Genomic DNA, 57,147 nt, shown 5'->3' on the forward strand with positions numbered 1-57,147 from the left:
ACGATGGTCTTGCCGCGCAGTGCGTCCCCGTACTCCTGCACCACCGCTACCGCGCCGGCGTAGGGCACGGCGAGGATCACGATGTCCCCGGCCGGGACCTCGCCGACCGTGCCCACGGTGGCGCCGCCGAGCGCGGCGGCCACCTCCTGCGCCTTGGCCTGGTCGCGGCCGAGGATCTCAACGGTGTTCCCGCCGGCGAGCGCCCGCCCGGCCAGAGCCTGGGCCATATTGCCCAGTCCGACGATGCTGATCCTGCTCATCAGTATTCCTGCTTTCCGGTTTCCGGTCCTGCCCGGGGAATTTGCGCATCGAGTTCACTTCCGACGCCGTGAGGCGCGTATTCGATGCTGTCACCGGCCCCAGGAAACGTCCAAGACCTCTTGAGATCCTGGTGATACCCTGAAGGTCTCACCACGTCGGAGGCCGTATGGATCTCGATCTGCGAAAACTGCGGTACTTCGTCGCCGTCGCCGACCGGCTGCACTTCGGCCGCGCCGCCGACGAACTCCACATCGCGCAGCCGGTGCTCAGCCGACAGATCCGCGCACTCGAAAAGGATCTCGGCGCGGCACTGTTCACCCGGGATCGCCACGGCGTCGAACTGACCGACGCGGGCCGGCAGCTCCTGGCCGACGCCGGCCCCTTGCTCGCCTCCGCCCACGTGCTGCGCCGCCGTTTGTCCGAGGCCGCCGGCGGCCGGCGGCGGCTCATGGTCGGCTTCCGCGCCGGCATTCCCATTACCCCGGCGGCCCGCGCGTTCGAGGGCAAGCACCCGGACGTGATCGTCGATGTGCAGCGGATCGAGGGCGACGACCAGGCCGCGATGCTGCTCGACGGGCGCATCGACGTAGCCTGCGTGCGCCTGCCCATCGACGAAACCGGCCTGCGCCTGACGCCCTTGTACACCGAGCCGCGGGTGGCGGTGCTGCCGGCCGGGCATCGCTTGGCCGGTAAGGCGGAGGTCACCGAGACCGACCTGGCCGGTGAGCTGCTGCTGTGGGACGGTGACGCGAACTCGCAGCCCACCAAGCGCCCGTTCGCCAACGCCGGATACCCGGTGCGCGGGGTCGACGAAACCCTCGAACATGTGGCGGCCGGACGCGGCATCTCCTTCCTCGCCCGGTCGGCATCCGTCTTCTACTCGCATCCCGACATCGCCTACGTGCCCATCCCGGACCTGGCACCCGACCAGGTGCACCTCGCGGTAGCGGCAACGCGCATCTCGCCGGTCGTCGACGACTTCATCGCCGCGGCTCGCTCGGCGGCCGAGATCACGGCAGAATGCGGCAACTACGAAATGTGGCAGCTCGGGGGCGATGCCCTGACACGGCACACGTAAGCGATGCCCTGACACGGCACACGTAAGCAGCCACTGGAGACCGCCGCCGCATGCGAGATCTTCGACCACCGCACCGCACCCCACCCAGTCGCCCTCGTCCGGGCTGGCGCCCGCTTCGAGAACGGTCGCCCCCCCTCGAACGCCCGGAGGTGCCCGCCGCAGCGAGACACCTCAACCGGCCTGCAACTCAGGCCAATTGCTCGTGGAAGCAGCGCCAGTGGCGCTACGCTGCTGTGTCGTGCAGGAGACGCGTCTCGACACGGCTCGGATCCGGGCGGCCCGCCGGGTGATCGACCCGGTCTTTCTCGACACTCCGCTGTACCGCTGCGAGGCGCTGGAGCCCGGCCTCGGGTGCACGATGAGCATCAAACTCGAAACGGCGAACCCGGTCCGCAGCTTCAAGGCCCGCGGCACGGAGGTGGAGTCGTCGATCATCTCCGGTATGCGGATGCTTCTCGACCACGCCGGTCTCGTCGTCGAACCTTCGGCCGCGCTCGGCGTCGCGGCGATCCTCGAAGATCGCGATCGCTTCGCCGGCCGACACGTTGTCACCATCGTGTGCGGCAGCAACGTCGACGTAGACACCTACCACCGCTGGGTCGGCACAGTTCCCCTCCGCAGGTCTTGACCGTGATGTCCCGTCGCTGACCTCTCGAAGTCGGACGGCGGCAGGCGCGACGCCTGTCGTGCGCGCCTGCCGCTCTGCGGTCTCTCAGTCCTGCGGTGCGACGCGGATACGGTTCCCGTCAGGATCGGCTGCGAGGAAGGTCAGCCCGAACCCCGCGTCATGGGGCTCGCGCAGGATGGTGACCCCCTTGGACCGCCACTGCTGGAAGGTCGCGTCGAGCTCTTCGGGCCCACCGTCGATGGCCAGGCAAACCTCACTGGTGCGCGGGACGTCCGGTGACAGATCCTCGAACTGGCCGGACCACAGGGCGAGGTCGGCGCCCGGCCCGAGGTCGAAGGCGATGTATCCCGGCGTCTCGAACGAGGGGCTCATGCCGAGGAGGTCGCCGTAGAAACGAGCTGCGGCGGCAGAGTCGTTCACGTAGACGATGGACACGACGGATGCGGTCATGATCATTCCTTTTGACGGTTCGTTGGTACGCATCCACCAGCCTGAGCGGTATATGCGCCGCATCCTGTCGCCATTCCTGAAAAAATCGGTGCGTGACCCCAGACCGTTTCTTCGCCCTGATGCTGCTCCTCGAATCGAGGGGTGCCGTGACCACACAGGAGCTTGCCTCGGCGCTCGGAGTGTCCCTTCGCACCATCAACCGGGACGTGAACTGGCTCCGTGACGCCGGTCTGCCGGTATCCGCACACCGGGGCCGACTCGGAGGCGTGACCATGCTGCCCGGGTCCGGGCTCGACCTCACGCGACTGACACCGGGCGAACGTGATCACCTGTCGCTCACCGGGCTGGATGAGAAGCAACGTGCGGAGCTCGACGTGTCGGTGGAAAGCAGCCGCGCGCTTTCCAAGATCTCCGCCGCACAGCCACGCCGAGCGCGGGAGCACCTGCCGCTCACCGACGTAGTACACGTGGACAGCCGTCCCTGGCGTCAGATACGAGCTTCCGGCACGACTCCGGCTTCGCTGATCGGCGCGGTGCGACGAGGCCGTCGGCTACGGATCGAGTACGGCAGCCCACGCGAGCCATGCCCACGCGACCTTGTCGTGGATCCCTACGGACTGTTCGTCAAGGCCGGCAACTGGTACCTCGTCGCCGACTGCGACCGAGTGGCACGGATGTACCGGCTCGAACGCATCACGACGTGGTCGGAAGTCGACCAGCCGCGACGGATCCGCGAGAACCAGACCTTGGCCACCGTCGCCGCGACGCTCGTCGAGCAGTGGGAACACCGCCACGCGATAGAGGTCAGCGCCACCATCGACGAGACCCAGATCGAGAGAGCGCAACGGATCTTCGGCCTGCGACTCATCCCGGGCGACCATGAAGAATCCGCCACCGGCCGCACGGTCACGATCCGCTTCCTGCGTCTGGAGGACGTGCGAGCCCTCCTCCCGTTCGGCAGCTCCATCACGGTCCACGGCCCCGCCGAAGTCAGGGCGCACCTCCGCGACCTCGCCATCAGCCTCGCCCACCACTATGCGCCTTCACCGCCGTCCTGACCCGGGCGACGGTGCCCACTGGTAGCTTCCTGCGATGAGCGAGCAACTGCCCGGCGGCGGCACCGAACTGTCACCCGACGAGATCGAGGGCCTCGACGCCAGGTGGTCGTCCAGTTGGACTCCGGGTGAGGTCGCGCAGCGGCTCGCCGGGATCAGCACGCCCTGGTGTGTGGCCGCGGGCTGGGCGTTGGACCTGTTCCGGGGCGGGCTGACGCGCGTTCACGGAGACATCGAGATCGCCATTCCGGAGGCGGGCTTTCCCGGGGTCCGCAGCCGCTTCCCCGGATACGTCTTCGATGCGGCGGGCAGCGGCCGGATCTGGGAGGACGCCCCGCCGGAGGCATTGGCCGCCGTTCACCAGACATGGCTCCGCGATCCGGCCACCGGCAACTACCTGCTCGACGTGTTCCGGGAACCGCACGACGGCGCCACCTGGATCTGCCGCCGGGACGAGGGGATTCGGCTCCCGTACCGCGAGATCGTCCACCACACCCAGGACGGCATCCCGTATCTGGCACCCGAACTCGTGCTCCTGTTCAAGGCCAAGCACGCCCGCCCGAAAGATCAGAGGGACTTCGAGGTGACCGTCCCGCACCTGACCCGGGCGCAGCGCACGACCCTGGCGGAGCTGCTCGTCCGCGTACACCCGGGGCATACCTGGCTCACGGATCTGTAGCAGGGGACGACTGACGCAACGGCGCACGGTGGTAGTCCGGTTGCGAGCTGGGTGGTGAGAGGGGGCGCACTTTTCGCGGACGTCGTAGCAGTCCGAGAGCGTGCGGTACCGTGACGACGACATCACGCTCTGTGCGCGTACGTAGGCGGGCACAGAGCGGCCCCCGGAGGTGCGCGAACACCCACCCGAGGGCCTAACACCCCCAGTGGAAAGAGCGAGCCACTAGAAATGCTGCGTCATGTTATCGCGCCCTCATCGGGCTGGACCAAAGCCCCGCACACGGTCGTACGCGACCGGCGGATGAACAGCGATGCGAAGGTCCTCCTCCTGTACGTCCAGGGCCTCCCCGACTCCGCCACGGACCGCCCGCTCGGCGAGCTGGCACGGAAACTGGAGATCAAGGGCCGCACGTACCAACTGGCCAAGAAGCAACTGGTGGAGCACGGTTACGTCCACGAGTGGCGGGCCCAGGCCGATGGCGGTCGCTGGGCGACGGAGCAGCTGTTCACGAACACGCCGCTGACGAGCGACGAGGCCAGGATCGTACGGGCGACGCTGGAGCCGGGCGGCGGGCGCGCGCCGGGAGGGGCGGCTGCCGCTCCGCCGCCGCCGGGTAAGCGGTATCCGACGGTCGGCGGACCGGCTTCCCGGACGGCCGGTAGCTATGAACCGGAGGAAGACCACAGTGATAAGACCACTCCCCACCCACCCTCCGAAGCGGAACGACCGGAGCAGCGCCGAGCGCAACCGCAACCGCAACCGGAACCGGAACCGGAACCGGGACTGAGGCCGGAGCCGACCCCGGAACCGACACCGGAACCGGAACCGGAGCCGGAACCGGAGCCGGAACCGGAGCCGACACCGGAACCGGAGCCGGAACCGGAGCCGGAACCGGAGCCGACACCGGAACCGGAGCCGGAACCGGAGCCGACACCGGAACCGGAGCCGGAACCGGAGCCGACACCGACACCGGAACTCCAACCCTCTGCGGCCGATTCCACCCCGGCACCCCACGCGGCCCCGGCTCCCCACCCTGCCCCGGCGCCCGACCCCACCCCGGCACCTCACCCCGCTTCCCAACTGGCCAAGGCGGAACGGCTGCTGCTGTCGCTTCGCCACACGCGCCGCGACCTGTTGCTGGGGGTGCGGGAGGCGCGCGGGCTGGCGGTGGAGGCGGTGAAGTGGCTGGAGGGCGGCTTGTCGGAAGAGGACGTGCGGCACGCGCTCCTGGCCGCCAGGCCCGAGGGAGGGGTGCACTCGGCGGTGGGCTTCCTGCGCCACCGCCTGATCGAGAAATGCCCGGTGACCCCGCTGCCGGCTCCACCGCCCCCACCGCCCGTCAGGGAGCTGGTCGCCTGCGCGGGCGAGGGGGAGGAGCACGTCTTCCGCCCGCTGGGCGACGAGACGTTGTGCGTGGACTGCCGCAGGGTGGCGGCGTACGCGAGCTGGATGGTCGACACGGACACGTACGACTTCCCCGAGGACATGACCTGGAGGCAACGAGTCGAGACGGTACGGAGGGCCGACGAGCTCAGAGCCGCGCCTTCAGTCCAGGACGACGCGGGCGGCGACGGGCAGATGGTCGCTGCCGGTGGCGGGCAGGGTGCGGATGTGGCCGACGGTGGCTGAGCGGGCCAGGACCTGATCGATCCGGGCGAGGGGGAGGGAGGCGGGGAAGCTGAAGGCGAAGCCGCGCTCGGCCACGTTCAGGCGTGAGGTGAGAGGCTCCAGCCCCCGGTCATCCACGGTCCCGTTGAGATCCCCGAGCAGAATCATCGTGTCGACGCTTTCGGCGGCGATGGCACGCCCGAGCAACTCGGCACTCTCGTCTCTCCGTTCGGACGCGAGCCCACCCGCGCCGACCCGGACGGAGGGCAGATGGGCGACGTACGCCGCGACATCCCCGTACGGCGAATCGACGACGGCACGGACGCCGCGGCTCCACCCTTCCGCGATGCTCGGCGGCTTGATGTCGACGACCCGCTCCCCGCTGAGCGGGTACTTGGACCAGAGCCCGACGGTGCCCCGGACGACGTGATGCGGATAGTCGGCGGCGAGAACCCTCTCGTACACGGACAGCTGCGGAACCACCAGCTCCTCCAGCGCGACGAGATCGCCCCCGGCCTCGATCAGCGCCCGTGCGGTCGCCGCAGGGTCATGGTTCTCGTCGCTGACGTTGTGCTGCACGACGACGAGCTCCTGCCCGCCGGCTTCCGCGCCGGGCAGGAGCAGCCCACCGAAGAGATGCACCCAGACCCCCACGGGCAGCAGCACCGCCACCAGCGCGAGGGCGGACCGCCGCACCAGGGCGAGCACCAGCAGCAGAACGACGATCACGCCGAGCCACGGCAGAAAGGACTCCAGCAGACTCCCGACCCGCCCGACGCCGTTGGGTACACCCCGGTGAAACGCCATCACCCCGGCCAGCACCACGGCAAGCACGGCGAGGACCCGTCCCCGCCGGCCGTCTCCCGCCGCTCCCGTCACTTCCTGCCCCGCCACCGACGCCACACCGGGGGCTGCCTGCTCCACCATGTCTTCCCATCCGCTTGGTCCCGCTTACAGGACGAGTGACCAGGCGAACGGGGTTCCTGCCTCCCCTCACGATCTGGAACAGGGATCAGAGGAACAGGAGGTCAGGGCCGCATTTGATTTGGCCCACGGCAGCCGGAGATCATGTCGGCTCAACCCGAGGCACCCGGGGACGGGGCCACGGGAAACGGGGATATCGGGGACGACGGGGAGAACTTCTACGGTGGCGTGGGACGAATGGGAGCAGATCAAAGCTGATGTCGCGGTGACTGGGTCGGCGCAGATGCAGCTGAACCAGGCCCCGGCGGAGGGCGGAACCACGGGCGGCGCGACTTCGGGTGATCTGAAGTCGAACAGGAAGACGTGGGTGAAGGCCGGTGAAGGAGTCACCGGCCTCAAGGACGGCGTCGGCAAGGCGCTGGCCAAACTGTCCGACGGGCAGACGGGGCTGGGGGACACCCCCGGGTCGCAGAGCGCGGCGGCACAGAAGGAGCTCTACGACTCCTGGAAGAAGTACGTGAGCGATGTGAGCGGCCGCTGTGAAGCGTTGGGCGGACTTCTTCGGGGAGCGGGCCACGATCTGTCGAAGTCCGACGAGGAGGCCCAGGCGGAGCTGGAGAAGCTCAAGGTGAAATACGAGGACACCGAGCCCGTTGGCGGCCAGGCGAAGGAGAAGTGAGCCCGGTCATGGACCTTGCGACACTCAAGGCCTTCAAGCCGTCGGAGTACGAAGAGGCCGCGGCCGGCTATCGGACAACCGGTGACATGGCCTCCGAGGCCAAGGACGCGATCGACAACCGGATCAGTGTGGAACTCCGCAACCAGCTGGAGGGCGACGCGGCGAAGGCAGCAGTCGAGGAACTCAAGAGCCTCTCGAAGAACTTCCATTACACGCAGACCGAGTGCGGCCTGGTGAGCACCGCGCTGAACGGCTTCGCCTTCGACATCGCGGTGGCCAAGCGCAAGCTGGAAGCCGCCATGGAGGACGCCCGAGCCGACGGCTGCACGGTCAACGCGAACGGCTCCGTCTCGTATCCGGCGGGCAGGAAGCCCGGTGACGAGAAGACGGCGGACGGCGGCACGGTGACCGGGAGCGCGGGGGCAGCCCGACGTCCGACGCGCTGGAGCGCCAGGCGGTGAACATCCACCCGAACCCGTACTACGGCAGGGCGATGGCCTACGCGAACCGCATCGCCGACGCCCTGGAAGAGGCCACGGAAGCGGACACGAAGTGGGCGCCGAAACTGCGAGCGCTGAAAGCCGACGACGACCTCACGGTCTCCCACCGGGACTGGGCGGACGCGCAGTCGGACACGGGCGGCGTCCGCGAGGCTGGCAAGGCCTACCTCGACGCCCTGCCGGAGCCCCCGAAGGACGGCACCCCGAAGGACAACGCGGCCTGGTGGAAGGGGCTCAGCGCGGAGGAGCAGTCGGCCCACCTCTCCCTGAACGCCGCCGCGGTCGGGGCGCTGGACGGGCTGCCCGCCGAGACCCGTGACGAGGCCAACCGCACGGTGCTGGCACAGTCCAGGGCACATGTGGAGCTGGAGCTCGCCAAGATTCCCGCCGAGCCCACGAGGTACTCACCGAATAACCGTAGCTCGTACCCGGCGGTCATTCAGAATGCCAGTTGGACCCAGTGGAACGAGAAGTACGGCGAGCGGTTCGCGCAGCTCACCAAGTCTCAGGACGGCATGAAGAGCATTCAGGAACGGTTCGACTCGACTGGCACCAAGGGCCTTCCGGAGGCTTACCTACTCGGATTCAGCAGTGATGGAAACGGGAGAGCAATCGTCGCGAACGGAAACCCGGATACTGCTGATCACCAGGCGGTCTATGTGCCCGGAACGACCTCGAATCTGGGCAGTGTCGGCGGGGACATCAACCGGATGGTGGAACTGTGGCGCGTAGCAGACGGTGCGTCTGGCAATGACTCGGTTTCCACCATCACCTGGCTCGGCTACGACGCGCCGCAGAGCATCGTGAAGGACGCAGCGTTCAGCCACTACGCCGACGACGGTGCACCTGCCTACAACCGCTTCCTCGACGGCCTCGACGCCTCGCGTACCGCCGATTCGGACCCGCATCGCACGGCGGTCGGCCACTCGTACGGCACCACCCTGATTGGAGCTGCAGCTCGGCAGGGCGACCTGAACGCGGACGACGTGATCCTTGCCGGGAGCCCCGGGGTCCAGGTGAGCAAGGCTGAGCAGCTGGACGTTTCCGAGGGGCACGTTTGGAACCAGGAGGCCGACGGGGACGTGGTGCCGGACATCGGCCGCTTCGGTCACGGTGGAACCGACTGGGACGGTGCTTGGATCATCCCTAGCGACCCGCTCTTCGGCGCCAATCAGATGGCTACGGATACCGAAGGCCACAGCGACTACTGGAAGCAGGGTACGGAAAGCTTGCGGAATCAAGGGCTCGTTGTGGCAGGGCGCGGCGATGAAGCCGAGTTGAAGCCGGTGCCCCCGGCCTACGCGAGGGGACGATAGCGATTCCCGACTTTCATGAGGCAGTGGCCGACCGACTGTCCCACCTCTGCCCAACCGACTCGACCGGCCTACAGTCCGGTCCGACCAGCGAGGCCTCTCAACGTGAAGACCAGGCTGGGCGCACAGGCGCTCTTCGTATCCCTCGCCCTCACTTCTCTCACGGGATGCAGCATGACTGACACCAAAGACTCTGATGGCCCCCCCTCTGCGGGCACCAGCATGTCGCTTTCCGCCGCCGGCCAGGCGGAAAAGGTCTCAAGCGAGATCTACGATTTGATCGGCATCAAAGGCAAGGCCTCGAACACCGGTCCGGGTGTTTCGGAATGCAGCAACAAGGACCCGGACAAGTATTTTCAGATCTTTCACCCCTGGAGCTTCACTCCGGAATCTCCCGAAAAGCTAAAGGGTGTGATGGAGCGGCTCAAGGAAGAACTTCCCAAGCACGGCTGGAAAATCGTCGAGTACGGACCCAATACAAGCAAGAACAAGAGCATCCAGCTCACGGCCGACAACGATAAGAAGAAGCACAGCGTCAAGATCACCCACTTCGCGAAGGGTAAGACGCCAAGCCTGAACCTGATGGTGGTGTCCGGCTGCTATCAGGTCCCGGACGGCGAGAAGGTCGACCGGTTCTGAGTACGCCGCAGTGACACCGGAGCGGCGTGAGGCAGCTCGTGCTGTCGGTCACGCCGCCCGGTTCGGTCGGCTCCTCGCTCAGCGGATCACGTGGTGTATTCCTTCTCCGATGCGGCGGCTCGGACCAGGAACCGAGCGAAGTCGTCCACATCGAGACCGGCCAGGTGCTCGACCAGCGCCTGACGGACGTCCCGCACACGTTGGGGCAGCTGCTGCCCCGTGATCTCGCCGGGAAGGATGACGCGCCGGAAGGCGTCCTTCTCGATCACACCGCCTACGAGCTTCTCCGCGATCCAGACCGGCGTGCGTTCCCGGATCGCGAACGTCAGGTGGATGCTGCGGGCCTTCGTGTCGAGCGTATGAGGGATGTGCACCCACCCTCTCGGCAGGACCAGGGACTGGCCCGGCCGGAGATCGACCTCCAGATCGGGGCCCGCGGCCTCCCACTGCGGGATGAAGCCCGGGTCCCAGACGCGGAAGGATTCCTGGTACTCCCGCATCGGGGAGGGAAACATCGGGCGCCAGAGCTGCCACCGCTTGGTGCCCGCGATCTGCACGATGACGGCCATCTGCTGGTCCCAGTGGTGGAGCAGGCCCTGACGGCCGGGTGGGGTCACGAAGGCGTGCAGGTAGTTGCTGTAGCCGGTCTCCTGCTGAATGCCGCGGGAGATGTCCGCCAGGAAGGGGACGACCCGCTGGAGGTTGCCGAGCCGGATCGTGTGGCCGTCCTCGTAGAGGCTCCGCAGCTTCGCCGGGTCGGTCCGGCCCGCCGTGCGGTGGCGGTCGGGGTGCAGCGCCGTACCGTCCCTCACGACGGCGATCTCGTCGGCGGGCACGCACCCGGTGTCCAGGTAGCGGTCGATGGTCTCCGCGTTGATCACACGGTCGAGCTCGCCGGCTTCGCGTTCGTACACGCACGGCTCGTCCGGCCAGGAGGTCAGGAGCGCTGTCACGCCCGGTTCGGGCAGTAAGAGGTTGAGTGACACGGATGGCTTCCTCGTTTCACGTCACCGAAGGGGCACGGAGGTCAGGCGGGCGGGAGGGGGCACGGGAGACCGGGGTGGTGGTGGTTGAGGCAGCACACCACCGAGAAGGAGATCAGGCTCTGGGACTTGGTGTAGTGCACCCAGCAGACGTCGACCCCTCGGGGGAGGGAGTCCATCGCGTGCGCGATCTTGTGTTCGAGGGTGACGTAGGCGCGGCCGCCGTCGTCCCTCTCGGCAGGGGGATTCGCCTCGTACGTGCTCTTCAGCCACGTGACGGCGGCCACCACACGGGTCCAGGTGCGGTCCGTAGCCGTCTGGTTCTGCCGCATGAGCCAATGGCCGGTCATGAGGGGCGGCAGCGTCGCGGCGACGAAAGCGCGGGTGTGTTCGGAGTTCAGTTCTGCACCCGGACGGCGTAGGGCCTCCTGGCCGTACGCGTCCCTGCTGCCGGTCCACGGACCGTATCCGTGCCAGTGCCCTGACCAGGTCATCTGCGCCCTTCGCTAGGGGAGACGGGCCGACCCGGAACCTGTCCGGGCCGGCCCACTACGTGGTGCTTCGCGCTCAGGAAGGGAGCCAGGTTAGAGCGTCAGGCCCCTCGTCCTGACCCACCCGGTGGCGAAGTCGTCGAGCTCGGCCTCGGTGAAGCGCAGCTCCTTGCCCGCGCCCTCGGGCTTGCTGTCGCGGATGACGAAAGAGGCCTCCGCACCGGGGATGGCGGCGAGGCTCACGCAGGTCTCGTTGGAGCCGCCGGCGTTGCCGCCGCAGTAGGCGGCGAAGGCGTCGGCCGGCGGGATCGGCAGTGCGTAGAGGTTTCCGTTCATGGGAGAGTCCCCTTTCGGTGCTGATGTCGCGGAGATTCGGTCTCCGCACCGTCGTGCTCCCGCACCTGGCAGTGCTCCGCTTCAGTGGCCCTGAGGGTGCCGCCTCAGCAGCACATTGCAGTCGGACACCGTGGTCATGTCGCCGCCTGCTCTGGCACGGTCTCTGACCGCCGAGAGTTCGGTGCATCCCGCACAGCCGTCCACGGGCGCTGGGTCGGCCTCCGTGTGCGGTGAGAGCTGTACGGGAGTGGTGCTGTACCTGGTGGGCTCGGTCATGCCGCCTATGGTCGGCCGACCGGTTCGACGGTCACAGCCGATATTCGCGAATATTCTCGTGAATGAAGCAGTCATCCCTCGACATTCACATGGGGCGGCGGACAGCCTTGGACCAGCGGAAGGAACACTCCACGAAGCGAAAGGCGGTGCATGATGGCACGGCGTTTACGGTTCAACGGCACAGGTAGCGGTGGTACGGGATGCCCATCTGTTCATGAGGACGTGGAGAGCGGCGAAGTCATCGTTCACGGACCACCGTTGACTGACAGCGGCGACATCGCACAGTTGCAGCACTTGTCCGAGGGCGAGGTGGCGGTGGTCGTGCCGCGCGAACTGTTGGTCGACTGGACGCCGAGGGACACGACCCGGCGGGCTCGGGTCATCGACCTGGGCGAGTTCGAAAGTCTGTTCCGTACGTTCAGTCACTCGGCCTGGCGGTTGGAGACCCGTCGACGCTTCGCCAGTGACGAAGCCACGAACACCTACCGCCAGTTCGTCGAGACCGGCGATGTCGACTGGTCCGTGGAGGATCCGTACTGCGAGCTGATCCGTTCCCAGACCGAGCAGGGCAAGCGTGTCGAACGGGTCCGGATTGTTGATCAGCCGCCGACCACGGGTCAGCTCTACCTCCTGAACAACGCGAAGCGGAACAGTCGTCTGGGGGAAGACATCCGGAACGTATGGCGAGTGGATGCCGATCGTCTCCAACTTCCGGCCGAGGACGTCTGGTTGTTCGACAGTCGGCTTGCCGCGAAACTACGCTTCGACGACGATGACCACCTCGTGGACGTCGAGTTGATCACTGAGCCGGCTGAGGTCGTCCGATACTCCGTCATCCGTGATGCGGCATGGCACCACGCGGTTCCCTACGAAGAGTTCGCGGCGAAGCTGAGCGACAGCGAGTAAGAGCAGAAGGAACAGACGCGTACCGGTGAGCACCGACTTTCAAAAGGCTCGTGAGGATTTGGGCCGACGGCTCCGGACTCTCCGTACGGAGTGCCCTCACGGCCCTCTCACCGGTACCGCGCTGAGTGCCTCCCTCGGCTGGGCACAGAGCAAGGTGAGCAAGCTGGAGAACGGACGCCAAACGCCTACTGCGCAAGACCTCCGGGCATGGGCCGACGCCACTGGACATTCGAAGGCGTACGACGAGCTGCTTGGACGGCTGAAGGGCTTCGAGTCGCACATCCGGTCCTGGCGGCGACAGCTGTCGTCGGGACACCGCCCGGTACAGGAGACGTGGAACGAGGTGACGGCGGCTGCCCGCGTACTGCACGTGTGGGATTCCTTCGCCGTCAACGGTCTGCTACAGACCCCGGACTACGCGCGACATGTGTTCGAACTCTACGCGACGCTCCAGAACTCACCCCGCGACACCGAGGACGCGGTTCGGGCTCGCATGGACCGCCAGCGATGGCTGTACCAGCCCGGACGGCGTCTGAACCTCCTGATGTGGGAAGGCGCGCTACGGGCTCAGGTGTGCCCGCCGGAGGTCTTGAAGGGGCAGATGGACCGCCTGCTGGGCCTTATCGGTATGGATACCGTCCGGCTGGGGATCGTGCCGTTGGACGCCGCTCTGCGCCTTCCTCCCGCCAACGCGTTCTGGATCGTCGGTGAGCAACTGGTGATCACAGAGGACTGGCACGCGGAACTCTGGCTGGACGGCGCCGATACGGTCGCCCTGTACCGGCGGGTCTGGGAATCCCTGCGTGAGTCCGCCCTGTACGGTGCCGACGCGCAACGCGTCATCACCCGCGCCCGACAGTCGATTCCTTAAAAGTGTCGGGACAGGAACGGCTTCCCGCCGGACTAACGACTTTGCTCCCCCACGCCGCCCACGAACCCGGCCCAGGCGGCGCGGCCGACGGATATGTGTGGGCCCTCCGGCCTCGTGGAGTCGCGCACTCCCACGGTCGCGGACAGGTCGGCGACCTCCACGCATTCCGTTCCGCTGCCCCCGCTGTACGACGACTTGAACCAATGGCCGACGTCATGGACCATCACAGCTCCTCGCTCGCTCGATTCAGGAGCGCGGCAGACCGTTCGATGCCCAGGGCCTGCGCACGCAGGTACTCGAACGCCAACTTATAACGTGCCAGTTCTGCGGGCTTCTCCATGAAGAGTCCGCCACCGATGATGTCCACGTAAACGACATCGAGTTCGGGCGCCGGTCCGCCGAGTACGACGAAGCTGCCCACGGCCGCCGCGTGTGCACCCGCCTCGAAGGGCAGGATCTGCACGGTGACGTGGGGGCGTCGGGCCTGTTCGAGAAGGTGGCACAGCTGTGCGCGCATGGTGTCGCGACCACCCACGGCGCGGCGGATCACCGCTTCGTCGACCACCGCCCAGATGTGGGGTGGCTCGGATCGTTCGAGCAACTCCTGTCGCTTCATGCGGATGTCCACCATGTGCTGGATTTCCTTGTCCGTGCACCGTATTTCGGATGCCCGGTGCACGGCCTCGGCGTAGGCGCGTGTCTGGAGCAGCCCGGGGACGTACATGCAGGCGTAGTGGTCCTCGCTGACCACCTCGTCCTCCAGGGTCAGCATGAGGTTCATGGACTCGGGGACGGGGTCCGCGAGCGAACGCCACCAGCCCTGGATCCGGGCCCCCTTGGCCAGCTCGACGAGTGAGGAGCGCTCCTCGTCCGTGGTGCCGTACTCGCGGCACAGCGCGTCCACGGCCGGCCACTTGACCGTGCCCTCCTTCCTCTCGTAGCGGCTCAAGGTCGCTTTGGAGATGCCGACCAGGGACCCCGCCTCCTCCAGGGTGAGGCCCTTGCGCTCACGCAGGCGGCGGAGGTCCGCGCCGAGTTGGCGCCTTCGCGTGGTGGGTCCGACTGTCATGGCTGTGGTTCCTCACGTCGACGCTCAGAGCGTGCACGGCTGATTGTTGTACGGGCAAGCCGGCGCGCGCCGGGGGCGTGCGGCACGAGCGAGTGCTCCCGGGAACGTCTAATGAGAGTTCCAAAATGAGAGTTTCACTGACACTCTTCTCTTACGAAAGGTCACTGAAGGTGACCCCGGTTGCTCGAGAGCGGTGATGGACGTGGATGGTTGTCGCTTCGGTGTGGTGCGCAAGGCCTACGAGATGCCCTTCCTGGCGGATCCCGCGGAGTTGGCAGGACTGAGAAACGCGGTCAGGTCTCGGCTGGACCACTGGGGCCTGGCCGGCATCGTCCCGGAAGCCCAGCTCTGCGCTTCGGAGTTGGCGGCGAATGTGATCAAACACGTGGGGTGCGGCACGCGCGCCCGCCTCACCGTGTCGATGAGCGGCAGTCGGCTGCGTATCGAGGTGAGCGACCCGGATCCGAGGAGCGTCCCCGTACTCGTCACGAGTGCGGACGGGGACGAACACGGGCGTGGACTGGTCCTCGTGGACGCTATCGCCGATCGCTGGGGTGTTGTTCTCCGGGCCGATTCGAAGGTCACCTGGTGCGAGCTGACCACCGGCCTGCGGTCGTCGGTCGACCATGTGGACGGGCCTCAGGTGGCAAGGGCCGAGGCGCTGCTCGGGCTCCTCGGGCTGTCCGTGCGTGACAAGGTCGCTCGTCAGGGGCCGCTGACTGTGGCGCACGCGGAGGAGGCCGCCATCGACGTGATCGCCGACCTCCTCCACTGGCTCCGGGCCCACGGCTGTGATCCGGACGGGGCCCTGGATCGCGCACAGGCGCACTTCGAGGCGGAGCTGCCCGAAGCCGTGTGACCGTGTGCTCAGGAACGCAGCAGGTCGCTGAAGAATCCGATCGACGGATCCTCCGGCGTGCCGACGAGGAGAGCACGGTCGAGCAGACCGTTGTTGTGCTCGCAACTCGTCTCCGGCAGCAGCACGCAGGCATGGCAGGCCGCCATGTTGATACCACCGACACCGCTTCCCTCCGACTCGACGCAGAGAGGGTCTGCGGAGCACCAACGCGCTCTGTCCAGGGCGGAGTCCAAGGAACCGCGGAGACGCCCGGGTTCGCCCTGCGCGACCAAGCCTCCCAGGCTGCCCGCGGAGTCGCTCGTCGCGGTGCAGATGAGAATTCCGGCCATGGCGTCACTCGTGTACAGCCGTTCCCGCAGAGAGGCCGCCGGGTAGCCGCCGTCCAGGCTCCACTCGTTGATCAGAGCGTGCGCCAGAGTGTGGAGGAGAATCATGCGGGGGGAGGCCGGCGAGTCGGGCACGGAGTCCGGATCCTGCGCGCGTTCGCGCGTCATGCGAGTGTGGTTGTTCCGGATGCGATCGGCACGCGCCGCCACGGCGACGCTCCGGGCCCAGTCGTCCAGTCGTTCTTCGTCGAGCCGGAGGAAGACGCCCTCGCCCTGGACCTCCATCGCGGGCAGCCAGTCGAGTTCCTTCAGGGACAGGGCCGCCTCGTGGACGTCCGCGCGGGTGTCCGGGGTGTCGACCCGCGAGAACGCCTTCAGCGCACGCACTTCCCGCAGCCGCTTCACCAGCATCGGACCCGTGACCCCGTACGGGGCCAGTACGGTCGGAGAGGAACGAGGCGGCTCGCAGACGAACCGGTCCTCGTGACCGGTTCCCTTCTCCGGCTGACCCGCGATCAGGCGCTCGTATTCCTGCTTCCGCAACGCGATGAAGGCACTGTCCACGGAGGCGTCGCCGTCGGGGGCCCCGTCCTCCTGATTCTCGGCTTCGAGCAGGGCGATGACCCTTTCGGCGGAGAACTCGTACGGCTTCTTCAGCGTGAGGGCCTTGAGGAAGCCGCGGATGCCGTGCTCGTCGCCCGCCTCGTACATCTCGCGCAGATCATCCATGTGGTCTTCGAGCCGGGTGAAGTGCTCGTCGCTCCACGGCGGGATCGACAACGCCGTCCGCACGATCGGCTGCCAGGCGACGGACGAACCGCGCTGCAGTGTGCGCGGCCTCTCCGAGCAGTGATCGGTCGGAGCCTCCTTCAACCAGGGCCGCTTGCCGCTGCAGAACACCTTCAGGTCCGACAGGGCCGTTCCGCTGAACGCGCCCTCCATCGACACCTCGGGCACTCCGCAGGTGCAGGAGATCAGGACCGACCGGAGGGAGGCGGTCTTTCCGCTCGTGCGCAGTCGCATCGCTCCGCCGCAGAGACCCGTCTCGCCCTCCTGCCGGTTCTTGCGGTGCACCCACTTCCAGTACGGGAAGTCGTCGATGTGGCCCTTCGCACAGGCCATGACGAAGCGTGAGGGTACGAGATCCTCCTCGCAGTCACCGCATTCGTTCTTCCCCGGAGGGGAGTTGAACTGTCGTACGTGCTGGAGGGCGTGGCACTCCGGGCAGGAATGCCACAGAGGGAACCGGCGGACGTGCACGCCGTCCTTGCTCGTGTCGTCCGATGCCGGCGGGAGGCGGAACGACTTCACCCCGAGGACCCGGGCCAAGCGGTGCTCGTGGATGGTGGGTGCGTCGCTGATGTTCCAGGAGTCGGTTCCGGCCACTATGAACGATTCGTTGTCCACAGCGACCATCGAGCCGACACCGTAGGTCGTGATCATCTGGGCGCGCCGGACGGAACCGCGGCGGGGATAACTGCGCTCGGGGGCTCCGGTCCGGCGGCGTCGGGCGGGGGGCGGGGTCATCGGGTTGCCTCCATGAACAGACCGGACTCGGCATCGACATCGCGCAGACTCCAGAGTGTCTGCCAGGCGTTCTCGTCGGGGTCCTCGTCGTCGAACGCGCACAGCAGCGAGGCTGTCCGCTTGCCTCGCTTCGGCTCGTAGAGCAGACCGCCCCGGGATGCCGCCAGATCGGCCCACCATTCGACGAACTCGTCGTAGGCGTCTGCCGTAGCCTCGTACTCCTCCTTGTCGACCTTCTCGACCCGAGCCAGCAGTGTGGTCCGCACGATCCGGTCCAGCTCGTCGCGGAACTCGTCGATCCTTCCCGCACCGTCGTTCGGACGGGCCGCGGGGATCAGGATCCGGGCCAGGGCGACGACGACGGCGTGAAGGCCCCGTTCGCGGGAGCGGGAGGAGAACGGCGTCACGCTGGTCGACTCCACCTCGCGGTACAGCGCCGAGTGGAAGTGCTGGAAGCTCTCGTAGTGCGAACGGTCCCTGGAGCGATTGGAGTTGAGCATCACGGCCACCAGGCCGGGGTGGCGGCGGCCCACCCGACTGGTCGCCTGGATGTACTCGGCCGTGGTCTGCGGCTGCCCCATGACGGCCATCAGGCCGAGTCGGTCCACATCGACGCCGACCGAGATCATGTTCGTGGCGAGAAGAACGTCCACGACATCGGGGTGCCCCAGCCGCTGCTCCACCTGCTTCAGGCGCTTCGGCACCTCGCTGGAGTTGGCGCGGCTCGTCAGCTCGGTCTGTTCCAGAATCCTTCGCCGTACGTTGCCTTCACGGTCTGCCAGGTAGCCGAGGTGCGCTTCGACGTCGTCGTGGACCTGCAGCTCGGCCGCGGCCAACAGCCTGAGGCTGTTGAAGTATCCGACGAGCGTCCAGTAGGCGTCCCGGACCTGCTCGTCGTCCTTGCCCTGCGCGGCCCGGTGGAGCAGGTTGGCGTACGTACGGATGAGCAGCGTGGACTGGCTCGTGCTCGGCGTCAGCAGGCCGACGTACTGTCTGCTCGCCTTGTGTTCCTTGGGGGTTTCCACGGCGAACCACGAGTCCCTGGCGTCGATGCCCGCCGGCGGGAACTGGGCGACCTTGCGCGCGAACAGACTGTTGCCCTGCTCGGAGGCCCGACGGATCGTCGCCGTCGACGCGATGATCTTCGCTTCGTTCGCGAGCAGGTCCACCGCCGTCTCGTACAGCCCGGTGAGCGTTCCGAGCGGCCCTGAGATGAGGTGCAGCTCGTCCTGGACGATCAGCTCCGGAGGAGGCGTGCCGTCCTCGCGATCACGGTTGAACAGCGCGGCGGTCTGTTCGCGCCACGGCATGGCAGCGAACTTGTCGACGGTCGCGATCACCAGCGTCGGGCGCGCGTCGTAGACGGCCTCGTCGATCAGGTGGACCGGCAGCCCGTCGCGGAAGTCGCACCACGTGTTGGGGCAGCGGACGTGCATCCGCTTCGCCTCTTCGTCGACCTCGTACTGGAACGCGTCGATGCGCGTGCCGCACCAGGGGCACGCGTGCAACTGGACCGGATTCTTCTCCTGGAGTTCCTTCTCCTTCCGGAGCTCCACGAGGCTCTCCTCGGCGACCGACAGCTTGTTCGGTGTGGCGGACTGGCCCACCCACATGCCGATGGAGATGGGTTCCGTCCCCAGCGTCCGTTCGTCACCGAGACGAATGCGCTCCATGGCGCAGATCAGGGACGCGGCACGCTCGAACTGCTGCAGGGTGAGCAGTCGCAGGGTGTAGCGCATCAGCACGGTCACGCCCCCGCCCCACTCCTTGTGCCGCATGCGGCGCAGGAAGGTCGTGAAGGCGATCAGACCGAGATACGCCTCGGTCTTGCCACCACCGGTGGGGAACCAGAGGAGGTCGGCGATGTGGCGGTCGTCGTGCTCCGGGTCCACGATTCCTTCGAGGCAGAGAAGTACGAAGGAGATCTGGAACGGTCGCCACCGACTCGCGGACGTGTCCGGATCGCCCACCCGCCCGTTCTTGACCCACTCACTGCGGCCCCGCTGCTGGGACATGGCACGGTTGGCGAGACGGAACGCCCGCATCGCTTCGCTGTTCGTACCGAGGACCCTGATGCCTCGACGCATGCGGGCCAGGGCCGCTCGGCAGTGCTCGATCTGCTTCCGTGCCGGAGCCTCGTGCGGTGTACGCCGGAAGGCTTCCGCCTCTGCCTCCTTGCGGTCGATCCATCCCGCGTACCCGGCCATCAGGTCGTTGAGCGCGGCCAGGACCTCGTTCTCGGGGCGTGTCGCCAGGCCCTCCATGGTGAGGGCCGAGGCGTCGATGTCGGGGTTGGAGTCGGTGAGAAGCACTTCGTGCGCCGGGACGAACTCGGTGCGTACGGTGGAGATCGCCGCGCGTCCGACGTTCGGGTCACCGATCGGGGGCGGGGTCCATTCCCAGTCCGCCGAGCAGCCGTGGCCGATCGCGAAGGTCGGCGCGTGCCGGTGCAGCAGTCGACTCGTGGCGACCTCCGGGTCGATCACCGTACGCTCGGACGGACGGTCCACCAGGCCGGGCGCACCGGACTCGGTGGTCACGGTCAGGCGCGGCTGGTAGAGGCAGAACGCGTCCTGAAGGGCGTACTTGCCCACGCGATGCGTATTGATCAGCGTGATCGTCACGGTGACCGTGCCGCTCCCCGAAGCCTTCGGCCGGACGACGACGTCCAAGGCCGGGTCGTCGAGCGTTTCGTCCGGCGTCCTGCCCTGGCGAATGTCGTCCAGCCGATAGCGACAGGGCACGCTCACATCGACGGTCACGGGGCGCACGGACAGCGCGCGCCGACGCCACCGCTCCTTCTGTTCGGACACCGTGCGGGCCTCGGCCCGCTCGGCGGCCACCGGGCGCCCCTCGGTGTCGACCGGATCGTAGGCCGCGACGTCCGTGTGCACGAGAAGTCGGGGGGCGATCGTCGGGTCCACGGCGAAGGTCAGCCCCATCGACGAGGGGCGCCGGTCGCCTACATGGGCCGTGTCGAGTTCGGGCAGCGGATCTTCGAAGTCCCGGCCCCTCCGCACGAGCGGAGCGTCGTCGAGTCCGTCGTTCTCGGCCGCGTCCTCCTGGAGCGCCCGCCCGGACTCGGGATCGGAGGCCCTCGGGAACAACACCCCTATCGGATAGGTGGTGATCGGCGGATCCTGGGTCATGACCTCGTCGGCGGAGCCCGGGCCGAGCAGGTCCCTGCGGAGCTGTTCGACGAGACCCTCCCGGAGCGCGTAGTGGGCGGCGTGCGTGCTGGTTCCGTCCGTCATCCGACGATGCCTTCCTGCGTGTTCCTTGCTGCGCGCCTGTAGCGCCCGAGACCTGACATGCGGGGCACCGTCCAGACGCCGCGATCGCCGAGCCCGGCGCGTGCGCCGGACGCGGTACTGCCCGCGACGCTCTCCAGACAGTCGACCCGGAAGCCGGTGATCTCCACCGGCCAGTTGATCTCCCACGTCTTGTTGATCTTCAGGGAGGTGTGGAGGTCCTTGCGGAACCGCTCCGAGACGACGGAGATCGGGCGATCCCCGTGGAAGACGGTGTACGGAGGGCTCTGGTCGGCGGCCACGGCCATCTCGTGCTGAGGGCGGAGCGTCAGTACGTCACCCGGCGAGACCGACGACGACAGGTAGTGCTGAACGGCTGCCGCGTCGTCGACGAAGCCGTCCGTGCCGGGCGGGTGCTCCCGGCACACGTCCTGCCCGCCGGCGACGATGCCGTCGCGGATGTACGGCTTCCACCCGCCGATGTACCACCGGTCGGTCACCCGGTCCCGGCGCACGAGAGCCGTGTCCGGTGCCGCGATGCGGAACAGGTCGTCCCGGGCGCGGGTCATCGCGACGTACAGCGAACGAGCTTCGGCCGCCGGGTCCACGTGGCTGTGCTGCTTGCGCAGCTCCGCGGTGGTGGCCGGCTCGACCACGATCACCCGATCGAACTCGAGCCCCTTGGCCCGGTGCACGGTCGACACCACCAGGCCCGAGGGTTCCACGGCCGCCAGATCGTCGGGGAAACGCCCCTCCGCCACCAGTCGCCGCACCGCCGAGACATCCATAAGCCCCCTGGGCGCGCGGGCGGCGCCCCGTAGGGAGCGCCACATCCTCGCAGGGTCGCCGACGGGAGCGGTCGAGGCGGCGGCGAGCAGTTCCAGGAAGCGCTCCTGGGTCAACGTGGTACTACCGGTGTCCCGCAGCACGGAGCTGACCCAGGCCGGAACAGGCCGGTCCTGCAACGCACGCTGGATCCGGTGCGGCACGGCGAGGGAGAACAACTTCTCGGAAAGCACCAGAGCCTGCCGGTTGTCCCTGCAGAGAACGGCGCAGGTGCCCGGGTAGCCGCGGAGCGACTCGACGGTCGACCGCTCCTCCAGAGGGCTGAGATCGGGGCACGCTCGCAGGAGATCAGTTAGCCGCCGGTGGAACTTCTCACCCGCCGCGTCGGATTCGGCGGGGTCCGACGGCAGCCTCTTGAGCGCGCCGCCGAGAGCGAGCGCCGTGCGTGCTTCCTGTGTCCGCGCCCGGAAGTTGGTGGTGAGGTGCAGTTCGACCAGATCGTCCGGATATGAGGCCCGCAACCAGTCGAAGAAGTAGTTGGTCTCCGCGGCACGGGCGTCCTGGTCGGAGACCTGGAAGCCGAAGATGGCCTGGGCGCCGTCCCCCACCACCGTGAACCCGCAGTTTTCCTGGAAGCGGTCCAGCAGCGTCTCGACCATGTCCCGGCGGTCACCGACCAGGTCCTGGACCTCGTCGATCACCACGTGGGCGGGGGCGCCCTGTTCGCTCTCCTCGACCGCGCCCCGGAGAACGGCCTCGGTCGTCTCCCTGATCCGCTCGTCGAAGCGCAGCGCACCCCAATCACGATCGGGTTGCTCCGCGCGCAGCACCGAGTACGCCCAGGAGTCGAAAGTCTGCACCCGGACCCGGCGTGCCTCCCGGGCTTGCAGCGCGATGCGCTCGCGCAGCTCTCGGACCGCGGCGCGCGAGAAGCTGAGCACCAGAATCTCACCCGCCTCCAGCGCGTCGTCCTCGTGCCCCATCAGCGCGTCGAGCCGACGGACCAGGGTGTGCGTCTTGCCGGCCCCCGCGCCCGCGGTGACCAGCAACCGGGCATCCCAGGGTTGCTCGACCACGGCCCGTTGCTCCTCGGTCAGGTGAGGGGTGGCGTGGTACGCGTCGGTCACTTGGCCCTCCACAGGTGCTCGAACTGCGTGAAGGCGAGCGCCTTGCCGTAGTTGGTGATGTTGTCCCGGACGTTGAGGATCAGGCAGGTCTCCTTGCCTCCGTTGCCGGGACCGCGAAGACCACGACCGATCATCTGCTGGTAGACGTTCGGGCTGTAGGTCGGGCGGGCGACGACCACGGCCCGGGTGGCCGGAGCGTCGAACCCCTGCGTCAGAACACCGTAGTTCGTGAGGACACGCACGCGACCGCGACGGAAGTCGTCGATGCTCTTCCTGCGCTCTCCCGTCGAGGTGGCCGAGTCCACCGAAGCGGCGGTGATGCCCCGGTCCTTGAGCTTCGCGGCGAGGAACTTGGCATGCGCCACGGACGTGGCGAACACCAGGACGGGCCAGTCGGCGGGCATCTCGCCGATCTCCTCCAGGATGCGCTTGTTGCGGTCGTGATCGTCGGCGAGACGCTGTTCGGCGGCCTTCGACAGCAGGCTCATCTGGTCGGCCCGCTCCTTCTCGTCGTTGGTCAGCTCGATGGTGCCGCCGAGAAGTTCCCGGTGATCGACCTTGGCCAGCATGCCGAGTTCCTGCAGTTCCCCGTAGGCGTCATCCGTCGGGAAGACACCGTCGTCGAGGCGCTGTCCACCGAAGCGCTGGACCAGGCGTCGGGTCTCCGGGTCGTTCGTGTTGCGGAACGGGGTCGCGGTGAGCCCCAGCAGATGGCGAGCCGTATCCCTTGCGGTCAGTCCGAGTTGTTCGAGGATCTTCGTGTACTGGGGCGAGATGGCGACATGCGCCTCGTCGACGATGACCAGACTCGCCTGCCGGAGCCAGGCGTATCCCGCGCTGTCGAGGCAGTTCCGGAGCTTCGCGTCCGTCGCGACCACGAGATGCGGGCGATCGCTCACCGAACCCGCTTCGTTGGTGGTCCACAGCCTGCTGATGGTGAGCGGGCTCTCCGCGCCGACCTTCGACCAGACGAAGCCCCAGCTCTGGACGGCCTGCTCGCAGAGCTCCTCGGTCTGGGCGATCCAGAGGATGGGACCGTCCAGCTCTCCCACGGACTTGACCCAGCGGATCACGGCCTCCGCCGCCACCCGGGTCTTGCCCGCGCCGGTGGGCAGCGACAGCATCCCGCGCTGTGGTGCGAACCGGTCGAGCATCGCGAAGACCCTCGCCGCGAGGCGCTCCTGGTAGTCGTGCAGACGGGGAAACTCGGTGGGACCCTGAATCTCGATCCTCGGCGGCAGCGATGGAGTCCTGGTGCCGGCGAAGGAGTCGGGGAAGCCGAAGTCGGAGACGAACTTCACCGCTGGGGAGGAGCCGGTGAAGCCGGACGGGGCATGACTCGGATAGGCGGCCAGCAGATCACGGGCGTGCATCCGCAGAACGCCGTCCCCGTGGGCGTTGTACGCCATCCGCGCGATCCGGCGGGCCGACGGCTCGACGTCTCCCAGCTCCGCGCGCTCGCTCTCCAGAAGGCCGGGCGGCAGACCCGCCCGGAGCGCGGCTTCGCCGATGAGCAGTTCCAGCTTCTCCTCGACGCTCTCCGCCTCCCGGACCCGGCGCAGGGCCGCCTGGAGCTGCTGGTCGGCCTCCTGCCGCTCCTGGGCGTCGAGCACCGCCCGGCATCCCGCTTCCTTCAGCCCCCAGCGCAGCTCACGGTCGACCGCCACGAGGGCAGCGAGCCGGTCCGCTGGTTCGAGGACGAGCACGGTGTTGCCCTGGAGCGCGCTCCTGAGGGGCGTCGGACGGGTGCCCTGGGGGGTACGGGTCACCTCCTCCAGCTCGGAACAGGGCTGCAGCCGGTAGTTGTTGACGGCATTTCCCATCCGCTGGCGGAGCGTGGGGAACTCGTCGTGCAGAAGGGTGGGCTCGCCGATACCCACATGCCGCGTCTCCTTGCTGACGACATCGCTGTACCGGAGCATGCCCCACGTCTTGACGAGCAGGGCGGCGTCCTCGTCACTGCCTGCCGACAGCGCCGGAATCTGCTCCGCACGCAGTGTGCGGTACTCCGCTTCGGAGGCCGCGACGGCGATCTTGTCGTCCTCCCGCGCGGACCATTCCGACCCGATCCGGCAACGGGTGAGCTCGCCCTCGGGAAAGTCGACCCCCAGCCGGGTCAGCATCACGTACGTACGCCCGACGAAAGTGTCGTCGTCGCTGGAGCCGAGCTGTTCGAGCAGACGGGCCCACTGCTTCGGCGGCACGTCCTCCACCAGCGTGGGCAGGTGAAGCTTGCGGGCCTTCTCGGCGCTGATGTCCGCGACGGGCAGGACATCGGCGTACGCGTGCAGCTGAGGACCCACGGCGTCGGAGAGCGGGACGACGCCCTGCGAGGTGGGGACCCGGCCGAGCCGTACCAGCATCCAACGCAACGGGGAGTAAACGGGCTTGCGTGTGGACACCTGGGTGCCGAACTGCATGGTCCAGGTGTCGATGACGCTCCCGTCGGGCAACGCCTTCACGAAGGCCGCTCGCCCCTCGTCCGACAGGAGCTCCAGGAGGTGCAACGGCCCGCCGACGGGGGAGCCCTCCAGCTTGAGCCTGGTGGGGCTCGGGCGTGCCGCGTTGCTGCTCAGGGTGCGGCAGTAACTGTCGTAGATCGCCGTCGAGTACTCGACGAACCACGCCTCGTCCGCAGACGGACGGTGACCTGCGGTCGGTGCCGCACGCAGGCCGAACTCGTGGAAGACCATCCGGTCGTCGGAGTGGAAGGCCAGGTCCACGGCGACGGACCGGTCCCGGCTCCCGTCGGAGGGCACCACGGGCCCGGGCAGCAGACAGTCCCGCATGCGGTGGAAGCGCCCGTCCACGGTGCGGACCGACAGCGTCGACATCGGGTCGGGCAGGCGGGCGATCACCTCGCCGCTCACCTGGCTGCCGCCCGCGCTGTGGAACAGCTCCCAGAACCGTGCCCAGTCCTGCGGACCGTAGCCGGTGAAGCCCTGCTCCAGAACTCCGATGAAGCGCCCCCGGGAATCGGCCTCCCGAATGCCGATGGTGTTGAGGTCCTGGATGAGCGACTCGTCCTCGGACAGAGCGGGGTCCACGTACGTCGTACCGTCCCGCAGTCCGTCCTGGACGGCCCGGCGGAAGACCTTGCCCACCACGGCGGGCACCAACCCGCTCTCCTCGGTCAACACGATGCGGGCCGCGCGGGCCTGGTCCGCGAAGGACGACCCTTCGTGGACCATCGCGGCGAAGATGCGGATCGCGACGGCGGAGGCCTCGGCCGTACCGTCGGAGACCAGGGCCTCCAACCATTCCCGAACGGTCGCCCGCCCCTGCCTCGTCTGCTCCAGAATGTGCCCGACCTTGCCGGCACGGAACTCGGCGGCTTCCACGGAGGGGTGGACCCAGTCCGTCGGACGCCCCGGGTAGGCGTTCCACATCCGGAGCCAGTCGAGCTTGAGCGGTGTCTTGCCCACCGGCGCGGGATGGACGCGCAACTCGCGGGGAACCCGCAGAACGCCGTCCTGGTCGGGAAGGGAAGGGAGCTCGGCGGTCAGCTTCCAGATCTGTTCGGTCAGATACTTGTCGGCCCAGTTGAGGGTCTCCGACTCCCTGGTCCGACCGGGGAGCAAGGGGAGATAGGCACCGGGGTCCTCGGCCGGAGCCAGCTGCGGCAGTGATGCGACGACCAGCTTCGCCGCTACCTGGATGATCTCCTCGTTGAACGGGCTGGAGTCCAGAAGGTTCTGTCTGTCCTCATTCGTCTTCCAGGCTCCGTTCAGGATGCCTGCCAGGGTCATGGGGTACTTGGTCGGGAAGAACGACCAGAATTCCCCCCGCCCCCTGGGGATGGTCAGGACCGAGTCACCGGTGTATTCGGGTACGGCCCACGAGACGTCGATCGTCACCCGGTCGTGCATCTCGCCCGCGCCGGCCCGCGCCCGTTCGGTGGGCCGGTGGGCGTGGGTGAACACCTTCCAGGTGGCGTGGGACTCCGGCTTGCCCGTACGAGCCTCGTGGATCGTATGCGCAACGCCCTCGTGCTCGACCGTGATCTCCCGCCGCATCTGCGGCATGGGCCGCCGGTCCTCCAGAACCACCGTGCCCACATGGTGGGAGAACAACTGGAAGCGTGCGGGGAACTCCCGCTGCGCCACGTGGCTGCCGGTGACCGCGTGGATGTCGTGCCCGAGTCGATCGGCCATTTTGGGCAGGAGAGGAAGACGCACCACGGTCGTGGCCCAGCCGAGCAGTTCGTCGAGGACCGGATCGGCAGAACGCTCCTTCGCGGCGTCCAAGGGGCGGGCCATGCGCAGGACGGGGGCCTCGAAATCGGCGTCCACCGCGTCCCCGCCGGCCTTCCGGATCTCCTCGTGCGACCAGGCCCGGTCGAATCCGAATGCCCCTGAGGTGCTGAAGAATTGAGGTGTGTCGGTGACGGCGAGGACCGATTTCACTCCGACACCGAAGCGACCGATCTGACCTCCGCGCTTCTTCGAAACGCTCATGCGGAGAATGGTCTCGGCGCCTTCCGCCGTGACCTCCTTTCCCTCGTTCGCGCAGTACAGATGGGCAGCCGTGAGAACGACGTGGACCTTCCCGCCCGGGGAGTGTGCGATCTCGTCCGCGGCGTTCTGTACGAGTTCGAACAATTGGCGGTCCCCGTAACCGCCTTGAGTGATGCGCCGTTCGCCGTTGGCGTGCTCAAGAATCAGCCCAGGATCGATCCGATACGCCGCCAGCACGCGCGCCGACTGATCGATGATCGTCCGGATGACGGAGGTCTCGCCCGAACTGTCCGTCACATAGGGGTGGTTCAAAGTCTTCCAATCCGTGGCCGTGAGCTGAACGCGGGTGGAGCCGGGGCCGGCCGCAGCGGGGGATGCGACCTGCCCCGACTCCACGATAGGAGTTCCAGGTCCGACGATGTGCCGGGTCAGGCGAGCTTGAAGATGATGACGACGAATTCCGGGCGCGCGCGGTTCCGGCGGCGCTTGTTCCGGACGGAGCCCGCGTACTTCGGCGGGCGGCCGGTCATGCCACGGTTACGGAGCGGCCGACGCGGAACGCGGTGCCGAGGCTTCTTGTCCTCCGGCGGGCCGGATGCCTCCGGGGCGGAGGCATTGTGGGCTGCCGCCTTGTCACGCCGGAGCCGGAGGGCGTTGATGTACGAACGCGTCGTTCCGACGGCATCGAGGAACTCGGACCGCAGGTGCGGGTCTTCGATGGAATCGTACTGTTCGACGAGTCCGAACGGGCCGTCGTCCGGATCGGGCGGGTCGATGTTCATGGCGGTGCCCCCTGGGCTCTGTGGATGTGTACCGGGCGTGATGGAGAACGGCGCACGTGCAGAAGGGCGGGAGCGCCCGGGGTGACGGGTGCGGTCGCCGGGATGAAAGGTTTCTTCGGGAGCAGAGAGTCGATGGCGGGTCGGAGCGAAAAGAGCGTGAGCGATGAACGTTCCAGAAGCCAAGCGCATTTTCCCGGCCCGGGCAAGGGGGTTGTTGATTCCCGGACAGGATTTCTTTTTCGACCCTCGAAGTGATTTATGGCATGCGAAAAATGCCCCCGGAAAGGAGAGGGTCGGTCGCGTCGGGTGAGGCGCTTCCGCCCCGAAGCTACAGGGCCGAAACGGTCGCCCGCAAGGCTTTGTCGCGAGCGTTCCTCTCCTCTTCGGAATGCTTGTTGGGGTGCGCATCTAGGGCGCAGAAGAAGTAAGAGGATGAGAAGGCTGATTCTGCCCAGACTCCCCTTTCGGTGCATCTCCGGACTTATCTTCAAGGGGCTGAAGGTATAGAAGAAGCCTCCGGAGGAAGGTGTCAAACCGCATTGTCGGACGGGTCGTCAGCGTCAAACGAAGGGGTGTAGTGTGCAGGTCATGGCCTACGCCGCAGCTGAGGAGTGACGCGATGTTGGACACCGGTATGGAGTTCGGACCGTGGCTCGCCCGACAGCTGAAGCAGTCGGGCATGAGTCAGGCCGATCTCGCTCAGCGGGTCGGGATGACGCGGGCGGCCGTCTCTGCCTGGATCACGGGCCGCGCGACCCCTCGCGAGGAGACCATCCACAAGATCGCCGAGGCGCTGGGCACGGACCTGGGGACGATCCACACCCGTACCGCCGACACCTTGGCCGGCCTGCCGATCTCCTGGTACCACCGTCCCGGACACGCCGACGGCGGTCGCGAGTTCGGGAATGCCGCGGCCTTCGCCTTCGAGGCGGACGTCGGCGTCCTCGCCCGGGAAGCGACCCAGAACAGCCTCGACGAGCGGCTCGACCTCGCCCAGCCGGTCCGGGTTCGCTACACCCTGCACGAACTGTCGGGAGAGACCCTGGCCCGGTTCCGCGACGAGATTCGTTGGGACGACCTGCTGCCGCACTACGAGGCGGCCGCGCAGCAGGACCAGAAGGTCGGGCGCATGATCGCGGCCGGACTGAGCGACATGTATGCCCGGGACCGGCTGGTGCTCCTCCGCATCGACGACTACAACGCCTCCGGCCTGACGGGCGACGACTACGAGACCGGCCGTTTCGCCGCGGTCGTGCGTCGCCAGCTCGACAGTCAGAAGTCGGTGAGCGGCGCCGGTGGGTCTTATGGCCTGGGCAAGGCGACGCTCTGGGCGACCAGCCGTCTCGGCCTGGTCCTCATGAACTCCACCCTGTCGGAACCGCACGAGGGACGGACCGAGCGTCGGCTCGTCGGGCGGCTCGACCTTCCCTGGAGGAAGGTGGACGGAAAGCCGTGGGCCGGCCCCGCCTGGTTCGGTCGACCCGACCCGGAGGCGGAGGACGTGAACGTGGCCCGCTCGTGGTGGGCGGACGAGGAGAGCGTGGAGCGCCTCCACCTCACCCGGGAGAGCGCCGAGCCCGGCACGTCCTTCCTCATCGTCGGCGCGCACGACGTGGCCAGCCTCGTCGAAGGGACGGACACCGAGGCCGACGTCGAGGACGACGACAGCGTGCACCGCATGCACCACCGCCTCAAGGACGCGCTCGGCCGGAACTTCTGGGCGGCCATGACCGGCGGTGGCAAACAGCGGCCCCTGCTGGAGGCGTCGGTGAGGACGCTCCGCAATGGCGTGGAGATCATTCCCGAGACGCGGGTCGACCCTCGGGAGACCCAGCCCTCCCGGACACGCGCACTGCAGGCGTTCCTGGACGGCACGACCGTCGACAGGATGACGGAGTCCGGGCAGGTGGCCATGGCGACCGTGCCTCTGATGGTGCCCGCCCCCGCCGGTCGCGGAAACGCGGTCGAGCACCGGGCGGTCGTACTGGTCACGGAGGCCGAGGACGGCGACGACGGAAAGCCGAACCGGGTGACGACCATGCGGGGCAACCGCATGACGGTCAAGAGCGGTTGGGTGCCCGGCCTGCCGGTGGGCACCAACCCGTTCCAGGCCGTCCTGCTCGCGGGCAGAGCGGCAGGGGACGACGCTCCCTTCGCGGACGAGGCCGAGACCTTCCTGCGCGCCTCCGAACCGCCCGAGCACGACAAGTGGGGGCAGACCGAGGAACTGCGCATGCTGTATTCGCCCTCGGCGTACCGGCGGATCGGCGCACTCACGAACCAGGCGAACAAGGCCGTGCGCGAATTGGTCGCCCTGCCCAAGAAGAGTCGCAGGGGCGGCCCGGAACGACTGCGCAAGCGTCTGTCCGTGGGAGGGCGCAAGACGGCTCGACCCACGCCCCCGGCCGGGCCGCCGACGCTGGTGGAGCTCGACGCCAGGATCGACGACAGCGGTGCGTGGTGCGTCATGGCCGAGATGAAGATTCCCGCCGGCGGCGATTCCTGGCGCCCCGCGCCCGTGGCCAAGCTCGACGTGCGCTCCGGGCCTCGACCGGTTCTGGCCTGGTCGGAGTTGGTCGCCGTGCACAACTGCGAAGTCGTCGACGGCACGATCCGCTTCGTCCCCGGCGCACGCACCGCGACCTTCCGGGGAACCACCGACGTAACCACCCATCCCGTACGCGCCCAGTTCAGCGGCCTCGTCGTGGAGCTCCGCACCGACAAGGGGGCCCAGGCATGAGGGCATACCCGTATCAGCGACTTCCCGGTGTCGTGTCGCTCCGGGTCACCTCCGTCGAGCTGCGGGGCCCGGACGACATCAGGGACCCTCTCGACACCAGCGCCTTCTCCGCCGTCGAGCAGGTCGTCGCGCCCGGCTCGGCGGAACGGGACGACTGGGAGTGGCTCCGTATGAAGGTCTCGGCCACTGTGCCGGGCCGGGCGACCGCTCCCGACAGCCCGTGGACCGACCTGGCGGTCGTCGTCGTGCTGAGCGAAGGGGCCACCAACACACGGATCTCCACGGCCCTCGCCCCCGGTGCGGAGAACGGGCGGAAGTGGGAGGGGCACCTCGACCTGTGGCGTGCGGACCATCTGGACCGGCCGACGATGTCCGTCCACGCCGTCGCCACGGTGGACGGTGTGCCGGGACGCGAGATCGCCTCCTCGGCCAAGGACTGGATCATCGACCTGAAGGCCGAAGCTCCGCTGCGTGAAAGGGAACTCGAGGTCGTCGAGGTCGGATTCGGCGAGGGCCCGCAGTGGCTGCGTCGGTTCCAGGAGGTGCCTTGGGCCGTGGACACGTCCGGTGACCTTCCCGTCGTCCACATCAACAAGGATTTCGAGGGAGTCGTCGACCTCGTCGGCGGCAACGGAACCTCGGTCGACAACATGGTGCGGGATCTGCTCCTCGCCCAGATGTGCACGGACGTGTGGACCGCCGTCTTCCACACCGCCATCGGCGACCTGGAGATCGAGGACGACGGCACACCGCTGTTCCCCCGCGACTGGAGAGGCGAGGTGCTGCGCGAGATGTTGCCCGACGTCGTGCCTGATCTCCCGGTCGAGGACGCGCTGGGGGAGGTCCATCGGAGACGGACCGGAACTTCCGGATGGACCGATCTCCAGCCGCGCATCCACTACGCCGCCACGCGCCGGGGCGACGTGCCCAAGGCGCTGAGCGCCACCATCCGTGGCCTGGACAGCATCCACCGGGGGACCGACGCATGACCGACAAGCCTAATCTTCTCCCGGAGCGCATGGCGTTGCTCGCGGACCTCAACGCGGCGCAGTACCTCACCGAAGGGTTGCTGTCGGGCAAGGAGGACGCGCAGGCCATAGCGCTCAACAAGGTCACCGAACCCCTGCCCCATGACGGCGAGAGCCGTGCTGAACTGGCCCCGGTGCGCGATCTGATCGACGACGCGATGTACAAGTTCCGGGACGACCGACCGACCAGCGCCGACGCCTGGTTGGCACCGCGCCTCCACGCGACGCTCAGGCTCACCCGGCGGGAGGCGGCCGACCGCCGGATCTGGAACTACCTGGCCCTGGGGGTGGCTCCGGACTACGTGGTCTGGCGCCACCTGGTCGCGAAGTCGAAAGATGCAGCACCGAAGGTCGCCGCACGGCGGTTCCGGGGGCCGGCTGACATCCAGGCCTTCGCGCGCCTCTGGTGGGCCGCCGAGCTGTTCCGCGACGGTCCCGACTACGGACCTGTGGTGACCGTGTGCTCCAACCAGGACATGCTGAACACCGCCTTGCGGGTCGACGTGATCGACCACCGGCCGACGGCGCAGGCGACCCTTCGCTTGATGGAGCGCGGCACCGTGCGGACCGGCCGGGAGGTGAACGCACTGGTGGCGGCCATCAACGCTTCCGCCGCGACACTGATGTACGACGTCATCGCGCCCGACGCGGAACGGGACGGCAGGCCCCTGCGGGAGTGGATCGAGGCGGCGGAGTCAGCTCCGGCCGTCCCGCGCAGGGAGCTGCCCGTGGGGCCGTACGAAGAGAAGACTCCGGAGCGTTCGGTGGACGTACTCGTCGATCACTTCGCGGAGCTCTTCGCCGAAGCACCGGTGAGGGGGCGGCCGGACGCGGACGAACGGGTCGGCGCCGAGACCTGAGGAGACGCCGACCGGACGGACGCCGCCGGAGTCGTCGCCTGTGGCGCTTCGTCCTGGGGGCTCCACTTCTCCAACTGCTCGTACCACTCATCCCGCGGAGGCTTGTTGAACAGCGCCATACTCAGGATGTGCAGCGACAGCCTCGGCGGGACGGCGTTCCCGATCTGCTGGGCCACATCGGTGGAGCGCCAGGGGTACTTCGCGGGGAAGGACTGGAGCAGGCCGGCCTCCCGCGGGGAAAGGCGTTCGAGTTCGTCCTCCGGCCTGAGCACGATCTCGCCCGCGCCGTCCTTCCGCAAGGTGTACAGACGGTTGCGTCGTACCTTGCCGGTGACCGTCGGGGCGGGCTCCCCGGACTCACGACGACCCCGCTTCTTCGGGTCGCCGCCGGACCCGTAGTTGGAGACCATGACGAACTCGCTCGTCCGTGTGCCGCTGAGCGCGTCTCCCATGGAGACCCAGGGCTCGACGTCGTCGAACAACGATGCCTTCTGAGCGGCATCCCTGGGCGGAAGCCGTACGGCGCCCTTCCGGTACCTCTGGTGCGTTGCCTCGGGAAAGAGGACCCTACGGTGCACGTTCTCCGGGTCGTACTGGGCGATCAGGACCGCCCTGCGTCGTGTCTGCGGAACTCCGAAATCCTCGGTGTGCAGCACGTGGGCCTCGGCGGCGTAGCCGACACCCCGGAGGAGTTTCGCGAAGTGCTTCCACACCAGAAGCACGGTCGGAACCTGCTCCAGCACGATCACCTTGTACGGCCGCTCGCGCTCGAGCATCGCCTCCATGATCCAGCGCAGTGGTTGCAGCACGAACCCGGTCCGGTTGTCCGACATCGCGTCGGTCTCGCCCTTGACCTCTTTCCAGGCCACGTCGAACGAAGCCTTGTCCTTCTGCTCCATCAACCGGGAGGCCAGCCGCTTCACGTCTTCGAGTGCCTGATGACCCTCGCGGTTGCCCGCCACCGAGAACGACTGACAGGGCGGCCCGCCGGTGAGCACAGTGGCCTCGTAGACCGAGGGGTCGCACGGGCCCAGCTCGGCTACATCCTTCACGTCGGTGGTCAGGAGGCCGGCTGCCGCACGCGTGGCGCGGGTGGCGTCGTCCCATTCGATACCGATGCTCTCGACGCCCTCGCCCTTCATGATCGTGGCGGCGATGTCGAGGCCGCCGGGCCCTGCGAAGAGATCAACGATCCCGAAGTCCACAGAGGGGAGTGAAGGGGGAGAGGGGTGGGTCATGGTGTGCAAGTGTAGCCGGCGATCAGACCGGGGACGGCGCTTCCTCCTGCGCCCTCCCCGGCCTGCGGATCAGCCCTTCAGGGCGGATGCGACGGCCCGCCCGAGCGCAGTTCCGACCGGAGGGGGAGAGGCGTGGCCGATCTGCCGGTAGCGGGCGGTCTTCTTTCCCGCGAACCGCCATTCCCGCGGAAACGCCTGCAGGATCGCCGCCTGCGCGTCCGTGAGCTTGATCAACCCAGCCACGTCGTCGTTCGGACCCGGAACCTCGTCGGCCACCGTTCCACCGTTGACCCTCATCCGGGCCCATGCCTTCTTCGAACCCGTCGGCCCGAGGTCCGCACCTCCCCGCTTGTCCGAGCCGCCCACCAGTGTCGGAGCGACACTGATGGCCTGTGCCGCCCAGGCGTCGGCGCCGGGCCAACCGCGGGCGCCCACCGATCCGCGCAGCGCTCGACCCACCGGCAGGTGCTCCGTGACCGTCGGAGCCGGCGGTTCGAACGCGTCGAAGTACTCGTCCTTGAGCGCGACGAGCACCCCCTGCTTGCGATCCTGCGGCACTCCGAAGTCGGCGGCGTTCAGGACGAACCAACAGAAGCGGTAGCCCAGGTGCTCCAGTTCCTTCCGGATGAAATCGCGGATGGTCTCGAATTTCGGGGAGTCGACCAGCCCCGGAACGTTCTCGATCACCAGCGCGCGCGGTTGGATGGCATGGGCGAGGAGGACCGAGGCCTCCAGCAGCCGCTGTTCCTCCTCCGTCTCGACCCTCGCGACCGTCGCGTTGGACTTCACCCGGGGAAGTCCGGCCGACAGGAGATCCACGTCGTAGGTCTGCCGGTGCTCGGCCGGGTCGAAGTCCAGGAGATCCGCCTCCAGGACGTTCCACGCCGGTCGGTTCATCCGGAGCGTCTCGCAGGCGATCCGCTTCTTGTCCAACAGCAGTACGGGATCGAAACCCGCCTTCTCGAAACCCAGGGCCAGTCCCCCGGCCCCCGCGCACACATCGACGAACCTCAGCTTGCTCATGGGCCCCCGTCCTCGTTCCTTCCACGCCTTCCGTCGACGGCCGCCGCCACCAGCTCGGCGGCCCCCTCCGGCGTCTCGTGCTCCCAGAATCGCAGCACGGTCCATCCTGCCGCAGCCAGGTGTTCCGACGTCTCCCGGTCCCTGGCCATGTTCCGGTCCAGCTTCTCCCGCCACCACTGAGCGTTCGACTTCGGTTGCGTGGCGTGCACGGGGCAGCCGTGCCAGAAGCAGCCGTCGATCATTACGGCGACCTTGGCCCTGGTGAAGGCGATGTCGATCGTGCGCCGGGGCATGTCCGGAACACGGACGTTCAGACGGAAGCGGTAGCCCGCCGCGTGCAGCAACTTCCGCACCGCGACTTCGGGCTTGGTGTCGCGGCTCACCTGGCGGCTCATCCGGGCGGAGACGCCGGGGGACGAGGGTTCGACCGTGCTCATCATCACCAGTCTCCTACGAACCGCCCGCCCCGCGGTCGATGATCACGGAGCTCTTCCTGGTCGAATCGACGGTCCGGAAGCGCACCAGGTTCCTCTGCGGGGCGGTCGAGGAGCGGGGCGCGACGAGACCGAAGGCCATGACGAGACGCTCCGGGGCTATCGCACCCGTAGGGGACACGGCCGGGGGCTTCTCCTCCACCACGGGGTAGAGGACGATCACGCCGCGCCGCTCGCGCGCCAACGATTCCAGGCTTGCGTCACCGGCCCGGCCGGCCGCGTCGTTCGCGCGTGCGATCCGTAGTGCGGCTTCGCGATGCTTCGGCTCACTGATGGCGCCGAAGAGATCGCCACGCCGCCGAGCACGGTGGGCGAGAGAGGGGACGGGACCCCAGGACGCTCGCCTCGACACGACGGGACGACGTCTGACGCGGGAGGATCACCAGCCAGTCGTCGATGCCGTCGGCGCGTTCGCCGGCGGAGAGAAGGGACTCCAGATGGGGTGAGAACTGGGAGGGAACCGACCACCGCAGTTCGCAGAGGACCTTGAGCAACGCCTCGTGATCGAGAGTGCCGATCTGCGCCTCGAAACTGTCGCCGAGGCCGCCGGCGGGTATGTCACGCGGCACAGTGACGGGGCCGGCGTCGAGCAGGTCCAGCACCGGCCGCCACACCTCCGCGTTGTGGCGCAGGTCCGCCGGGGCGGTCGGGTAGGCCGTCGGTTCGACCCACTCGCCCGGGGAGCGGATCTCCACCAGCTCCGCGTTGAACATCTTGTTGCGGGCGGAGGGCTTCAGCCAGGACAGGTGCTGGGAGACCAGGGGCGGGATCTGGGCCGGGGTCACCTGCGGCTTGCCGTCGATCAGGGTGGCGTAGCGGGTGAGCTGGGCGCGGAACGTCTCCTCGTCGCGGCAGATCGCCTTGAAGGCCTCGTACAGGTCGACCGTCCTGGTCCTGCCCGCGGGTTCCGCACGGCCGATGTAGAGGCGTACCAGGTCGCGGTAGCCGGGGCGGAAGCCGAACCAGCGGCCCATCTGCATCAGGGTGTCGGCCTGCTGGGTCCTGCGGCGGTAGTACGTCACCGTCAGGCCCTCGACCGTGAAGCCGCGCGAGAGCTTCGTACCGCCGACCAGGATCTTCCACACGTGGGGGGTCCGGTCGAAGTCCAGCTCGGGCTGGTCGTAGTCGCGTTCGGTGTCGCCGTTGACGACGAGCACCGGAGTCCCGCCCGAGTTGATCAGCTGGCGGGCGCGGGAGACGTGCGGCCTCAGCTCCTCGTACGAGGCGGGCGTGGGCAGCCCGTCGTCGGCGAAGCGCTGGAAGTCCGAGGTGAAGAGGGCCTCCAGGCGGGCGTGGCCTTCCTGGCTCGTGTAGCCGGCCTGGTGCCATATCGAGCTGATCCGCAGGGCCAGGGCGGCGTGCTCGGCCATGCGTACGGACTCGTGGACGAGCATCGTGTGGTGCCGGAAGTTGCCCTCCAGAGACGGGTCGTGCGCCGCGCGGTACAGCTTCAGCGCGCCGGAGAGGACGAAGGCGTCGAGTGCCTCCGCGAGTCGGTCTCCGTCGGCGTCGTCGTGGATGCCGCGTACGTGTGCCCGCTCGGCGCTCCCGACGGCCGACTCGTCGGTACGGTCCAGGTCGTGGAAGTCCTGGACGCCCATGTAGCCCGTCGGACGCGGCAGGGAGATCAGGAAGTCGCGCGGGAAGATGTCCTCACCGTCGCCCGGGTCGACGAAGACGTTGGCGAACGGCGTCGCGGTGTAGCCCACGTACTGGGCGCGGGGAGGAGTCCCAGCAGTTCGGAGATCTGGTGGTTGATCGCCGTACGGGTGACCTTGCCCTCCTCCCACTTCTTCGGGTCCGTCGTGTTGACGGACGCCTGGTCCGACTCGTCGTCGATGATCAGCGTCGGGATCTCGGAGAGCAGCGGGTCGCCGATCTTCTTGAGGTCCTTGATGAGCTTGCTCAGGACGGACTTGTTCTTCTTCACGACCATCACGCGGGCGGCGGCGCGGTGGAGGTTGTCCGGCACGTGCAGGGGCTGTGTGCGGACCTGTTTGTCGAACTCGAGGGCGCGGATCCCGGTGGCGAGGCTCTGGTAGTCGTCGTCCCGGGTGGTGAGCCGCTCGATGTCGAAGGCGCCGAGCGTGGACGGGCGGCCGTGGTGGCTCACGAACTTCTCCGGCCAGTCCTCGTCGTCCTGGTAGTCGACGCCGATCAGGGCTTCCGGGTCGTCGGGGTCCGCGCCGCGCAGGATGTTCTCCTGACCGATCAGCTCCATGTCCAGGCGGCGCTGGGTCTGCCCGCGGAGCAGGTTCAGTGTGCCGCCGAGGACGATGACGAGGCGGTAGCCCGCGTCGATGGCCTTCGCCGTGACGCCCGTGAAGTTGGCGGTCTTGCCGGACTGGACGTATCCGACGACCAGGCCCCGGGCACCGTAGGCGTCGGGCCGCATCGGGTCCGCGAGCCGCTCGACCACGGCGTGGCTCGCCTCGTCGAGGCCGGCCACGGCGGCGTCCGACCAGCCCTTGCGGCGCAGGAGCCCCTCGTACGCGGTCCAGTAGAAGGACCGGACCGCGGCTGTGTCCCGGGAGTACCACGAGGTCGGCGTGGTGCTGATGATCGTGGGGCCGGGCTCCTTGAACACCGGGACCGCGTGGTCCAGCACCTTGCGCAGGTCGGCGTCGAAGCCGAGGCGGTCGTACGCGTCCGCGCGCCGCTCGTCCGTACGGGGCGGGGCCGCGGACCAGTCCGCCTGCTCCGCGAGGTCCCAGGCGGTGAGCGTCCGGTGCCACAGCGTGGTCAGTTCGTCGCCCGGCCCCGAGGCCGCGACACGGTCCCGGAACCGGCTCTGTTCCGTGTCGGCGGGCTCTTCCTCGTCGGCGAGGGCGAAGGCGAGCCTGGCGAAGTCCCTGGGCCCGCGGCGCATCGCGGCGAGGACGTCGCCATGGAGGTGGAGCAGGTGGTCGGTCATGTGGCGGATCTCTTCTCCGGCGGGAACGGGGCTGTCGTGAGGGAACGGGTCAGCGCGCGAGTTCGCAGCGCGCGGCCGTCACGAGGACGCTGTTCCAGAGGGCGATGTTGTCGATGTGTGTGGCCCGGACCCGTTCCTTCTGGAAGATCTCGTTGACCATGAGGTACAGCATGCTCTTCACCACCGGGGCGTCGTTGAGACCGCCCCGGCGCCCGCCGTTGAAGACCTGGCGGTACTCCTTGTTGAGCTTCACCACCCGTTCCTCGCGGTCGAGTTCGAAGAACACGTCGGAGCGCAGGCTGTCCCAGCGGAACGTGATCGGGTCCTCGCCCTCCAGCTCGGGCAGCTCGTCGCGCAACGTGCGCTTGAGCCGCGGGTCGAGGCCCTTGCCTGCGGGGAGAACCGCCTTGCGCTGGGGTTCGGTGGCGCGCCGGGCCGCTTCCCGGTAGGTCGCCTCCGCCTCCTTGACGTAGGACGCGAAGTCGTTCCCGGCGCCGTCCACTGCCTGCTCCAGGCCGCGGGCGAAGGCCGGGGTGACGCTCACGCCGTCCTTCTTGACCGTGAGGCTGAAGACGTCGTTCGCCTCGGCCGGCAGGTCGACGGCGATCCGGGCGAGGGCGAGGTGGCTCTCCGGGGTGCGCGTGCTGTTCCAGCCTCCCGCCTGGACGAGCCGGTCGTTGCGGTAGATGTAGAACCCCTGGCGCTCGGCGAGCGGGCCGATTCCCCGGAAGCTCACCAGCGGGGACTTCGGCTGCCAGATGTGGGCGGTCAGCGGGACTTCGCCGACGCCCTCCACCGGGGCGGTGAAGGTGCGCGGGTAGCCGGGCCGGCCGGAGATCCGGTAGCCGAACGGGTCGATCGGCTCGACGCCGCGGTGGTCGAGTTCCTCCCGCGTCGTCACGTCCTCGACGACGATGTCGACGTTGAAGTCGTCGCGGGCCAGGAAGCGGTGGAGGTGGAGACCGAGGTGGGTCTCCAGCTTCTCGATGGCGTCGTTCAGGAAGCGGTCGGCCTGGCCGGCCGTGATCGTCTCGAAGGCCCGGACCCGGTCCCAGCGGACGATCGTGCCGTGCCACTCGATCAGGCCGTCGTAGCGGTCGACGAGCGCCTGGCAGTAGCGGGGGTCCACGATGTCGCACGTGAAGTCGGCCCGGGCGCTGGCGGTCAGCCAGCGGCGGCCGGTCGACGGACTGCGTCTGGTGCGGCTGATCACGGTGAGGGAGTCGGCGTGCGAGAGCGAGGCGGCCTTGAGGCCGGCGCCGAAGTGACCGAGGGAGCTGTCCCCGTACTCCTGGCGTCCGCCGACCGTCATGGCGGTGTCGAGCGTCTCGTCGTTCATGCCGGAGCCGTCGTCCACGACCAGCAGCCCCACGAGCCGCTGGTCGTCGCGGAGGAAGCTGATCACGACGTTACGGGCGCCCGCGTCGATGGAGTTGTCGACGAGGTCGGCGACGGCCGCCTCGAAGCCGTATCCCTGGTGCGTCAGCGACTCGACGTAACGGGCCGCGGGCGGCAGGCGCTTGCTTCCCGCGGTCGGGATCTCGTACTGCCAGTCCGCGGAAGGCTGATAGGGCGGCATGGAGACTTCCTCACACACATGAACGGGGCCCGTGTGGGGACGTCGGCCCTGAGTTGACTGTTGAATTGTGATCGTATGGGAAAGGTCGGGCGTCCGGGAATCATCGCGTGAATCGCCCGGTCCTGCAGTCGGCCGACCCTCGTGAACGACGCGGCCCGGAACCCCGCACCCGTCGTGCGCGGTTCCGGGCCGCAGCCGTCGGACACGGGGTTCACACCCCGTGGCACCGCCCATAGGCCTCCCCGCTCCCGCACCAGCAAGCAGCCGTGCGGGACGGGGGCCAGGGGACGGCGCGGCCCCGGGCGGCGAGGGTGGTGGCGTACTGGGGGAGGAGGCCCGGGCCGGCCGGGGACGCGGCCTCGGAGGCGGCGAACGCCTCGTACGAGGGGACCGTGCCCGTGACGATGCCCAGATTCGGGGTGCCCGTCGCGTGGAGGTCCCGGAGCGCGGTCTCCAGGCGGTCCAGGTGCGTGGCGCGGTCCACGTACTCCTCGGTCAACGCCGGGTACGCGGTGAGCAGTTCACGCAGTTCGTCCTCGGGCCAGTGCAGGACGGCGACCGGGAACGGGCGGGAGAGCGCCGTGCGGTAGGTGCCCAGCTCCGCGCGGAGGCGGGTGATCTCGGCCTTCAGCTCGACCGGGTCCGAGGAGCCCAGCGACCACAGGCGCTTGGGGTCGTGGAGCTCGTCCAGGGGGACCGGGGCCGTGTGCAGCTCGCCGGCCAGCTCGTCCCAGGCGTCGTGCTCCAGGCCCATCAGCCTGCGCACCCGGTGGCGGCCGGTCAGCAGGGACTGGACGGCGTACGGGACCTCCTCGCCGGGGGCCAGCAGCAGGGTCAGCGCGGTCGAGAGGAAGTCGTGCGCCGACTCCAGCTCGTCGTGCGCCTCCAGGGTCTCCGCGGCCACCTGCCACGGCGCCGCGTCCAGCGGGCCCGCGGTACGGATGCCGTCGATGATCGCCCGGGCCTCGGCCTCGTGGCCGTACTCCCAGAGGTTGGCCGCCTTCAGGGACTTGATCAGGTGCGGGTGGTCGACGGTGGCCTCGGGGGCCCCGAGCAGGTCGTCGTAGAGCGTGCTCGCGCGGGCGCGGTCGCCCGCGAGTTCCAGGTGGGCCGCGGCCTGGAGGATCAGCGGTTCGTGGTCCTCGGGGTACTGCGCCGCGGTGCGGAGCAGACGCTCGGCTTCGGTGGTGTGGTCGGCAGGCGTGTCGGGGCGCATGAACCACACGGTACTGCCGGACGGCGGCGGCGTGGAGGAGAGGGCGGGGACGAGACCCGGGACGCCGTCCACACGTACACCGTCGGCAAACGCCTCGCGCGGACCGCCCCTTCGGACAGCGGGGTCATCGCACCCGTGCCGCGCGGCGACATCACGACCTCCGTCGGCTGCAGCGCGCCCGGCTACTACCTCACCCTGACCACCTGCACCCCCGAGTTCAGCTCCCGCCACCGGCTCATCGTCCGGGGGAAGCTCACCTCGATGCGCCCGCGGTGACGGATACCCGGGGCTGCCCGGAGTAGGGTCCCCGGGTGTTCGGAGTGATCAGACGACGCCCCCAGTTGCTGTGGCTGCTCGTCCCCTATGTCCTGTACCTCGGTGCGCTGCCGTGGGTGAACCGGGTCACGCCCCTCGTGTTCGGCGTGCCCTTCCTCTTCGTGTGGCTCCTCGGGGCGACCCTCCTCACGCCGGTCGCCGTGTGGCTCGCGCGGAGAGGGGACCGCCGGGACCAGGACCGGCGCCGGGGTGGTCCCGCGTGAACGTGAACGCCGCCGTCGCCACCTCCGTCTTCGCCGTCTTCATGGTCGCCACCGTCGCCCTCGGTCTCCTCGCCCTGCGCGGGCGCGGCAAGGGCGGCGGGCTCGCCGAGTGGTCCGTGGGCGGGCGGAGTCTGGGTCCCGTCTTCATCTGGGTGCTGATGGCGGGCGAGGGCTACACCAGCTTCAGCTATCTGGGGGCCGCGGGCTGGGGCTACAACTACGGGGCGCCCGTGCTGTACGTCGTCGCGTACATGTCGTGCGGTTACGCGATCGGGTACGTCGTCGGGCCGATGCTCTGGGGGTACGCCCGCCGGCACGGCCTCGTCGGGATCACCGACATGGTCGCCCACCGCTTCGGCCGGCCCTGGCTCGGCGCGGTGGTCGCGGTGCTGGCCACGGTGTTCCTGCTGCCGTACATCCAGCTCCAGATCACCGGCATGGGCGTGGTCCTCTCCGTCATCTCCTACGGGGCCGTCAGCCTGAACTGGGCCTACTTCGTCGCCTTCGCCGTCACCACCGGCTTCGTCGTGGTCAGCGGGCTGCGCGGCAGCGCCTGGGTGTCCGTGCTGAAGGACGTCCTGGTCATCGCGACCCTCGGGTTCCTCGCGCTGTACGTCCCGCTGCACTACTTCGACGGCTACGGGCCCTTCCTCGACCGGCTGGTCACCGAGAAGAGCGACTGGCTGACCCTGCCGGGACACGGGGGCGGCGGGAGCGGGGACGGGGGCGGCGGCGGGTTCGGGGAGCTGTGGTTCATCAGCACCACGTTCCTGAACTCCCTGACCGTCGTCATCTTCCCGACCACCGTCGCCGGATACCTCGGGGCCCGTAACGCCGACGCGCTGCGCCGCAACGCCATGTACCTGCCCGCGTACAACGTCCTGCTCTTCGTCCCGATGCTGCTCGGCCTCGCCGCCCTGTTCGTGGTGCCGGGGCTGGCCGGTGCGGAGTCGAACCTCGCGCTCTTCAAGCTGGTCGTCGACGCGCTGCCCGCCTGGGCCGTCGGCGTCGTCGGGGTGGCCGCGGCGCTCTCCTCCATCGTGCCCATGGCCGTCTTCATGCTGGTCATCGGGACGATGTGGGGGCGCAGCGTGCTCTCGCTCGTGCCGCGTCTCGCCGAGCGGCAGAAGTCCGCCGCCCAGGTCGTCGTGGTCGTCGCGGGCGGCCTCGCGCTGCTCCTCACGTACACCGCCCCCAACACCCTCGTACGCCTCTCCCTCATCTCGTACGAGGGGATGGCGCAGCTGCTTCCGATGATGCTGCTCGCCCTGGTCTGGCGGCGGCTCACCTTCCGGGGCGCGTTCAGAGGGCTGATCGTCGGCGTCGCGGTGGTCTGTGCGCTCGTCTTCAGCGGGAACGATCCGGTGGGGGGCGTGAACGCCGGGCTCGTCGCCCTCGCCGCCAATCTGGCCGTCGCGCTCGCCGTCACCTTCGCCGGGCCCCGCGACGCGGATCCGCGGCCCGACGCCGAGGTGCTGGCCCATGACCCGGTGGGGGAAGAGGACGAGCCCGTCGCCGCCCGGGCCGCCCGAAGCGCATCCGGTAGCGCACCCGATAGCGCATCCGATCATCGTGTATAACGAATGGAGTGCCGTACGCACCCTCGTACGGCAGGACTGAGCCTCGCGGGAGAGGCGCTGACGAAGGGGCAGGAGGTGCGCACCGTGCGGGATGCCAACGCCCTGCGCCGCGCCTTCGCCCGGCTGCTCCGGCCCGCCGGGCTCCTCGTCCTCTTCCTCACCGAGGTCCTCCTCGCCGAGGGCGGCAGCCTCTCCGCGGCCGTCGCGCTCGCCGCCACCGCCGCCGCCGGATCCGCGCTCCTCGCCTGCTCCGTCATCAGCGCCCGCTGCGCGTCCCCGGTGCCCCGCACCCGGGTCCGTACAGCCATCAGGGACAGGGAGAAGCGCACCGCGTTCCTCCCGCAACGCGACCCCGACGCCCGGGGCCGAACGCGGCCCCGAGCACCTGGGCACGCCCTCCTGACGGCCGCCGCGTAGCGAACCCCGCGCCTCTTCCGCGTGCGGTGCCCCCGCGCCGGTCGTCATGCCGAGTGATCACCCCGTACCTCCTCGCAGGTACCTCCCGGCACGACGAGACCCCCGGAGGGCTTACCCATGTCCGCCTTCATGTCCGCTTTCGCGAGCCTGGTCGGCTCCATCGCCGACCTGCTCCAGCCGTTCTTCCAGACCGCGTCCACCGCCGCCGCGATCGTCCTGTTCACCGCGCTCGTCCGGCTGGCCGTCCACCCCCTGTCTCGGGCAGCCGCACGCGGGCAGAAGGCCCGCAGCCGGCTCCAGCCGCAGATCGCCGAACTCCGCAAGAAGCACGGCAAGAACCCGGAGCGGATGCAGAAGGCGATCATGGAACTGCACGCCGCCGAGAAGGTGTCGCCGCTCTCCGGCTGCCTGCCGAGCTTGCTCCAGATGCCCGCGTTCTTCCTGCTCTACCACCTGTTCTCCAGCAGCTCCATCGGCGGCGAGCCCAACGCGCTGCTCAGCCACGACCTGCTCGGCGCACCGCTCGGCGGGCGCTGGCACGACGCGCTCGCGCACGGCGGCGTGTTCGGCGGCCAGGGCTGGGTCTACCTGGGGCTCTTCGCGATCGTCACCGCCGTCGCCACGTTCAACTACGGACGCACCAAGCGGCAGCTGGCCGCCAACCCGATGACGCCCGCCGCGGGCCCGGACGTACAGGCCGTGCCCGGCATGGGCGCGATGACGAAGGTGATGCCGCTGATGTCGTTCTTCACGCTGATCACCGTGGCCGTCGTGCCGCTGGCCGCCGCCCTGTACGTCGTCACCACGACCACCTGGACCGCCGTCGAGCGGGCCTGGCTGTACCGCGACATGCCGGTCACCGGCAGCGCCATGGCCACAGCGGCGTAATCGGCCCGCCCACCCCGCCGGTCCAGTGTGTGAACGAGGTCTTGCGGAGTGTTCGCATCTCTTGGACGATCGGCCAAGTCCTCCGTCGGCCGCAACCCGCCGGAGGGCCACCACCTCGACCAAGAGGAGTTGGACCGTTGAAGCTGCTTCGAGTCGGTACGGCGGGCGCCGAGCGCCCCGCGCTTCTCGACCGCGACGGGACTCTGCGTGATCTGTCGGGGCTCGTCCCCGACATCGACGGCGAGCTGCTCGCCGACGCCTCCGCGCTCGCCCGGGTACGGGCGGCCGCCGGGGCGCCCGGCGTGCTGCCCGCCCTGGACGCGACGGGGCTGCGGATCGGCCCGCCGCTCGGGCGCATCGGCAAGATCGTGTGCATCGGGCTGAACTACCACGACCACGCAGCCGAGACGGGTGCGGAGATCCCGGCGGAGCCGATCCTGTTCTTCAAGGCCCCCGACACCGTCGTCGGGCCCCACGACACGGTCCTGGTGCCGCGCGGCAGCCGCAAGACCGACTGGGAGGTCGAGCTGGCCGTCGTCATCGGGCGCACCGCCCGCTACCTGGAGTCGGCCGAGCAGGGCCTCGCGCACGTCGCCGGGTACGCGACGGCGCACGACGTCTCGGAGCGCGAGTTCCAGATCGAGCGCGGCGGCACCTGGGACAAGGGCAAGAACTGCGAGACGTTCAACCCGCTGGGGCCCTGGCTGGTCACCGCCGACGAGGTGCCCGACCCGCAGGCCCTGCCGCTGCGGCTCTGGGTCAACGGCGAGCTGAAGCAGAACGGCACCACGGCCGAGCAGATCTTCCCGGTCGGCGAGGTCGTCCGCTACCTCAGCCACTTCATGACGCTCTACCCGGGCGACGTGATCAACACCGGTACGCCCGCCGGGGTAGCGATGGGGCAGCCCGAGCCGAAGCCGTACCTGAGGGCGGGCGACGTGGTGGAGCTGGAGGTGGAGGGGCTCGGCCGGCAGCGGCAGGAGCTGAAGGGGGCGTAGCCCGGAGCGGGCCGGGGGTGCGGTTGCGGTGACCGCGCCCCCGGCCTCGTACGTACGCTCCTCAGCCCCCCGTCGCCCCCGCGAACCGCTCCAGCGCCTCGACCACCAGCGCGTGGTCCTCGGCCTGCGGCAGCCCGGACACCGTGACCGTGCCGATCACGCCCGCGCCCTCCACCGCGATCGGGAACGAACCGCCGTGCGCCGCGTACGTGTCCGGGTCCAGGCGCGAGGACTCCTCGAACGTGGTGCCCTTCGCCCGGAACCGGGTGCCCACCAGATACGAGCTCTCGCCGTACCGCTCGACGACCTTGCGCTTGCGGTCGATCCACGCGTCGTTGTCCGCACTCGAACCCGGCAGGGCCGCGTGGAAGAGCTGCTGCGCGCCGCGCCGGATGTCGATCGCGACCGGGGCGTGCCGCTCCGCGGCCAGCGCGACCAGCAGGCTGCCGAGCGCGAACGCGTCGTCGTGGGAGAAGCGCGGGAGGGTGAGCCGGCGCTCCTGGGCGATCAGCTCGGAGAGAGTGGGGGAGAGGGTGCTCACGCGCGCGGCTCCTTCGCCTGCTGGTCCTCGTCGTGGTGGGGGAGGAGGGTGACGGAGACGCCCTCGCGGGCCGAACGGCGCGCGGCCTCCAGGACGTCCAGCGCGGCGGCCGCCTGCGACGCGGTGACCGGGTTCGGGCCGGCGCCGCGTACGGCGGCGGCGACGGCCGCGTAGTACGCGGGGTAGTCGCCGGGCAGCGTACGGACCGGGGCGCCGCCGCCCGTCAGCGGGGACTCGCCGGAGCCGAGGCGGCCCCACAGCTCCTGATCCTCCTCGCCCCACGGCTCACCGGCCACCGGGCGCAGGCCCTCGCGCAGGGCCGCCTCCTGCGGGTCCAGGCCGTACTTCACATAGCCCGCCTTCGAGCCCAGCACCCGGAAGCGCGGGCCGAGCTGGGCCGTGGTGGCGCTGACGTACAGATGGGAGCGGACCCCGCCCGCGTGGGTGATGGCGATGAAGGTGTCGTCGTCCGCCGCCGCGCCGGGCCGCCGTACGTCGGACTCGGCGTACACCTGGACCGCCGGGCCGAACAGCACCAGCGCCTGGTCGACGACATGGCTGCCCAGGTCGTACAGCAGACCGCCGATCTCCTGCGGGTCGCCCGACTCGCGCCAGCCGCCCTTGGGCTGCGGCCGCCAGCGCTCGAAGCGGGACTCGAAGCGCTGGACCTCGCCCAGCTCGCCGTCGGCGATCAGCCCGGCGAGGGTGCGGAAGTCGTTGTCCCAGCGGCGGTTCTGGAAGACCGAGAGCAGCAGCCCGCGCTCCTCGCCGAGAGCCGCGAGCTCCCGCGCCTCGGCGGCCGTCCCGGCGACCGGCTTGTCCACGACCACCGGCAGCCCGGCCTTCAGCGCGGCCGTCGCCAGCGGGACGTGCGTCCGGTTCGGCGTGGCGATCACGACGAGGTCCAGCTCGTCGGCGCGCTCCCACAGCTCGTCGGGCGAGGCGGCGAGGCGGACGTCGGGGAACGCGGCGAGGGCCTCGGCCCGGCGCTCCTCGTTCGACGTGACGACCGTGTCGAGGACCAGCCCGTCGGTCGCGGAGGCCAGCGGGGCGTGGAAGACGGAGCCGGCCAGGCCGTAGCCGACGAGGGCGACGCGGAGCGGGGCGTCGGAGGCGTTGGGGGTCATGCGATCCACTTAAGCAACGCTGTTGCCAAAGTGCAAGCGACCGGCACAATGGGGCGGTGAAGAGGAGCGAACCGTGAACGGGACCCGCACGAAGGCCCAGGCCGGGGTGAATCTGCCGGCCCTGCGCCACCACAACGCCGCGCTGGTGCTGGAGCTGCTGCGGGCCGCCGGGGCGGAGGGCATCAGCAGGCTGGAGCTGGCCGAGGGCACCGGCCTCACCCCGCAGGCCGTCAGCAAGATCACCGCCCGGCTGCGGGAGGACGGGCTCGCCGTCGGCGCGGGCCTGCGCCCCTCCACCGGCGGCAAGCCGCGCACCGTGCTGCGGCTCGTCCCCGACGCGCAGTTCGCCGTCGGGCTGCACCTGGACCGCGACGGGCTCACCGCCGTCCTGGTCGACCTCGCGGGCCGGCCGGTCGCGGTCACCCGCGCGCCGCTCGACCTCGGGGCCCCGGCGGACCGGGTCCTCGCGGACGCGGCGGACGCGGTACGGGACCTGTGCGCGGCCGAACCGCGCAAACCGGTGCTCGGCGTCGGCGTCGCCGTGCCCGGCCCGCTGGACCACCGGGACGGCGTGCTGCGCCGGGTCACCGGGTTCCCGCAGTGGGACGGGTACCCGCTGCGCACCGCCCTGGCCGAACGGACCGGGCTGCCGGTGGTGCTGGACAAGGACACCAACGCCGCCGCCCTCGCCGTGGCCCTCTCCCTCGACGAGCCGTGCGGCGACTTCGCCTACCTCCACCTCGGTACGGGGCTCGGCGCGGGCCTGGTCCTCGGCGGCGAGGTACACCGGGGCGCGCGGACGGGGGCGGGTGAATTCGGCCACCAGACCCTCCAGTTGGACGGCCCGCTCTGCGGCTGCGGCGGACGCGGCTGCGTCGAGGCGCTGTGCCTGGCCGCCGAGGCGCGCGGCGACCGGGGGGAGGCCGCCCGGGTCCTGGGCACGGGCGCGGCGAACCTGGTCGGCCTGCTCGGCATCGACCGGGTGGTCCTGGGCGGCAGAGTGGTGGCCGCCGACGAGGACGCGTACGTACGGGGCGTCCGGGCCGTGATCGAGGAGCGGGCGGCGCGGGGCGGGGCGGGCGCGGGCGTGACCGTCACGGTCGCCCGGGGCGGTGACCGGCCGGTCGCGGAGGGCGCGGCCCAACTGGTGCTCGCGCCGGTGTTCGGGCGGGTGGGGCGCGGATCGGGCGGGGAGTCGGGCGGCGGGCCGGGAAGCGAGGGAGGGGAGTCGGGTGGACGGGCGAGGCGGGGAAGCAAGGCGGGAAAGCCGGGTGGGGGGAGCAAGGCAGGGGAGTCGGGCGGGGGGACGAGGCGGGGAAGCAGGGAAGGGAACGAGGAGGTGGAGGTGGAGGTGCAGTCGGGTGATCCTATGAATCAAGTCGGCATGTCGACTCTCTGAGTCCGCGCGCGCGTGGTGGTGTCGGAGGCCACCACCGAGGCCCCCGCCCCGGTCGTCCGCGAGCAGTGAAGGGTGACCCCCATGCCCCCCACCTCCGGTGCACGGCTGCGTGACGCCCGTGCGCTCGCCGCCCTCGGGCTGGCCGCCGGGATCACCGTGCCCGCCGCGCTCCTGGGTGGTCCGCAGGTCGCCGCCGCCCTGCCGGCCGCGTCCGTGCCCGCCTCCCCGGCCGCCGACCGGCAGCCTGGCTGCGGTGACCCGGAGGCCAAGGACTTCCCCATCGAGACCCGGATCCAGGACGCCCCGGACAGGTACGCCTCCGGCGGCGGCTACGGCACCTGGTTCCTCGACCTCACCAACACCACTGACACGTCCTGCCGGGCCCTGCACCCGGTCCTCGTCCTCGCCGACCGCGACCGCAGGCTGACGTCGGACCAGATCCAGCTGGAGTTCTCCGAGCCCGGCCGCCCCGGGATCGAGCACCGGGTCACCTGGGAGCGCACCGACCGCGACGAGCAGATCGGTGTCTTCGGCGGCGAGCCGGACGATCGGCGCGAGAAGGCGGAGGGTGGGGAGGAAGGCGAGGCGGGGACATCGAGAGGCACGGACACGGAGGCGGGCAGGGACGCAGGCACAGGCCCCGATGTCGATGGCTCCGCCGTCGACGCCTCCGGTGACGCGTTCCTCGGGTTCACCGTTCCCGCCGGCGCGACCGTCTCCGTGCGCGTCCGGATGGCCTTCACCTCCGACACCGCCCCCGGCCCGGTCACCGCCCACGCCGCCGTCGTCCAGCGCCGCCATCAGGACAAGGCCAAGGGCGGCGGGCGCGAGGACGGCGAATGGGTGGGGGAGTCGGAGGACTATCCTTTCGTGATCGTCGACGGCGCCACGGGCGGCATCCGCGAACCGGAACAGCCCCGGTCCGAGCGCCCGAAGCCGGAGAGCCGCCAGCCGGAGAGCCGCCAGCCGGAGAGTCGCCAGCCGGAGAGCCCCCAGTCGGAACGCCCCCGGCCGGAACGCCCCGCCCCGGATTCCGCCGATCCGGATTCCGCCGATCCGGAACGTGTCGATCCGGAACGCGCCGACCCGGGTGACGGCACCCGCACGGACCCGGGCGACGGCCCCCGTACCGAGGCGGGCGACGGCACCCGCTCGGACCCCGGCACCGGCCGGGACCCGTCCCCGGACCGCGACCCCGGCCCCCGGCCGCCGACCCGCCCCGGAGCCGGGAGGAGGGCAGGGGCGCCGACGAGGACCACCCCGGACGCCCGCCCCGCGACGGCCCGGGCCGCCCGCTCCCCGAACTCGCCCGCACCGGACCGGAGTCACTGGCCTGGACCGGGGCCGTCGCCGGGGCGCTGCTGCTCGGTGGGGCCGCCCTGGTGTGGCATGCGCGCCGCTTCCGCCGAGCCTCGGACTGACGGGCAGCGGCGGAGCCCGTAACGCCGCCCGTTCACCCGCGTCTGCAACCATCGGGCCGTGGACTACCCGAACGACCAGGCACCTGGCGCACCGATCCGCTCCGGCATCCCCGAGCACGGCCGTATCCCGAAGTACTACGCGGTCAAGGCCCGTATCGCGGTGCTGCTGGACGAGTTGGGCGAGGGCGGGCTCCTGCCCACCGAGCGGGAGCTCGCCCAGCGGCACGGGGTCGCGCGCGAGACGGTCCGCCAGGCCCTGCGCGAACTTCTCCTGGAAGGGCGGCTGCGGCGTCAGGGGCGCGGGACGGTCGTCGCCGGACCCAAGCTGGAGCAGCCGCTCTCCCTGGCCAGCTACACCGAGGGCGTCCGCCGTCAGGGCCGAAGGCCCGGCCGCCACCTCATCGGCCTGGACCGCTTCCCCTGCCCCGAGGCGCTCGCCGCCGAGATCGCGGTCGAGCGGGGCGAGCCGGTCTGGCACCTGGAGCGGGTGCTGCTCGCCGACGACGAGCGCGTCGGCCTGGAGAGCACGTACGTCGGTGTCGCCCGCGTCCCGGACCTGGACACGGAGTTCGACCCGGACTCCTCGTTCTACGCCTACCTCCGCGACCGCCTCCAGATCGCCTTCGGCGACGCCGACGAGCGGATCGAGACCGTGCTCGCGACCCCCCGAGAGGCCCTGCTCATCGGGACCCCGCCCGCCCTGCCGATGCTCCTGATCCACCGGCTCTCCCGGGACGCCGACGGCCGGCCGCTGGAGCGCGTGCGGACCCTGTTCCGGGGCGACCGCTTCTCCTTCTCCGCCCATCTGCGAGGCGAAGAGCGGAGCTGAGGGGAGGAGGTCGTCGCCTGCTTCACCATACGGCCCGAGCCCCTGATAGATCACGGGAAGATAACGGGTCTGGTCCAAACTTGCGGGGTCGTTCACCGTCCCGTCGGTGAACGGATGCGTGCGGGACACCCGTCCCGAGGAGCGTGGCCGTCGTGAGAGTCATCGTCGTAGGAGCCGGCGTGGTGGGAACCATGCACGCCTGGCACGCAGTCAGCCGCGGCCACGAGGTCGTACAGATCGAGCGCGAGAGCGAGGCGCGCGGGGCATCGCTCCGCAATTTCGGACAGATATGGGTCAGTGGCCGGGCCGGCGGCGAGGAGCTGGAGACCGCCCTGCGCGCCCGCGAGCTGTGGGAGGCCGTCGGGGAGCGGGTGCCCGGACTCGGCTTCCGGGCCTGCGGTTCGCTCACCCCGCTGCGCACCGCACGCGAGGTCGCCGTCGCCGAGGCGGCCGTCGCCCGGCCCGACGCGGCGGCGCGCGGCTACAAGCTGCTCGCCGCCGACGAGGCGCGGGCGCTCAACCCGGCCCTGCGCGGAGCGTTCACCGCCGCCCTGTGGTGCGAGCGGGACGCGGCGGTCGAACCCCGCACCGCCCAGCTCGCCCTGAAGGAACACCTGCTGGCCTCCGGCCGGTACACCTACCTCCCCGGCCGCGAGGTGCGTGACGTCGTGGGGGCCGCCTCCGTGCGCGACGACCACGGCGACGTCCACACCGGTGACGCCGTGATCCTCGCGACCGGCGCCTGGCTCGGCGGGCTGGTCCGGGAGCTCGCCGGGCCCGAGCTGCCCGTGCGCCGCGTCCGCCTCCAGATGATGCAGACCGACCCGCTCGGCGAACCGCTCACCACCTCCGTCGCCGACGCCGACAGCTTCCGCTACTACCCCGCCTACCGGGGCGAGGCGCTCGACGCCCTCAACGCCGGACAGGCCCAGGACCCGGTCGCCGCCGAGCACCGCATGCAGCTCCTCATGGTGCAGCGCCGCGACGGCGGGCTGACCATCGGCGACACCCACGAGTACGAGCACCCCTTCGCCTTCGACACCGTCGAGGAGCCCTACGAGCACCTCACCCGGGTCGTCGAGGCCTTCCTCGGGCGCCCGCTGCCGCGCGTCCGCCACCGCTGGGCGGGCGTCTACGCCCAGTGCACCGACACCTCACGCGTCGTCCACCGGCAGCAGGTGTCCGACGGGGTCTGGCTCGTCACCGGGCCCGGCGGGCGCGGCATGACGTGCTCGCCCGCCATCGCCGAAACGACCGCCGACCAACTGGGCTGGTGAACCACATGACTTCCCCGACCGACATCACGCGTGACCCCTTCCGCCTCGTCGTCCTCGACATGGCAGGCACCACCGTCGCCGACGGCGGCCTCGTCGAGCAGGCCTTCTCCGCGGCCGCGCAACGCCTCGGCGTGCGCCCCGGATCAGACGAACACGCCCGCCAACTCGCCTACGTACGCGCCACCATGGGTGAATCCAAGATCACCGTCTTCCGGCACCTCTTCGCCGGCGAGGGCGGCCAGGAGGGCCCGGGCGCCGAGGACGGTGAGGCCAAGGCCCAGCGTGCCAACATCGCCTTCGAGGAGGCGTACGGAGAACTCGTCGACGGCGGCCGTATCGCCCCGCTCCCCGGAGCCCGTGAGGCCGTCGAACGGCTCGCTTCCGAGGGCCGCACCGTCGTCCTGACCACCGGGTTCGCCCGTACCACCCAGGACGCCATCCTCGCCGCCCTCGGCTGGCAGGACCTCGTCCCGCTCACCCTCTGCCCCGCCGACGCGGGCGGCCGGGGCCGGCCCTTCCCGGACATGGTGCTGGCCGCCTTCCTGCGCACCGGAGCCGTGGAGGACGTCCGGCGGACCGTGGTGGCCGGCGACACCTCGTACGACATGCTCAGCGGCGTACGCTCCGGCGCCGGGATCGTCGCCGGGGTCCTCACCGGCGCCCACGACAGGGACCAGCTGACCCGGCACGGCGCGACCCACGTGCTCGGGTCCGTCGCCGAGCTGCCCGACCTCATCGCGCGGGCCGAGGCATGAGCGCCCCGGCCCCCGCCGCCGGTGGGCGCGGCCCCGGTCGGACGACCCCCGCCGCCCCCAGCGGCATCCGCTTCGAGGGCGTCACCGTCGCCTACGGCGGGAACGTCGTCCTCGACCGGCTCGACCTCACCGTCGAACCCGGCGAGGTGATGGCCCTCCTCGGGCCGTCCGGCTCGGGCAAGACCACCGCCCTGCGGGCCGTCGCCGGGTTCGTCCGGCCCGCCTCCGGGCGGGTGTTCCTCGGCGGCCGGGACGTCACCGCCCTGCCCCCGCACCGGCGCGGCATCGGCATGGTCGTCCAGCAATACGCCCTCTTCCCGCACCTCAAGGTCAAGGACAATGTGGCCTTCGGGCTGAGGGCCCACCGCACCCCGAAGGCCGAGATCCCCGGCCGGGTCACCGAGGCCCTCGAACTCGTAGGCATGGCCGCGTACGCCGAGCGCCACCCGCGTGAACTCTCCGGCGGCCAGCAGCAGCGCGTCGCCATCGCCCGCGCGCTCGCCATCCGCCCCGGCGTCCTGCTCCTCGACGAACCGCTCTCCGCCCTCGACGCCCGGCTCCGCTCCGGGATGCTCGCCGAACTGGCTCGGCTGCACCGCGAGTTGCCCGACGTGTCGATCCTGTACGTCACCCACGACCAGGTCGAGGCCCTCACCCTCGCCGACCGGATCGCCGTCATGGACCGGGCCCGGCTCCAGGACTGCGGCACCCCCCAGGAGCTTTACCGCCGCCCGCGCACCGAGTTCACCGCCTCGTTCGTCGGCAACGCCAACCTCCTCCCGGTCACGGTCACCGGTGAGGGAGCCGTCGAGTTCGGCGGCCACGCGCTCGCCGCCCCCACCGACACCGCCGCCCCCGGAGCCACCGCGACCCTCTGCGTCCGGCCGCACCTGGTCGGCCTCGGCGACGGGCCCAACGCGCTCACCGGCAGCGTCGCCGAGGTCCAGTGGCGCGGCGCCACCCACCGTGTCCACGCCGACGTCGACGGCCACCGCCTCATGGCCGACCTCCGCGAACTGCGGGAGCCCCCGGCCCTCGGCGACCCGGTCACCCTGCACTTCGCGCCCGAGGACGCGGTGCTGCTCCCGGCGGGAACAGCGGGAGCGGCGGGAGCGGCAGGGGCGGCGGGAGAAGCAGGGGCGGCGGGAACAGCGGGGGAAGCAGGAGCGCCGGGAGCGGCGGGAGAAGCAGGAGCAGCAAGAGGAGCCCCGGACGCGGCCGGCCCGGCGGGCTCCGTGCCGGCGCGGGAGAAGGCGGGGGTGGTGCCCGGTGGCTAGTGCCGTCCTCGACCGGAAGCGGACGACGGGTTCCGGGCGACCGGACCCCGGCCCCGCCCCCGCACGGTCCCGATCCGTCCCCACCTGGGTCTGGGCGCTGCCGCCCGTCGCCGTCCTCGCGCTCGCGTTCCTCTACCCGCTGGCCCTCGTCGTCCAGCAGTCCGTCACCCCCGACGAGGGCGGCGTCTCGCTCGACCCGTACGCCGACGTCTTCGCCTCCGAGGTCTTCCGTGACGCGCTCACCACCACCGTGTGGCTCGCCGTCGGCTCGACCGTGGGATGCCTCGTCCTCGGGTTCGTCCTCGCGCTGATCATCGCGTTCGTCCCGTTCCCCGGCGGGAAGGCGGTCGCCCGGTTCATCGACGTGTTCCTCTCCTTCCCGTCCTTCCTCATCACCCTGGCCCTGCTGTTCATCTACGGATCCGTCGGGATGGCCAACGGGCTCTGGACCGACGTCACCGGGGCGGCCGAGGGGCCCTTCCACTTCCTGACCACCCCCTGGGGCGTCCTCCTCGCCGAGATCACCTACTTCACACCGTTCGTGATGCGCCCGCTGCTCGCCGCGTTCTCCCAGCTCGACACCGGTCAGCTGGAGGTCGCCTCCTCGCTCGGCGCCGGGCCCGTCCGGATCATCCGGCAGGTCATCCTGCCCGAGGCGCTCCCGGCCCTCGCGGCGGGCGGCAGCCTCGTCCTGGTGATGTGCCTCAACGAGTTCGGGATCGTCCTGTTCACCGGGGCGAAGGACGTCACGACGCTGCCGATGCTCGTCTACAGCAAGGCGATCCTGGAGTCGGACTACCCGGCCGCCTGCGTCGTCGCCGTCGTCAACATCGCGATCTCCGTGGGCCTCTACAGCCTCTACCGGGTGGTGAGCCGTCGTGCTGGTGCATAGCCGCGCCGGGAAGTGGGCCACCTGGGCCGTCTTCCTCCTCCTCTTCGTCCCGCTGTTCGCGGTGCCCCTGCTCGTCATCCTCGCCGCGTCCCTCGCCACGAACTGGTCCGGCGCCTTCCCCTCCGGACCCACCGTCGAGCGCTACTCCGCCGCGACGAGCGGCGACTCCCTCCAGGCGCTGACCACCAGCCTGGTCACGGCCGTGGCCGCGAGCGTGCTGGCGCTCATCCTCGGCGGCTGGGCCGCTCTCGCCGCCGCCTCTCTCCGCAAGCGGGGAAAGCGGCTCCTGGACGCCCTGTTCATCCTGCCGGTCGCCGTGCCCTCGGTGGTCGTCGGACTCGCGGTGCTGGTGGCCTACAGTCAGCCGCCCGTGCTGCTCAACGGGACGCGCTGGATCGTGATCCTCGCCCACACCGTTCTCGTCACCGCGTTCGCGTACCAGTCGGTCTCCGCCGCCGTGCGCCGTCTGGACCCGATGTACGAACAGGCCGCCGCCGGCCTCGGGGCGAGCCCCGCCCGGGTCCTGTGGCGGATCCGGCTGCCTCTCCTGCTGCCCTCGCTCACGTCGGCCGCCGGGCTCTGTTTCGCCCTGTCCATGGGGGAGTTGAGCGCCACGATGATGCTCTACCCGCCGGACTGGACCCCGCTGCCGGTGCAGATCTTCGCCGCCACCGACCGGGGCTCGCTCTTCACCGGCGCCGCCCTCGCCGTGGTCCTGATGACGACGACGCTCCTCGTCCTGGCCGCCGTCTCCCGCATCCGGACCCGCGCCTCCTACCGCTGATCCCCGCCCCGCACTTCCCCCTGGAGAAACCCCACATGCGCAACAACCGCAACCGCAACCGCAACCGTGCCCGTGCCCGTGCCCTCGCCCTCCCCATGGCCGGCCTCGCCGCCGTCACCCTTACCGCCTGCGGCGGCTCCTCCGCCGCGTCCGACGAGAAGTCCGTCACCGTCTACAGCGCCGACGGCCTCAAGGGCGAGAACGGCGACGGCTGGTACGACAAGGTCTTCAAGGACTTCGAGAAGAAGACCGGCATCGAGGTGAAGTACGTGGAGGGCGGCTCCGGCGAGATGGTGCAGCGCGCCGTCCGCGAGAAGTCCAACACCCAGGCCGACGTGCTCGTCACCCTGCCGCCCTTCATCCAGCAGGCCGACGCCAAGGGCCTCCTCACGGCCTACGAGCCGAAGGGCGTCGACCAGGTCGACGGCGCCGACCGGGCGGCCGACGGGAAGTGGACCTCCGTCGTCAACAACTACTTCGGGTTCATCCACAACAAGAAGGAGCTGAAGAGCCCGCCCAGGACCTGGGAGGACCTGCTCGACCCGTCGTACAAGGAGAAGGTGCAGTACTCCACCCCCGGCGTCGCGGGCGACGGCACCGCCGTCCTCATCAAGGCGATGCACGACTTCGGCGGGCAGGAGCCGGCCATGGCGTACCTGAAGAAGCTCCAGACCAACAACGTCGGCCCGTCCGCCTCCACCGGCAAGCTCGCCCCCAAGGTCGACAAGGGGGAGCTCCTCGCCGCCAACGGGGACGTCCAGATGAACTTCGCCCAGTCCAAGGACATGCCCAACCTCGGCATCTGGTTCCCCGCCAAGGGTGACGGGAAGCCCACCAGCTTCGCCCTGCCGTACGCGGCGGGCCTCGTCGCGAAGGGCCCGCACAGCGAGAACGGCAAGAAGCTGCTCGACTTCATGCTCTCCGAGCAGGCCCAGCGCGACGTCAGTGCGGTCGGCGGGGGCTTCGCCGCCCGCAAGGACATCGAGGCCACCGACGCCAACGCCGTCGAACTGGCCCGGCTGATGGAGGGCGTGGAGATCTTCGAGCCCGACTGGGCGGACATCGGCGCCAACCTGGACACGTACATCGACGCCTGGAAGTCGGCCACCGGCAGCTGACCGGTCACCTCTCCGCCACGGAATCCTGCGAAGGTCTGAACTCGGCCCGCTGGGTCTCGCGAAGGTAACGGGTCTGGTCCAGCGACTCCAGAAGGCCCAGAAGGCCCAGAAGGCCCAGAAGGCCCAGAAGGCCCAGAAGGCTCAGAGAGCCCAGAGAGCCCAGAGAGCCCAGAAGCTTCATAAGGCAGTTCACGAGGGCAGTTCACGCCCAGCCCCGTCCGACCCGCCCCCTCCCTGGAGGATCACGTGTCCCGGTCCCTGTCCCGCCGCTCCGTGCTCGCCACCACCGCCGCCACGGCCACGGCCGCCGCCGTCGGCGGCTCCTTCGCCACCGCCGCCCCCGCGTACGCCG

The 57,147-nt window shown here is 69.7% G+C and carries 48 protein-coding genes and 4 pseudogenes (2 of these 52 running past the window's edge); 30 read left to right on the plus strand and 22 right to left on the minus strand.

All coding sequences use genetic code 11. The features are described from left to right. On the minus strand, positions 1-260 hold the beginning of the coding sequence (locus AC3CH1_RS23445; RefSeq protein WP_488464727.1) for an NADPH-dependent F420 reductase. 373 nt of this gene lie to the left of the window's left edge; the window shows 260 of its 633 coding nt (coding positions 1-260); its start codon is at positions 258-260; its stop codon lies beyond the left edge, outside the window. 167 nt (positions 261-427) lie between these two features. Between AC3CH1_RS23445 and AC3CH1_RS23450 the strand changes: the two genes are divergently transcribed. Further along, a complete protein-coding gene (locus AC3CH1_RS23450; RefSeq protein WP_488464728.1) occupies positions 428-1,339 on the plus strand; it encodes a LysR family transcriptional regulator in 912 nt (303 codons plus the stop codon). A 238-nt stretch (positions 1,340-1,577) separates the two neighbouring features. Next, positions 1,578-1,967, plus strand: coding sequence for a hypothetical protein (locus AC3CH1_RS23455; RefSeq protein ID WP_488464729.1), 390 nt, complete (start codon positions 1,578-1,580; stop codon positions 1,965-1,967). Positions 1,968-2,051: 84 nt separating this feature from the next. Here the strand turns inward: AC3CH1_RS23455 and AC3CH1_RS23460 are convergent, their stop codons facing one another. Next, a complete protein-coding gene (locus AC3CH1_RS23460) occupies positions 2,052-2,417 on the minus strand; it encodes a VOC family protein (protein WP_488464730.1) in 366 nt (121 codons plus the stop codon). Between the two features lie 92 nt (positions 2,418-2,509). On the opposite strand from AC3CH1_RS23460, the gene AC3CH1_RS23465 reads away from it, so the two are divergent. The 3 genes from AC3CH1_RS23465 to AC3CH1_RS23475 all read left to right on the plus strand — a co-directional run bounded on the left by AC3CH1_RS23465 (position 2,510) and on the right by AC3CH1_RS23475 (position 5,780). After that, on the plus strand, positions 2,510-3,475 hold the full coding sequence (locus tag AC3CH1_RS23465) for a helix-turn-helix transcriptional regulator (RefSeq protein WP_488464731.1): 966 nt from the start codon (positions 2,510-2,512) through the stop codon (positions 3,473-3,475). Between the two features lie 34 nt (positions 3,476-3,509). Beyond that, entirely contained in the window at positions 3,510-4,151 is a 642-nt protein-coding gene (locus tag AC3CH1_RS23470; protein ID WP_488464732.1) for a nucleotidyltransferase domain-containing protein, read from the plus strand. 228 nt (positions 4,152-4,379) lie between these two features. After that, the gene (locus tag AC3CH1_RS23475) at positions 4,380-5,780 is read left to right on the plus strand and encodes a hypothetical protein (RefSeq protein WP_488464733.1); all 1,401 of its coding nucleotides are present in this window, start codon (positions 4,380-4,382) and stop codon (positions 5,778-5,780) included. Here the strand turns inward: AC3CH1_RS23475 and AC3CH1_RS23480 are convergent. Next, positions 5,697-6,566, minus strand: coding sequence for an endonuclease/exonuclease/phosphatase family protein (locus AC3CH1_RS23480; protein ID WP_488466714.1), 870 nt, complete (start codon positions 6,564-6,566; stop codon positions 5,697-5,699). The genes AC3CH1_RS23475 and AC3CH1_RS23480 overlap by 84 nt on opposite strands. 340 nt (positions 6,567-6,906) lie before the next feature. Between AC3CH1_RS23480 and AC3CH1_RS23485 the strand changes: the two genes are divergently transcribed. From AC3CH1_RS23485 to AC3CH1_RS23495, 3 genes and pseudogenes are all read left to right on the plus strand, one after another. Continuing rightward, positions 6,907-7,362, plus strand: coding sequence for a hypothetical protein (locus tag AC3CH1_RS23485; RefSeq protein WP_488464734.1), 456 nt, complete (start codon positions 6,907-6,909; stop codon positions 7,360-7,362). Between the two features lie 8 nt (positions 7,363-7,370). Continuing rightward, positions 7,371-9,178 (plus strand): annotated as a pseudogene (locus AC3CH1_RS23490) (alpha/beta hydrolase). A 171-nt stretch (positions 9,179-9,349) separates the two neighbouring features. Beyond that, entirely contained in the window at positions 9,350-9,814 is a 465-nt protein-coding gene (locus AC3CH1_RS23495; RefSeq protein ID WP_488464735.1) for a hypothetical protein, read from the plus strand. Positions 9,815-9,900: 86 nt separating this feature from the next. Here the strand turns inward: AC3CH1_RS23495 and AC3CH1_RS23500 are convergent, their stop codons facing one another. The 4 genes from AC3CH1_RS23500 to AC3CH1_RS23515 form a co-directional block, all read right to left on the minus strand. After that, on the minus strand, positions 9,901-10,800 hold the full coding sequence (locus AC3CH1_RS23500) for a JmjC domain-containing protein (protein ID WP_488464736.1): 900 nt from the start codon (positions 10,798-10,800) through the stop codon (positions 9,901-9,903). Positions 10,801-10,841: 41 nt separating this feature from the next. Then, positions 10,842-11,291, minus strand: coding sequence for a hypothetical protein (locus AC3CH1_RS23505; RefSeq protein WP_488464737.1), 450 nt, complete (start codon positions 11,289-11,291; stop codon positions 10,842-10,844). 90 nt (positions 11,292-11,381) lie between these two features. After that, a complete protein-coding gene (locus tag AC3CH1_RS23510; RefSeq protein ID WP_274345045.1) occupies positions 11,382-11,624 on the minus strand; it encodes a DUF397 domain-containing protein in 243 nt (80 codons plus the stop codon). Between the two features lie 81 nt (positions 11,625-11,705). Continuing rightward, a complete protein-coding gene (locus tag AC3CH1_RS23515) occupies positions 11,706-11,900 on the minus strand; it encodes a hypothetical protein (RefSeq protein WP_361875892.1) in 195 nt (64 codons plus the stop codon). Between the two features lie 153 nt (positions 11,901-12,053). Between AC3CH1_RS23515 and AC3CH1_RS23520 the strand changes: the two genes are divergently transcribed. Continuing rightward, positions 12,054-12,806, plus strand: coding sequence for a DUF6879 family protein (locus AC3CH1_RS23520; RefSeq protein ID WP_488466715.1), 753 nt, complete (start codon positions 12,054-12,056; stop codon positions 12,804-12,806). 25 nt (positions 12,807-12,831) lie between these two features. After that, on the plus strand, positions 12,832-13,677 hold the full coding sequence (locus AC3CH1_RS23525) for a helix-turn-helix domain-containing protein (RefSeq protein WP_488464738.1): 846 nt from the start codon (positions 12,832-12,834) through the stop codon (positions 13,675-13,677). Between the two features lie 32 nt (positions 13,678-13,709). Here AC3CH1_RS23525 and AC3CH1_RS23530 read toward each other — a convergent pair whose 3' ends face one another. Then, the gene (locus AC3CH1_RS23530) at positions 13,710-13,901 is read right to left on the minus strand and encodes a DUF397 domain-containing protein (protein ID WP_488464739.1); all 192 of its coding nucleotides are present in this window, start codon (positions 13,899-13,901) and stop codon (positions 13,710-13,712) included. Continuing rightward, positions 13,901-14,746 carry a helix-turn-helix domain-containing protein gene (locus tag AC3CH1_RS23535; RefSeq protein WP_488464740.1) on the minus strand — a complete coding sequence of 282 codons (846 nt, stop codon included), beginning with the start codon at positions 14,744-14,746 and terminating at the stop codon, positions 13,901-13,903. The genes AC3CH1_RS23530 and AC3CH1_RS23535 overlap by 1 nt, the downstream gene beginning before the upstream one ends. A 196-nt stretch (positions 14,747-14,942) precedes the next feature. Between AC3CH1_RS23535 and AC3CH1_RS23540 the strand changes: the two genes are divergently transcribed. After that, a complete protein-coding gene (locus AC3CH1_RS23540; RefSeq protein ID WP_488464741.1) occupies positions 14,943-15,605 on the plus strand; it encodes an ATP-binding protein in 663 nt (220 codons plus the stop codon). Between the two features lie 8 nt (positions 15,606-15,613). On the opposite strand, the gene drmB is transcribed toward AC3CH1_RS23540, so the two are convergent. From drmB to AC3CH1_RS23565, 5 genes are all read right to left on the minus strand, one after another. Next, entirely contained in the window at positions 15,614-17,458 is a 1,845-nt protein-coding gene (drmB, locus tag AC3CH1_RS23545; protein ID WP_488464742.1) for a DrmB family protein, read from the minus strand. Further along, positions 17,455-20,712, minus strand: a complete 3,258-nt coding sequence (locus AC3CH1_RS23550; protein ID WP_488464743.1) for a helicase-related protein — start codon at positions 20,710-20,712, stop codon at positions 17,455-17,457. Before AC3CH1_RS23550 ends, drmB begins: the two co-directional genes overlap by 4 nt. Beyond that, on the minus strand, positions 20,709-22,622 hold the full coding sequence (locus AC3CH1_RS23555; RefSeq protein ID WP_488464744.1) for a UvrD-helicase domain-containing protein: 1,914 nt from the start codon (positions 22,620-22,622) through the stop codon (positions 20,709-20,711). Before AC3CH1_RS23555 ends, AC3CH1_RS23550 begins: the two co-directional genes overlap by 4 nt. After that, entirely contained in the window at positions 22,619-27,391 is a 4,773-nt protein-coding gene (locus tag AC3CH1_RS23560; RefSeq protein WP_488464745.1) for a DEAD/DEAH box helicase, read from the minus strand. The genes AC3CH1_RS23555 and AC3CH1_RS23560 overlap by 4 nt, the downstream gene beginning before the upstream one ends. A 116-nt stretch (positions 27,392-27,507) precedes the next feature. Further along, on the minus strand, positions 27,508-27,861 hold the full coding sequence (locus tag AC3CH1_RS23565; protein ID WP_488464746.1) for a hypothetical protein: 354 nt from the start codon (positions 27,859-27,861) through the stop codon (positions 27,508-27,510). 619 nt (positions 27,862-28,480) lie between these two features. On the opposite strand from AC3CH1_RS23565, the gene AC3CH1_RS23570 reads away from it, so the two are divergent. From AC3CH1_RS23570 to AC3CH1_RS23580, 3 genes are read left to right on the plus strand one after another with little or no spacing between them, the layout of a single operon-like run. Beyond that, on the plus strand, positions 28,481-30,601 hold the full coding sequence (locus AC3CH1_RS23570) for a helix-turn-helix domain-containing protein (RefSeq protein ID WP_488464747.1): 2,121 nt from the start codon (positions 28,481-28,483) through the stop codon (positions 30,599-30,601). After that, positions 30,598-31,590, plus strand: a complete 993-nt coding sequence (locus AC3CH1_RS23575) for a hypothetical protein (RefSeq protein WP_488464748.1) — start codon at positions 30,598-30,600, stop codon at positions 31,588-31,590. Before AC3CH1_RS23570 ends, AC3CH1_RS23575 begins: the two co-directional genes overlap by 4 nt. After that, positions 31,587-32,489, plus strand: a complete 903-nt coding sequence (locus AC3CH1_RS23580; RefSeq protein ID WP_488464749.1) for a DUF6339 family protein — start codon at positions 31,587-31,589, stop codon at positions 32,487-32,489. The genes AC3CH1_RS23575 and AC3CH1_RS23580 overlap by 4 nt, the downstream gene beginning before the upstream one ends. Here AC3CH1_RS23580 and AC3CH1_RS23585 read toward each other — a convergent pair. The 6 genes and pseudogenes from AC3CH1_RS23585 to AC3CH1_RS23610 all read right to left on the minus strand — a co-directional run bounded on the left by AC3CH1_RS23585 (position 32,411) and on the right by AC3CH1_RS23610 (position 40,953). Then, a complete protein-coding gene (locus tag AC3CH1_RS23585) occupies positions 32,411-33,727 on the minus strand; it encodes a DNA cytosine methyltransferase (protein ID WP_488464750.1) in 1,317 nt (438 codons plus the stop codon). The genes AC3CH1_RS23580 and AC3CH1_RS23585 overlap by 79 nt on opposite strands. Before the next feature lie 69 nt (positions 33,728-33,796). Continuing rightward, positions 33,797-34,750: a DNA cytosine methyltransferase gene (locus tag AC3CH1_RS23590; RefSeq protein WP_488464751.1), complete on the minus strand. Its 954-nt coding sequence runs from the start codon at positions 34,748-34,750 to the stop codon at positions 33,797-33,799. Then, complete coding sequence (locus tag AC3CH1_RS23595) at positions 34,747-35,187, minus strand: very short patch repair endonuclease (RefSeq protein ID WP_488464752.1); 441 nt, start codon at positions 35,185-35,187, stop codon at positions 34,747-34,749. Before AC3CH1_RS23595 ends, AC3CH1_RS23590 begins: the two co-directional genes overlap by 4 nt. Positions 35,188-35,200: 13 nt before the next feature. After that, positions 35,201-38,158, minus strand: a pseudogene (locus AC3CH1_RS23600) (Z1 domain-containing protein). Between the two features lie 49 nt (positions 38,159-38,207). Next, positions 38,208-39,737, minus strand: coding sequence for an ATP-binding protein (locus tag AC3CH1_RS23605; protein WP_488464753.1), 1,530 nt, complete (start codon positions 39,735-39,737; stop codon positions 38,208-38,210). 211 nt (positions 39,738-39,948) lie between these two features. Further along, positions 39,949-40,953, minus strand: a complete 1,005-nt coding sequence (locus tag AC3CH1_RS23610) for an SEC-C metal-binding domain-containing protein (RefSeq protein ID WP_488464754.1) — start codon at positions 40,951-40,953, stop codon at positions 39,949-39,951. A 48-nt stretch (positions 40,954-41,001) separates the two neighbouring features. Between AC3CH1_RS23610 and AC3CH1_RS23615 the strand changes: the two are divergent. The 6 genes and pseudogenes from AC3CH1_RS23615 to AC3CH1_RS23640 form a co-directional block, all read left to right on the plus strand. Then, positions 41,002-41,229, plus strand: a pseudogene (locus tag AC3CH1_RS23615) (sortase domain-containing protein); the annotation flags it as partial. A 35-nt stretch (positions 41,230-41,264) separates the two neighbouring features. Continuing rightward, positions 41,265-41,492 (plus strand): DUF3311 domain-containing protein, encoded by a 228-nt coding sequence (locus AC3CH1_RS23620; protein ID WP_488464755.1) that lies wholly within the window; start codon positions 41,265-41,267, stop codon positions 41,490-41,492. A 2-nt stretch (positions 41,493-41,494) separates the two neighbouring features. Then, entirely contained in the window at positions 41,495-43,072 is a 1,578-nt protein-coding gene (locus tag AC3CH1_RS23625; protein ID WP_488466716.1) for a sodium:solute symporter family protein, read from the plus strand. Positions 43,073-43,156: 84 nt separating this feature from the next. Beyond that, the gene (locus AC3CH1_RS23630; protein ID WP_003968911.1) at positions 43,157-43,489 is read left to right on the plus strand and encodes a DUF6412 domain-containing protein; all 333 of its coding nucleotides are present in this window, start codon (positions 43,157-43,159) and stop codon (positions 43,487-43,489) included. Between the two features lie 117 nt (positions 43,490-43,606). Beyond that, complete coding sequence (locus tag AC3CH1_RS23635; protein WP_488464756.1) at positions 43,607-44,377, plus strand: YidC/Oxa1 family membrane protein insertase; 771 nt, start codon at positions 43,607-43,609, stop codon at positions 44,375-44,377. A gap of 137 nt (positions 44,378-44,514) precedes the next feature. Then, positions 44,515-45,375 carry a fumarylacetoacetate hydrolase family protein gene (locus tag AC3CH1_RS23640; RefSeq protein WP_488464757.1) on the plus strand — a complete coding sequence of 287 codons (861 nt, stop codon included), beginning with the start codon at positions 44,515-44,517 and terminating at the stop codon, positions 45,373-45,375. Between the two features lie 61 nt (positions 45,376-45,436). Here the strand turns inward: AC3CH1_RS23640 and AC3CH1_RS23645 are convergent, their stop codons facing one another. Both AC3CH1_RS23645 and AC3CH1_RS23650 read right to left on the minus strand, forming a co-directional pair. Continuing rightward, positions 45,437-45,916, minus strand: coding sequence for a heme-degrading domain-containing protein (locus tag AC3CH1_RS23645; protein WP_488464758.1), 480 nt, complete (start codon positions 45,914-45,916; stop codon positions 45,437-45,439). After that, on the minus strand, positions 45,913-47,043 hold the full coding sequence (locus AC3CH1_RS23650; protein ID WP_488464759.1) for a Gfo/Idh/MocA family oxidoreductase: 1,131 nt from the start codon (positions 47,041-47,043) through the stop codon (positions 45,913-45,915). The genes AC3CH1_RS23645 and AC3CH1_RS23650 overlap by 4 nt, the downstream gene beginning before the upstream one ends. Before the next feature lie 73 nt (positions 47,044-47,116). Between AC3CH1_RS23650 and AC3CH1_RS23655 the strand changes: the two are divergent. From AC3CH1_RS23655 to AC3CH1_RS23700, 10 genes and pseudogenes are all read left to right on the plus strand, one after another. Continuing rightward, a pseudogene (locus AC3CH1_RS23655) lies at positions 47,117-48,232 on the plus strand (ROK family transcriptional regulator); the annotation flags it as partial. A gap of 291 nt (positions 48,233-48,523) precedes the next feature. Next, positions 48,524-49,885, plus strand: coding sequence for a peptidase (locus tag AC3CH1_RS23660; RefSeq protein WP_488464760.1), 1,362 nt, complete (start codon positions 48,524-48,526; stop codon positions 49,883-49,885). A 36-nt stretch (positions 49,886-49,921) separates the two neighbouring features. Next, positions 49,922-50,692, plus strand: a complete 771-nt coding sequence (locus tag AC3CH1_RS23665) for a GntR family transcriptional regulator (protein WP_488464761.1) — start codon at positions 49,922-49,924, stop codon at positions 50,690-50,692. A 152-nt stretch (positions 50,693-50,844) separates the two neighbouring features. After that, positions 50,845-51,969, plus strand: coding sequence for a TIGR03364 family FAD-dependent oxidoreductase (locus AC3CH1_RS23670; protein ID WP_488464762.1), 1,125 nt, complete (start codon positions 50,845-50,847; stop codon positions 51,967-51,969). 5 nt (positions 51,970-51,974) lie between these two features. Beyond that, positions 51,975-52,724, plus strand: coding sequence for a phosphonatase-like hydrolase (locus AC3CH1_RS23675; protein ID WP_488464763.1), 750 nt, complete (start codon positions 51,975-51,977; stop codon positions 52,722-52,724). After that, a complete protein-coding gene (locus AC3CH1_RS23680; protein WP_488464764.1) occupies positions 52,721-54,001 on the plus strand; it encodes an ABC transporter ATP-binding protein in 1,281 nt (426 codons plus the stop codon). Before AC3CH1_RS23675 ends, AC3CH1_RS23680 begins: the two co-directional genes overlap by 4 nt. Beyond that, complete coding sequence (locus AC3CH1_RS23685) at positions 53,994-54,893, plus strand: 2-aminoethylphosphonate ABC transporter permease subunit (protein WP_488464765.1); 900 nt, start codon at positions 53,994-53,996, stop codon at positions 54,891-54,893. The genes AC3CH1_RS23680 and AC3CH1_RS23685 overlap by 8 nt, the downstream gene beginning before the upstream one ends. Then, on the plus strand, positions 54,880-55,677 hold the full coding sequence (locus tag AC3CH1_RS23690; RefSeq protein ID WP_488464766.1) for an ABC transporter permease: 798 nt from the start codon (positions 54,880-54,882) through the stop codon (positions 55,675-55,677). The genes AC3CH1_RS23685 and AC3CH1_RS23690 overlap by 14 nt, the downstream gene beginning before the upstream one ends. A 95-nt stretch (positions 55,678-55,772) precedes the next feature. Further along, positions 55,773-56,795, plus strand: a complete 1,023-nt coding sequence (locus AC3CH1_RS23695; protein ID WP_488466717.1) for a 2-aminoethylphosphonate ABC transporter substrate-binding protein — start codon at positions 55,773-55,775, stop codon at positions 56,793-56,795. Positions 56,796-57,041: 246 nt separating this feature from the next. Beyond that, positions 57,042-57,147, plus strand: partial view of an alkaline phosphatase family protein gene (locus tag AC3CH1_RS23700; RefSeq protein WP_488464767.1) — the 5' portion only. The gene runs 1,439 nt beyond the window's last position; only the first 106 of its 1,545 coding nucleotides appear in the window; its start codon is at positions 57,042-57,044; its stop codon lies beyond the right edge, outside the window.

Source organism: Streptomyces sp. MGP-P1 (assembly GCF_057766565.1).

Excerpts from the sequence above, each read along its gene's own strand:
- AC3CH1_RS23450 (WP_488464728.1), top strand. The coding sequence starts at position 428 with ATGGATCTCGATCTGCGAAAACTGCGGTACTTCGTCGCCGTCGCCGAC.
- AC3CH1_RS23460 (WP_488464730.1), bottom strand. The coding sequence starts at position 2,417 with ATGACCGCATCCGTCGTGTCCATCGTCTACGTGAACGACTCTGCCGCC.
- AC3CH1_RS23470 (WP_488464732.1), top strand. The coding sequence starts at position 3,510 with ATGAGCGAGCAACTGCCCGGCGGCGGCACCGAACTGTCACCCGACGAG.
- AC3CH1_RS23475 (WP_488464733.1), top strand. The coding sequence starts at position 4,380 with ATGCTGCGTCATGTTATCGCGCCCTCATCGGGCTGGACCAAAGCCCCG.
- AC3CH1_RS23480 (WP_488466714.1), bottom strand. The coding sequence starts at position 6,566 with ATGGCGTTTCACCGGGGTGTACCCAACGGCGTCGGGCGGGTCGGGAGT.
- AC3CH1_RS23495 (WP_488464735.1), top strand. The coding sequence starts at position 9,350 with ATGACTGACACCAAAGACTCTGATGGCCCCCCCTCTGCGGGCACCAGC.
- AC3CH1_RS23505 (WP_488464737.1), bottom strand. The coding sequence starts at position 11,291 with ATGACCTGGTCAGGGCACTGGCACGGATACGGTCCGTGGACCGGCAGC.
- AC3CH1_RS23510 (WP_274345045.1), bottom strand. The coding sequence starts at position 11,624 with ATGAACGGAAACCTCTACGCACTGCCGATCCCGCCGGCCGACGCCTTC.
- AC3CH1_RS23515 (WP_361875892.1), bottom strand. The coding sequence starts at position 11,900 with ATGACCGAGCCCACCAGGTACAGCACCACTCCCGTACAGCTCTCACCG.
- AC3CH1_RS23520 (WP_488466715.1), top strand. The coding sequence starts at position 12,054 with ATGGCACGGCGTTTACGGTTCAACGGCACAGGTAGCGGTGGTACGGGA.
- AC3CH1_RS23530 (WP_488464739.1), bottom strand. The coding sequence starts at position 13,901 with ATGGTCCATGACGTCGGCCATTGGTTCAAGTCGTCGTACAGCGGGGGC.
- AC3CH1_RS23535 (WP_488464740.1), bottom strand. The coding sequence starts at position 14,746 with ATGACAGTCGGACCCACCACGCGAAGGCGCCAACTCGGCGCGGACCTC.
- AC3CH1_RS23540 (WP_488464741.1), top strand. The coding sequence starts at position 14,943 with ATGGACGTGGATGGTTGTCGCTTCGGTGTGGTGCGCAAGGCCTACGAG.
- drmB (WP_488464742.1), bottom strand. The coding sequence starts at position 17,458 with ATGACCCCGCCCCCCGCCCGACGCCGCCGGACCGGAGCCCCCGAGCGC.
- AC3CH1_RS23550 (WP_488464743.1), bottom strand. The coding sequence starts at position 20,712 with ATGACGGACGGAACCAGCACGCACGCCGCCCACTACGCGCTCCGGGAG.
- AC3CH1_RS23565 (WP_488464746.1), bottom strand. The coding sequence starts at position 27,861 with ATGAACATCGACCCGCCCGATCCGGACGACGGCCCGTTCGGACTCGTC.
- AC3CH1_RS23570 (WP_488464747.1), top strand. The coding sequence starts at position 28,481 with ATGTTGGACACCGGTATGGAGTTCGGACCGTGGCTCGCCCGACAGCTG.
- AC3CH1_RS23575 (WP_488464748.1), top strand. The coding sequence starts at position 30,598 with ATGAGGGCATACCCGTATCAGCGACTTCCCGGTGTCGTGTCGCTCCGG.
- AC3CH1_RS23580 (WP_488464749.1), top strand. The coding sequence starts at position 31,587 with ATGACCGACAAGCCTAATCTTCTCCCGGAGCGCATGGCGTTGCTCGCG.
- AC3CH1_RS23585 (WP_488464750.1), bottom strand. The coding sequence starts at position 33,727 with ATGACCCACCCCTCTCCCCCTTCACTCCCCTCTGTGGACTTCGGGATC.
- AC3CH1_RS23590 (WP_488464751.1), bottom strand. The coding sequence starts at position 34,750 with ATGAGCAAGCTGAGGTTCGTCGATGTGTGCGCGGGGGCCGGGGGACTG.
- AC3CH1_RS23595 (WP_488464752.1), bottom strand. The coding sequence starts at position 35,187 with ATGAGCACGGTCGAACCCTCGTCCCCCGGCGTCTCCGCCCGGATGAGC.
- AC3CH1_RS23605 (WP_488464753.1), bottom strand. The coding sequence starts at position 39,737 with ATGCCGCCCTATCAGCCTTCCGCGGACTGGCAGTACGAGATCCCGACC.
- AC3CH1_RS23610 (WP_488464754.1), bottom strand. The coding sequence starts at position 40,953 with ATGCGCCCCGACACGCCTGCCGACCACACCACCGAAGCCGAGCGTCTG.
- AC3CH1_RS23635 (WP_488464756.1), top strand. The coding sequence starts at position 43,607 with ATGTCCGCCTTCATGTCCGCTTTCGCGAGCCTGGTCGGCTCCATCGCC.
- AC3CH1_RS23650 (WP_488464759.1), bottom strand. The coding sequence starts at position 47,043 with ATGACCCCCAACGCCTCCGACGCCCCGCTCCGCGTCGCCCTCGTCGGC.
- AC3CH1_RS23660 (WP_488464760.1), top strand. The coding sequence starts at position 48,524 with ATGCCCCCCACCTCCGGTGCACGGCTGCGTGACGCCCGTGCGCTCGCC.
- AC3CH1_RS23675 (WP_488464763.1), top strand. The coding sequence starts at position 51,975 with ATGACTTCCCCGACCGACATCACGCGTGACCCCTTCCGCCTCGTCGTC.
- AC3CH1_RS23680 (WP_488464764.1), top strand. The coding sequence starts at position 52,721 with ATGAGCGCCCCGGCCCCCGCCGCCGGTGGGCGCGGCCCCGGTCGGACG.
- AC3CH1_RS23695 (WP_488466717.1), top strand. The coding sequence starts at position 55,773 with ATGGCCGGCCTCGCCGCCGTCACCCTTACCGCCTGCGGCGGCTCCTCC.